Here is a 54,256-nt window from a genome sequence, read left to right as displayed (position 1 = left end):
CCAGGTAGCAAGCAATCCGAGCTACCGGGGGAACCTCACCGCGCACGCCGGATCGGCCATCACGCCGCACTACGCCAGCTCGGAAACCGGCTCGTCGGGATCCTGCACGGCTGCCTCAAAACCCGCACCCACTACGACGAGACCACCGCCTGGGCCCACCACCACACGACCGCGGCTTGACACCACTACGTCATGGGATGTCTGACTCGGCGGGTCTTGTCGTCGACGTCGCGGAAGCGACAGCGGGCGACCCAGCGGTCGTCCTCACGCTGGACCTTGAGGTTGCCGTGTGAGCCGAGCAACAGCGGCGGACGAGCCATCGATGACCCGAGACGAGCAAGCGTCGGGTTTGATCACCGAAAACGTTAACAGGCCAGACCCACGACCTGTCTGACCTGTCAGTTCGTGTGCGCCGCGAGGGAATCGAACCCCCAACCCGCTGGAGGGGAGTCGGGTGGTCGCCCAGTGACCACGAACGGCGGTCCTGCTGGTCACACGGTCGTCGCTCCGCTGACGATCTTCTGCCGTGGTCGGTCGATGACGCGGCGATCTGGGCTAGGCGGTGACCAAAACGGTGACCGATCGACGGCCGGCGGCGGGCGGCTCGATATCAGGAGCGACGGGCTGCGACGGCGTAGGCGCTGGCATGGTCGGTGACCGACCGCAGCCCGGACACCACCCCGTCGACGTCCGCGGCGGAGCGATTCTGACTCGACCTGAACGACGCGTAGTTGCGCGGGCTATCCGTGCAGGCGGTCGAGCAGCGTGGCCAGTTCGGTCGGGGCGCTGATCATCGCGAGGTGGCCCGCGTGCAGCCACTCGACGTCGGCGGAGGTCAGGGCGACCGAGCGTTCCTGCGGGTCCGGGGTGTAGCGCTGGTCGGCGGTCAGCCGGATGTAGGTGCGGGGGACGGGGCTCGCGCACCCGGCCAGGTCGACCGGCTCGGACAGCACGGCGGAGTCGTCGACGAGGCGGTCGAGTGCGGCGGTGGCGGTGGCCTCGTCCATGTCGTCGCACAGCATGGTGTGGGCGGCGGCCCTTTCCTGGTGGTAGATCCCGCCGGCGAGCGACTGCTCCACGAGTCCGCGGACGCCCGGGTCGATCTGTCCAGCACCCGGGTGCCGTCGGGCGGGACGACCGCGGAGAGCAGGACGACGCGGTGGATCCGCCCGCCGAGCGCGGTCATGACGCGGCGGCACGGTCACCCCGGCGAACGAGTGGCCGACCAGCACGACGTCGGTCAGGTCGCGGGACTCGACGTCGGCGACCACGGCGTCGGCGCAGTCCTGCAACGTGACCCTGGTGAGGTCGGTGCGAGCGCGCGATCCGCGACCGGGAAGGTCGACCGCGAGGGTGTGGTGCGGCAAAACCTAACTGAACTCAGCTCAGCCAGGTAGAGTCCGGTCTCGACGACGGGAGGCACAGGTGCGCGCGTATCGGATGACCGGACCCGGCCGGGCCGCTCTGGTGTCGGTGCCCGACCCGGAGCCGGGGCCCGGCGAGGTGCGGCTCGACGTCCTGGCGGCCGGGATCTGCCACTCCGACCTGAACGTGCTCGATCACGGGGTCGGCGCGGGCTGGCCGCTGCCGATGACGCTCGGGCACGAGATCTGCGGGCGGGTGGCGGCGCTGGGCGCCGGGGTGGAGGGGCTCGAGATCGGCTCCCAGGTCCTCGTGCACGCCCCGCTCGGCTGCGGACGCTGCGACCGCTGCGTCCAGGGACGGACGAACTACTGCGACGAGCGGGACCGGCTGTCCGTCGCCGGCGTCGGCCTCGGGGTCGACGGCGGTATGGCCGACGCCGTCCTCGTCTCCCAGGAACGGTTGGTGCCCGCCGACGGCCTCGATCCGGTGGCGGCGGCGACCCTCACCGACGCCGGGCTCACGTCCTTCCACGCGATCAAGGGCTGCGCTGCGGATCTGGCGGATCCGGGTTCGGTCGCCGTCGTGATCGGGGTCGGCGGGCTGGGGCACCTCGCCATCGGGCTGCTGCACGCGCTGCATCCCGCCCGGGTCGTCGCGGTCGACACCCGGGAGGCGGCCCGGCAGCTGGCGCGGGACCGTGGCGCGGATGTCGCCGTGGCGCCGGACGAGGCCGCCGCCGCGGTGGCCGCGGTGGCCGGGCGGGGCGCCGACGTCGTCCTCGACTTCGCGGGCGCGCAGACGAGCATCGACCTGGCCGCGTCGTTGCTGCGGACGGCGGGGGTGCTCGTCCTCGTCGGGAGCGGCGGGGGAGTGCTGCGGGTCGCCAAGCCCGGCGTGCTGCGCACGGGATTCCGCCTGCAGCTGCCGTTCTGGGGCTCGCGGACCGAGCTCGCGGCCGTGGTGGACCTGGCGCGCCACGGGGGCCTCGCCCCGCACACCACCGTGTTCCCGCTCGCCGACGCCGACCGGGCCTTCGACGAGGTGCGCGGCGGCAGGCTGACCGGCCGAGCGGTCCTGGTCCCCGACTAGCGGGCCGACCACCCGCCGTCGACGAAGACCTCGGACCCGGTCGTGTACCCGGCGTCCGTGCTCGCGAGGAAGGCGACGGCTGCCGCGACCTCCTCGGGGCGGCCCAGCCGGCGCATCGGCGTGTTGGCCAGCATCGCGGCGTGCCGTTCCGTGCCGGCGAACCGCTCCAGCAGCGGTGCGGTCCCGATGAAGGCGGGGACGACGGCGTTCACCCGGACCCCGCGCGTGGCCCAGTGCAGAGCGGCGTTCATGGTCATCGAGCGGACGGCGCCCTTGGCGGCGGCGTAGGAGAAGCTGTTGGCCAGACCGCCCGTCGCGCCGAGGATCGAGGCGATGTTGACGATCGCCCCGCCGCCGCTGCATTCGATCACGGGTCCGGCGTGCTTCATGCCGAGCCAGGTCCCGAGCTGGTCGACGTCGACGACCTGGTCCCACCGCTCGCGGCTCTCGGACTCCACGGTCGCGGTGCTGCCGATGCCGGCGTTGTTGACCAGCACGTCCACGCCGCCCCAGTGGTCCGCGACGGCGGCGACGACCTCGGCCCAGGCCTGCTCGTCCGCCACATCGAGACCCAGCGCGAGCGTCGGCCCGTCGAGCTCGGCGCCGAGCTTCTCGCAGGCCGTGGGGTCCACATCGGTCAGCGCGACGCGAGCGCCCTCGGCGCTCAGTCGCGCCGCGATCGCGGTGCCGAGACCGCCTGTGGCGCCGGTGAGGATCACGCGGGTGTCGTCGAGTCGTCGCACAGGGTCTCCAGAAGGGTCGGGTCAGACGGCGGTGTAGCCGCCGTCGACGGGGACGGCGGCGCCCGTGATGAACGATGCCTGCGCCGAGAGCAGGAACGCGACGGCGGTCGCGATCTCCGCGGGCGCAGCCGTCCGGGCGATCGGCGGGGTGACCCGGCCGGCGATGGCGGTGCGTGTCTCGGGCCGCAGGCCGTGCGGGTCGTCGGCGCTGGACCGGGCCAGTTCCGTGGCGACCGGCCCCGGGCAGACGCAGTTCGTGCGCAGCCCACGGTCCGCGTACTCCGCGGCGAGGCTGCGGGTCAGGGCGAGCACCGCCCCCTTCGACGCGTCGTAGGCGCTGGACCGTCCGGCCGCCACCAGGGATCCGACGGAGCCGATGGTGACGATCGCCCCGGCATCGGCGCGCAGGAGGTGGGGGAGGGCGGCGCGGACGCAGAGGAAGGTCCCGGTGAGGTTGACGTCGACCAGGCGCCGCCACACGGCGAGCGGCATCTCATCGGTCGGGGTGCCGTCGGTGACCCCCGCGCAGGTCACGAGCCCGTCCAGGCCGCCCAGCGCGTCGACCGCGGTGGCCAGGGCGGCGTCCACCGAGTCGGCGTCGGCGACGTCGCAGGGAACCTCGCAGGTTGCCGCGCCGCCGTCGGTCAGGGTTCGGATGTCCAGAGCCGCAACGGAAGCGCCCTGCGCCGCGAGCAGGTCGACGGTCGCCCGTCCGATCCCGCTCGACGCTCCGGTGACGGCGATCCGCCGCCCCCGCAGCGCGGGGTCCGTGGTCGGCAGCGTCATCGCGCCTCCTCGTCGTGTCGGTGACGGCATGAACCTAACTGAACTCAACTCGGTAGGCCAGCGCTCTTGTCGCGGCATCGCCGCCGGTCTACTCTTCGGCCCCGACTCGAACTGAACTCACCTCAGTTGCGTTTCACGAAGGAGTGAAGATGCGTCCTCGACCGACGAGCGCGCTGGCCGCGCTGGCGGCGGTGCTCGCCATCGTGCTGACCGCCTGCGGCGGATCCTCGTCCGGCGGCGGGGCCGCCGACGAAGGGTCCGGCCCTATCAAGATCGGCGCGTGGATCCCGCTGTCCGGCCCGCAGGCCGCGTCGGGGGTGCCCCAGATGGAGGGGGCGAAGGCCTACTTCAGCTGGGTCAACGACCACGGCGGGATCAACGGCCGTCAGGTCGACTGGATCGTGAAGGACAACGCCTACGACCCGCAGCAGACCGTGCAGGCCGCCCGGCAGCTCGTCGGGCAGGAGAACGTCGTCGCCGTCGTCAACGCGAACGGCGTCGCCCCGTCCGAGGCCGCGTTCCCGTTCGTCCTCGAGCAGTCCCAGGTCCCGATCGTCGACCACTACGGTGGCATCGCGAGCTGGTACACCCCGTCCCGACCGCTGCTGTTCGGGACGCAGACGCTCTACGAGGACCAGGCCGCGGCGATGGCGCAGTGGGCGGTCCAGTCCGGGGCCCGCAAGCTCGTCGTGGTGCACGACGACCCGAAGGCGTTCGCCGACGTGGCCGGGCAGATCGGGCCGGCGGCGGAGCGGGAGCAGCCCGGCGTCACGACGACCGCGGTACCGGTCAAGCTGGGGACCACGGACTTCGCGCCGGCGGTCAGCCAGGTGAAGGCCGCGGGTGGTGACGCGGTGATGCTGGTCCTCCCGGCTCCGGAGGCCGCGGCGTACCTCAAGGCCGCCGCCCTGCAGGGCGTGTCGCTACCGACCTACGGCTACGCACCGACCGCGTCGGGCACCACGGTGACACTGGCCGGCCCCGCCGCCGAGGGCTTCCACTCGGTGTCGCTGGTCCGCTCGCCCACCGAGCAGACGCCGGAGATGCAGCAGTTCCGGGATGCGATCGCGAAGTACTCGCCGGGACAGCCCGCCGACTTCTCCACCCTGCTCGGCTACGCCAACGCCGCGGTCTTCGTGGAGATCGCCAAGACCATCCAGGGACCGGTGACCTCGGAGTCGATCGCGGCCGCGTACAGCAAGGCGTCGGACGTGAGGACCGGGGTCGCGCCCGACATGTCGTTCTCGGCGCAGTCGCACCTCGGCACCCGGGACGTCCAGCGGGTCACCGTCCGGGACGGTCAGTGGGTCTCCGAGGGCGACTTCGTCAGTGCGCCGGAGCGGGGGTAGGCCGTGGACCTCGACGAGGCACTCGCCACCACCCGCGCCGTCCGACGGCGCCTCGACCCCTCCCGCCCGGTGCCCGCTGACCTGGTCCGCGAGTGCGTGACCCTCGCGATGCAGGCCCCGGCGGGGTCGAACGTCGCACGGACCCGGTTCGTCGTGGTGCGCGATCCCGCGTTGCGCGGCGCCGTCGCAGACCTCTACTCCGACGTGTACCTGAACTCCTACAAGGACTCCGAGGGGTACATCGGGCGCGTGCAGGTCGCGGACGCCGAGGGGGCGGCCGCGCAGGAGCGCACCGGCCGCTCGGCGGACGCCCTGGAACGCGCGCTGCACGAGGTCGACACGATCGTCATCGCCTGTCTCGACGGTGCCCGGCTCGACGGTGCCGCCGGGTTCGCCAGCGCGTCGTTGCTGGGCGGGGTCCTGCCCGCGGTCTGGAGCATGATGCTCGCCGCGCGGGCCCGGGGCCTGGGCACCTGTTGGACGACGATGCACCTCGCGCGGGAGAAGGAGGTCGCCGAGCTGCTCGACATCCCCTTCGACACGGTCCAGCAGGTCTGCCTCACGCCGCTGGCCTACACGGTGGGCACCGACTTCCGGCCCGCCCGCCGCCCGACGGCCGCCGACGTCCTGTTCTGGGACCGCTGGGACGCCTCGGCGCCGCGCCCGCCCGCCGTCACGGGACTGATCACCCGATGAGCGAGCTGTTCCTCGTCGTGCTGAGCGGGATCGCCAGCGGCGCCGTCTACGGCCTGCTCGGGCTGGGTCTCGTGATCATCTACCGGGCCACCGACGTGGTGAACTTCGCGCTGGCGAGCATGGCCACGCTCGCCGTGTACGTCGCGCTCATGGTCGTGCAGCGCGGGCTCGGGGTGGGGTCCGCCGTGATCGCCGCGGTCCTCGTGGCCGTCGTCCTCGGGCTCGTCGTCCGCGAGCTGATGATCCGCCCGCTCGGCACGGGGCGGCTGTTCGCCGCCCTGGTGATGACGATGGGGGTGTCGCTGATCGCCGAGGCGGTGATCAGCGACGTCTGGGGGACCGAGCCGCACGCCTTCCCGCCGCTGGTGGGGGGCACCGTGACGCTCGGCTCGGCCACGCTCGCCACGCAGGACCTGGTGGTGATCGGGGTGTCCGCCGTCGCGATGCTCGCCGTGGGTTACCTCTTCACCCGCACCACCCTGGGCTCGGCGATGCGCGCGGCGGCCGAGTCGGCCACCACCGCGCAGATCGTCGGTGTGCCCGCGCAGCGGGTCGCACGCATCGCATGGGCGCTCGGCCTGGGGCTCGCCGCGCTCGCGGCGGTCCTCTACGTCCCCCGCGTCGGACTCGCGCCGACGGTGCTGGCCGCCCCCCTGTTCCGGGCGTTCGCCGGCATCTTCCTCGGCGGGCTGACCAGCATGCACGGCGCGGTGATCGGCGGCGTGACGATCGGGGTGCTGGAGAACCTCGCCGCCTCCTACGTCTCGGCGAACTTCCGCGACACCTTCGTCTTCGCGCTGACGATTCTCATCCTGCTGCTACGGCCGCAAGGCCTCTTCGGCACCCGCAGCTTCGAGAGGGTCTGAGTGCCATGATCACGACCTGGAAGGTGGCGGTGCGAGCGGTCCTCGGCCCGGTGGCCGCGGTGCTGCTCGTGCTGCTCGTCGAGAGCGGGCTCCTGCCCGGGTACCAGGCGTACTCGGTGGCCCTGGCCGCGACCTACACGATCCTGGTGCTGAGCGTCGGGCTGCTGGCGGGCTGGGCGGGCATCTGGTCCGTGGGCCATCCCGCGCTGTTCGCCATCGGCGCCTACACGGTCGCCTACGGCTCGGCGCACGGCTGGGCGTTGGAGCCGACGGTGCTCGCGGCGATGCTGCTCGCCGGCGGCTGCGGTGCGTTCCTCGGGTTCGCCGGGGCGCGCTTCTCGGTGCTCTACATCGCCCTGCTCACCCTGGCCTTCAGCCTCGTCGCGCTCGAGGTCATCAACCGCTGGGTCGACGTGACCGGTGGGGACCAGGGCGTCCCGGTCTCCGACCTGCCCAGCGTGACGGGCGCGGGCTCGCTCGGCGCCGGCGGTTCGGAAGCAGTCGTGGCGGCCATCCTGACCGCCGGGATCGTCGTCGGGATCGCCGTGCTGGCCCGCACGACGAGCCTGCGGATGCGGATGGTCGCGGCGAAGTCGCACCCGGTGGTGGCCCGTTCGGTCGGGATCGCACCGGAGGCGCAGAGCGCCCTCGCGTTCGGCGTCAGCGGCGCCGCGACCGGGCTGGCCGGCGCCCTGCTCGGGTTGATCACCGGCTTCGTCAGCCCGGAGACGTTCTCGCTGACCCTGGGGATCAACACCGTCGCCGCGGCGGTGCTCGGGGGCGTCGGCGCGGTCGGCGGAGGGGTGTTCGGTGGGATCTTCCTGGCGTTCGCGCCGAGCCTGGCCGGGCTGCTGGGCGTCGACCAGCTGATCCTGCAGGGCGCACTGTTGATCCTCGCGTTGCTGCTCCTGCCCGCCGGGGTGGTGCCCGCGCTCGGGAGTGTGCTGCGCACGCTCCTGCGGCGGGCGCGCCGGCCGGGCGAGCCGTCGGTCGGCGAGACCCCGGACGAGCCGGCCCCGACGCCGGCCGCGGAGCGACGGACGCTCGAGGTCGCGGACCTCGGCGTGGCCTTCGGCGGGCTGCAGGCGCTCGAGGGGGTGTCGCTCTCGGTACCCCCGGGTGAGGTCCTCGCGATCATCGGTCCGAACGGTGCCGGCAAGACGACGCTGGTCAACGCCCTGTGCGGCCTCGTCTCGGGCGGCCGGACGACGGGCTCGGCGACCTTCGGCGGCGTCGACCTGCTGCGGGCGCGCGCGACCCGCCGCCGGCGCCTCGGCATCGGCCGCACCTTCCAGCACGCGGAGGTGTTCACCGAGCTGACGGTCGCCGAGAACCTGCTCTGCACGACGCGGTGGACCACTCCGACACGCCGACGGGCGGTCGACGCCCTGCTCGGCAGGATCGGTCTCGCGGGCCAGGGGGACGTGCATCCCGACCAGCTGCCCTTCGGCCCGCAGAAGCGGCTCGACCTCGGGCGGGCCGTCGCCGAGCAGCCCGGCCTGCTGATCATGGACGAGCCGTTCGGCGGGCTGGACGCCGAGGAGCGCAGGCTGCTCGCCGCCCAGATCCAGGGCCTGCGCGCGGCGGGGACGTCGGTCGTCGTGATCGACCACGTCCTGGAGGACCTGTTCGCCGTCGCGGACCGGGTGGTGGCGTTCGACTTCGGCCGCCCGATCGGCTCCGGCGCGCCGGACGAGATCCTGGCCGACGACCGCGTCCGCAGCTCCTACCTCGGGACGACGTCCGCGCGGCAGCCCCGCACGTCCGCCCGCGCCGAGGGGCCGCCCGCGATCGCGCTGTCCGGGGTGACCCATCGGTACGGCGGGGTGACCGCGCTCGACGGCGTCGACCTGGCCGTGCACCCCGGCGTCGTCCTCGCGGTGGTCGGGGCGAACGGGGCGGGCAAGAGCACGTTGGGCCAGGTCCTGCACGGCACACTCAGTCCCTCGGTGGGGACACGGACCACCGACGGCGCGGTGCGCAGCAGCCTGGTCCCGGAGGGCCGGGCCCTCTTCCGGACGCTGTCGGTGCGGGAGAACCTGGAGGTCGCCGGGTACGCCGCCGGCATCTCGGGGCGGGACCTGCGGTCCCGGATCGACCAGGCCGTCGAGTGGCTGCCCGAACGCGTCCGGACCCGGCTGTCCATCCCGGCCGCGGCACTGTCCGGGGGCGAGCAACAGCTCCTCGCCATCGCTCGCGCGTTGATCGCCGACCCGCGCCTCGTCGTCGTCGACGAACCGGCACTGGGTCTCGCCCCGGCCCTCGTCGACGAGGTGTACGGACGGATCACCGGCCTCGCCGAGGACGGGGTGACCGTGGTGGTCCTGGAGCAGCTCCTCACCCGGGCGCTCGCCGTGGCGCACGAGGTGGTCGTGCTGCACGAGGGCGTGGTCCGGGCGACCGGCTCGCCAGACGAACCGGGCTTCGCCACACGGGCCGAGCAGGCCTATTTCGGGTCCCCGGTCGGCGGCGGCGTCCGCACCGGCTGACCGCCCCTTGACAGGGGCGGCCTCGGCCCTCACGATCTAAGATGAATTCAGTTCAGTTTGGGGAGGAACCATGGCAGTCGAGGACGACATCCAGTTCGAGCGTGACGGTCACGTGGCGCGGATCTGGCTGAACCGACCGCACAAGCGCAACTGCATCACCGTGCCGATGCTGCACAAGCTCGACGAGTACATCACCGAGATCGAGGCGGACCCCGAGCTCCGCGTCGTGGTGGTGCGCGGGCGGGAGAACACCTTCTCCTCGGGCTTCGACCTCGACAGCCTGCAGTCGGACTTCATCGGCACCAGCACCGCGATGGACGTCGCGGTCGTGTCGGCGAAGGTCTGCGACCGGCTCTACAACATGACCAAGCCGTCGGTGGCGGTCCTCGAGGGCTACGTGACCGCGGGCGGCTTCGAGGTGATGATCTCCTGCGACTTCGCGATCGCGGACGAGACCGCGCAGATCGGCGACTTCCACATCCGCCGTGCCCTGTTCGGCGGCGCCGGCCCGATCTACCGCCTGCCGCGCATGCTGGGCATCCGCAAGACCAAGGAGCTCATGCTCACCGGCAAGCTGCTCTCGGGCAAGGAGGCGGACGAGTTCGACCTGGTCAACGCCAGCGCGCCCGCCGAGAAGCTCGACGAGACGGTGGAGGAGTTCATCAGCCACCTCACCGACAAGAGCCCGTTCCAGATGAAGCTCACCAAGATGGCGATCGACCGCGGCCTCGACGCCGACATCGCCTCGCTGATGGTGCTCGAGCACCTGGCCGTGGGCGTCACGCTGAACTCCGAGGACGCCGCCGAGGGCGTCGCGGCCTTCCTGGAGAAGCGCGACGCCAAGTGGACCGGGCGCTGACCGCGTCGTGATCGTGTCGGCGGGCCCGCGCGGGGCGCGGGCCGCCGGCGCCACGACCGGCCAGGGCCTGTGGAGGGATGAGATGACGGAGACAGTCGACACGGCCGTCGATGCGGACCCGGTCCTCGCGAACCGCGTGCGCGCGCGGCTCGGCCTCGGCGAGACCCACGCGCTGGCCGTCCTCGAGGGCGGCCGGTCGGGCCTGACCTACACGATCGGGACAGGTTCGGACCGGGCCGTGGTCAAGGCGGTACCCCCGGGCCGCAGGGCGGTGGGACGCAACGACGTCCTCCACCAGGCCGCGATCCTGGAGGCGCTGGCCCACACCACGGTCCCGGCGCCCGCGGTACTCGCCCGCGACACCGAGCAGCCCGCCTGGTTCGCGATGGAGTTCGCCGCGGGGCAGGCCGCGGAGCCGGTCCTCGAGGTCGACGCTGCGGTCGAGCCCGCGCTGGCGCGGACCCGGATGCTCGAGGCGGCGCGGATCCTCGGCGCGCTGCACGCCGTGCCGCTCGACGTCGTGGAGCAGAGCCTGGCCGACACCGGCGGGACCCTGCCCGAGGCGATCACCGCCGACGGCGAGGTGGCCCGCTGGGCGAAGACGATGGACGCCGTGCCGGAGGACCTGCGCCCGGGCGGTGCGGAGCTGGTCGAGCGGCTGGCCGCCTCGGTGCCTGCCCCGGTGGCCCCGGTGATCGTGCACGGCGACTTCCGCCTCGGGAACCTGCTGTTCGAGGGCGCGACGCCGACCGCCCTGGTCGACTGGGAGATCTGGAGCGTCGGCGACCCGCGGGTGGACCTCGGCTGGTTCGGGGTGTTCACCGACGGGGCGCTGTTCCCCGGGTCCGGCCGGATCGTCGAGGGGCTCCCGAGCGAGGCCGAGCTGGCCGAGGCGTACCACGCGACCCGCGGTGCAGAGGGTGGCACCTCGGCGGACGCCGTCTGGTTCGGCGCGCTCGGCCGGATGAAGATGGCGGCGATCATGGGGCACAACCTGCTGCGCCACCGCATCGGCGCCCACCACGATCCCGTCCAGGAACAGCTCCCACGGACCATCACGGCGTTGATCACGGACGGCCTGCGGCTGCTGGAGGGGTCCCGGTGAGCGTTCCCACCCCGGCCGCGCTGTTCGACCTCACGGGCCGCACCGCGCTGGTGACCGGGGCGTCGTCCGGGTTGGGGGAGCGGTTCGTGCGCGTGCTCGCCGCCGCGGGCGCCACGGTCTGGGCGGCGGCGCGGCGCAAGGAGCGCCTCGACGCGCTGGCGGCCGAGGTTCCCGGGCTCCGCACGGCGGCGGCGGACGTGTCGTCGGAGGCGGACCGCGCCGCGCTCGTCGAGCGGGTGGTGGCGGAGTCCGGCCCGATCGACGTGCTGGTCAACAACGCGGGCTCCGGTAGCCCGGCGAAGCCGCACCGGGAGACCAGTACCGAGTTCGCGGACGTCCTGGGCCTGAACCTCGTGGGGCCCTTCCACCTCGCGCAGCTCGCCGCGGCCGCGGCGAGCGGACGCCCGTTGTCGATCGTGAACGTCAGCTCGATCGTCGGGCTGGTCGCCACGGCGCCGCGCGGCGGCGCGAGCTACGCGGCGAGCAAGGCGGGCCTGATCGGCCTGACCCGGCAGCTCGCCGGTCACTGGGGCCGCGACGGCGTGCGCGCCAACGCGCTGGCCCCCGGCTGGTTCCGGACCGAGATGAACGACGCGATGTTCGCCGACGACGCGTCGGTGCGCTGGATCGAGCGCAACACCCTGCTGCGTCGGGGTGGTGACCCGGGCGAGCTGGACGGGGCGCTGCTGTTCCTCGCCTCGGCCGCCTCCACCTACTGCACCGGGCAGGTCCTGGCGATCGACGGCGGGTGGACGGCCCGATGACCGCGGTGACCGAGAGTGCCCTCGCGGAGTACGCCGCCACCGCTCGGACCTGGCTGGCCGAGCGGCTCGCTCCGCGAGGCGACGCGCCGCGCGAGTCGGTGGCGGTGTTCCACGATCTCCCCTTCGACGACGAGCGTGCCCTGTTGGGACGCATCCAGGACTGGCTGCGTGCGCGGTACGACGCCGGCTACGGCGCGATCTCGTGGCCGGTCGAGCACGGCGGCGCCGGTCTGTCGGCGTTGCACGAGGAGGCCTTCGCGGAGGTCGAGCGCGAGTTCGAGACGCCCGGGCAGCACGAGCTGACCTCGGTGTCGACCGAGCTGATCGCGCCGACGGTGCAGCTGTTCGGCACGCCGTCGCAGAAGGAGATGCTGGTTCGGCCGCTACTCCGTGGGGACGCCCTGGCGTGCCAGCTGTTCTCCGAGCCGTCGGCGGGGTCGGATCTCGCGGGGCTCGCGACCCGGGCGGTCCGCGACGGCGACGAGTGGATCGTCAACGGGCAGAAGGTGTGGAGCTCCGGCGCACAGTTCGCGGGCTGGGGCGAGCTGATCTGCCGCACCGACCCGGACGTGCCGAAGCACAAGGGGCTCACCGCCTTCCTGCTGCCGATGGACACCCCCGGAGTGGACGTGCGGCCGCTACGGCAGATGTCCGGGGGTTCGTCGTTCTGCGAGGTCTTCCTCGACGACGTCCGGATCCCGGACTCGCTGCGCCTGGGCGAGGTCGGCGGAGGCTGGGGCGTCACGCTCGCCACGCTCGGCTTCGAACGGGGGTCGTCCGGGGCGAACATGGACCTGGGCGGCGGGTTCGCCCAGCTCGCGGACGACGCCCGCCGGCTCGGTCGGACCGGGGACCCGGACGTCCGGCGGGTGCTGGCGGACGTCTGGACGGCGGAGAAGGTCGCGGCGCTGTCGGCCCAGCGCGACCGGGAGACCCGGCTGGCCGGCGGCGAACCGGGTCCCATGGGCTCGCTGCGCAAGCTCGACTGGGCCCAACGACTCAAGCTCGTCTCCGAGGCGGCGGCGCTGGTGCTCGGCCCGCGGCTGGTCGCGGACGCCGGGGACGGGACCTACCGCTGGATCGAGCACTACCTGGGCGCGCCGGGCTACCGGATCGCCGGGGGTTCCGACGAGGTGCAGCGGACGATCATCGCGGAGCGCCTGCTGGGGCTGCCCGCGGAGCCCCGAGGCGATCGGGGCGTGGCGTGGAAGGACATCCCGAGATGAGCTCTCTCGACGCGGCGGTCGCGGCCGCCCGGGCCCTCGACCAGCCGCTGGCCGGTCGACGGGCGCTGGTCACCGGCGGATCGCGCGGCCTGGGCCGCGAGATCGCCATCGCGTTCGCCGCGGCGGGCGCGGACGTGGCGGTGGCCTCGCGCAAGAAGGACGCCTGCGAGGAACTGGCCGAGGAGCTGGCGTCGGCGACCGGGCGTCGGGTGACCGCGCACGCGGCGCACGTCGGCGACTGGGACCGGCTCGACCCGCTGCTCGACGAGGTCGAGCAGGAGCTCGGCCCGCTGGACGTGCTGGTGAACAACGCGGGCATGGCGCCGCTGTACTCCTCCCTCGAGGAGGTGTCGGAAGCGTTGTTCGACAAGGTCTTCGCGGTGAACGTCCGCGGCCCGTTCCGGCTGATGGCCGCGGCGGGGAAGCGGATGGTGGCCCGGGGTGGCGGTGCGATCCTCAACATCTCGTCGATGGGGTCGCAGCGCCCGACGGCGGGGGACCTGCCCTACACGGCGGCGAAGTCGGCGTTGAACACGCTGACGGCGGGGTTCGCGCAGGAGTACGGGCCGTCGGTGCGGGTGAACACGATCCTGGCGGGTCCGTTCGCCACCGACATCAGCAAGGCCTGGGACCCGGAGGCGGTGGCGCGCATGGCGCAGGACTGGCCGGCGAAGCGGGTCGGCGAGCCGCACGAGATCGTCGGTGCGGCGCTGTACCTCTGCGGGCCGCACGCGACGTACACGACCGGCGCCCTGCTCGCCGTCGACGGCGGACGGCTGGCCGCGCCGTGATCGCCGGGAAGACGACCGTCGACGACGCCCTGTTCGTCGAGACCGCGGAGGGCCCGGCGCTGCTCGGCAGCCGGTGCACGGACTGCGCGGCCCACACCTTCCCGCGCCAGGGCGGCTGCCCACGCTGCACGGGGTCGGCGATGGAGGACGTGCCGCTGTCCCGGACCGGCACGCTGTGGTCCTGGACGGTGCAGGGGTTCCGGCCCAAGCCGCCCTACACCGGCACCGAGAGCTACGAGCCCTACGGCGTCGGGTACGTCGAGCTGCCCGGGCAGCTGATCGTGGAGACCCGGCTGGTGGAGACCGACCCGGGGAAGCTGGAGATCGGCATGGCCGTGGAGCTGGTCCTCGCCCCCTTCCGGGACGACGAGTTCGGCTGGCCGGTGCACACGTTCGCATTCGTGGCGGTGACGGCATGAGCGGGGTCGCGATCGTCGGGATCGGGATGCACCGGTTCGGGCGCACCGAGGGCGTCTCGGGCCGGGCGCAGGCGGTCCACGCGGCGCGGGAGGCGTTGCGCGACTGTGGACTGCGCTTCTCCGACATGCAGTTCGGGTTCGGCGGCTCGCACTCTGCGGGCGACGCGGACACCCTGGTCTCCGAGCTCGGGCTGACCGGGCTGCCGTTCATCAACGTGGCCAACGGCTGCGCGACGGGCGGGTCGGCGCTGATCGCCGCAGACGCCGCGATCCGCTCCGGGCAGCACGACGTCGGCATCGTGATCGGGTTCGACAAGCACCCGCGCGGGGCCTTCAACACCGACCCGGCCGAGCACGGCATCGGGGCCTGGTACGGCGAGACCGGGCTGATGGTCACCACGCAGTTCTTCGGCCTGAAGATCCAGCGCTACCTGCACGAGCACGGCATCGAGCCGGGCGTGCTGGCCACGATCGCCGAGAAGGCCTTCCGCAACGGCGCCCGCAACCCGATGGCGTGGCGGCGCAAGGAGATCGACGCCGCGGAGATCGCGGCGGCACCGATGATCTCCCATCCGCTGACCCAGTACATGTACTGCTCGCCCGCCGAGGGTGCGGTCGCGTTGGTCCTGTGCCGGGCGGACAAGGCTCGCGAGTACACCGAGCACCCGGTGTTCCTGCAGGGTGCGGCGTTCCGCTCCCGCCGGTACGGGTCGTTCGAGGTGTTCTCGCCCTGGACGGCCGCGGAGCGGGCGGACTCGCCCACGGTCGAGGCGGCCGCGGCGGCGTTCGCGGCGGCGGGGATCGCCCCATCGGAGGTCGACGTGGCGCAGATCCAGGACACGGAGTCCGGCGCCGAGCTGATGCACATGGCCGAGACCGGGCTGTGCGCGCACGGCGAGCAGGAGGAGCTGATCGCCTCCGGAGCGACCGCGATCGAGGGAAGGCTGCCGGTCAACACGGACGGTGGCTGCCTGGCCAACGGCGAGCCGATCGGCGCCTCCGCGCTGCGGCAGGTCTACGAGAACGTGCTCCAGCTGCGCGGGGGCGCGGGGGAGCACCAGGTCCCGGGGGACCCGCGAGTCGGGTTCACCCATGTCTACGGGGCGCCGGGCATCTCGGCCTGCACCGTCCTGACCCGGTAGGAGCGAGTCGATGAGCTGGGGATTCGAGAACGACCCCGAGGTCCAGGAGGAGCTCGACTGGGTCGAGGAGTTCGTCCGCACCGAGGTCGAGCCCGTCGACCACGTGATCGAGCACGCCTGGAACCCGCGGGACCCGGTGCGCAACGCGCTGATCAAGCCCCTGCAGCAGCAGGTCCGTGAGAAGAAGCTGTGGGCCTGTCACCTGGGCCCGGAGCTGGGTGGGCCCGGATACGGGCAGCTGCGGCTGGCGCTGCTGAACGAGAAGCTGGGCCGCACCCACTCCGGGCCGGTGGTGTTCGGCTGTCAGGCCCCGGACTCCGGCAACGCGGAGATCCTGGCCCACTACGGCACCGACCACCTCAAGAAGACCTACCTCGAGCCGCTCGTCGAGGGCGAGATCGTGTCGTGTTTCTCGATGACCGAGCCGCACGGCGGGTCGGACCCGACGGGCTTCCGCACCACCGCGCGCCTCAAGGGCGACGAGTGGGTCATCAACGGGGAGAAGTGGTTCTCCTCCCACGCCCTGTGGGCGGAGTTCCTGATCGTGATGGCGGTGACCGAGCCGGACGCTCCGGCGCACAAGTCGATGTCGATGTTCGTGGTGCCCGCGGACACCCCGGGGATCGAGCGCGTCCGTGACGTGTCCGTGTGGGGGCACGACGAGCCGGTCGGCAGCCACAACTACCTGCGCTACACCGACGTCCGGGTGCCGGCGGAGAACATCCTCGGCGAGCGCGGCCAGGCCTTCGCCGTTGCCCAGACCCGCCTCGGCGGCGGCCGCATCCACCACGCGATGCGCACGGTCGGGCTGGTGCAGTCGGCGTTCGAGATGATGAAGCGCCGCGCGGTGTCCCGCACCACCAAGGGCGAGCGGCTGGCGGACAAGCAGCTGGTGCAGGAGATGATCGCGGACTCCTGGATCCAGCTCGAGCAGTTCCGGCTGCTGGTGCTGCGCACGGCCTGGCGGATCGACCGGTACAACGACTACCGCAAGGTCCGCGCGGACATCTCCGCGGTCAAGGCGGCCATGCCGAAGGTCCTCGCGGACGTCGCCGGGCGGGCCATCCAGGTCCACGGCTCCTTGGGCATCAGCAAGGAGCTGCCCTTCGGCAAGTGGGTCATGGAGTCCTTCCACATGGGACTGGCCGACGGGGCCACCGAGGTCCACAAGGTCAACCTCGCCCAGTTCCTGCTGCGCGGCACCGAGCCCGACGACGGCCTGTTCCCGCCCTACGTCGTCCCCATCCGTCAGGCGGAGGCCCGCTCGCGGTTCGCCGACGTGCTGGCTGCCGTGGACGACGGTGAGCACGCATGATCCCCCGGCTCACCCCGGACGCCGACGCCGAGGACCTGCGCGCGGCGGTCCGCGACTTCCTGGCACGGCACACCGAACCCGCGCGGGAGCCCGACCAGCCATGGGACCCGACGGTCTGGAAGCGGCTGGCAGGCGAGCTCGGCGTCGTGGCCCTCGACGTCCCGGAGGCGGCGGGCGGTGCGGGCGCGACCTTCCGCGAGGTCGGCGTGGTCGCCGAGGAGCTGGGCCGGTCCCTGGCCCGACTGCCGTGGTTCTCCACGGCGGTCCTCGGCGTGGGCGTGCTGCTCCACACCGGGGGGAACGACGAGCTGCTCGCCGAGCTGGCTGCGGGATCGACGACCGCGACCCTCGCCGAGCGCGAGGCGCCCGGCGGGCAGGCCACCCGGGCGGAGGAGGATGCCGGCGGGTGGCGGTTGACCGGGGGCAAGACGCTCGTCGTCGAGGGCGCCACGGCGGACCTGCTGTTCGCCGTCGCCGCGGTCGACGGGCGGTCCGCGCTCTTCGTCGTCGATGCGGAGGCCGACGGCCTCACCCGCGCACCGATGCGGGCGCTGGACCCCAACCGGCAGCTGGCGGACGTGGTGTTCGACCGGACCCCGGCGATGCTGCTCGCCGCCGACGCGCAGGCGGTGCTCGACCGCGTGCACGACCGCGCGGCCGCGGCGCTGGCCTGCGAGCAGACCGGGGGAGCAGCCGCGGCCCTGGAGCTCTCCGCGACCTACGCGGCACAACGGCTGCAGTTCGGCCGCCCGATCGGCAGCTTCCAGGCGATCAAGCACCGGTGCGCCGACATGGCCGTGCGGGTGGAGGCGGCCCGCTCGGCGTCGCTCTGGGCCGCGGCCTCCGCCGCGGACGATCCCGCGGAGCTGCCGACCGCCGCGGCCACCGCCGCCCTCGTGTGCGGCGACGCCTACCGTTGGGTCGCGGCCGAGACCGTGCAGGTCCACGGCGGTATCGGCTTCACCTGGGAGCACCCCGCGCACCTGCACGTCCGGCGGGCGGCGACGACGGCCGTCCTGGTGGCCGAGCACGCCGCGCACCGGGAGACCGTGCTCGCACGGCTCGGCATCTGAGACCACTTCGACGCAGAGAGGCGACGACCCATGCCCGACGCACCGACCCCGACCGACCCGGTCGACCTGCTCGTCCTCGGCGGCGGCATGGCGGGCATGACCGCCGCCGCCCGCGCCGCCCGGTCCGGGCTGCGGGTGGCCGTCGTGGAGCGGGCCCCGGAGCTGGGGGGATCGGCACGGTTCGCCGGCTACCTCTGGACCGCCCCGGACACCGCGACGATGGACGAGATCAACCCGCACGGGGATCCGGAGCTGAAGGCCGCCGTGGTCGGCCGGTTCGCCGACGCCGTCGCGTTCCTCCGGGACCTGGAGGTCCCCGTCGCGGACGCCGTCACGATCCTGCGGTTCGGCCGCGGCCACGCCTTCGACACCAGCCTCTACATCGACACGTGCCGGCGAGCCGTGCTCGCCCAGGGGTCGGTCACCACCGGCGCGCGAACCACGAAGCTCACGATCGACGCCGAGGGCCGGGTCTCCGGCGCGGAGCTGCTCCTTGCAGACGGCTCGACCCGCGCCGTGCGGGCCGGCGCGACCCTGCTGGCGACCGGTGGGTTCCAGGCGGACGCGGAGCTGCGTGCGCGGTACGTGCACGCGCAGGCCCGGGACGTGGCCCTGCGCTCCAACCCCTGGAGCAGCGGCGACGGGCTGCGGCTGGCCACCGAGGCGGGCGGGGCCGTGACCGGCGAGGGGAGCGGCTTCTACGGGCACCTGGTCCCGGCCCACGTGGACCTGCAGCCCGAGCACTTCGTGGACCTCGCCCTCTACTACAGCGAGCACGCGCTGCTGTTCAACCTCGCCGGCGAGCGCTTCGTCGACGAGACCGTGGGCGACCACCTGACCACCATGGCGCTGCTCGACCAGCCGGAGGCCCGAGGCCTGCTGGTGACGGACGCCCGCGGCTACCGCGAGTACATCACCGGGTCCTATGTGGAGGGCGCGCCCGCCACCGACAAGTTCGCGCTGGCCCGGCGGAAGGGCGGCCGGTGTGTCGTCGCCGACGACGCGGACGACTTCCGCGCCGTGCCGGAGGAGTGGGGCTACGACGGGGAGCGGATCGCCGACGAGGTGGCTCGGCTCGCCGGCGGGGCGCCGCCGAGCCCGCCGCGCACGATCGACCCGCGGCCGCTCGCCGAGGCGCCCTACTACGTCGTCGAGGTCGCGGCCGCGCTCACCTTCCCGTTCGCCGGGATCCGGATCGACGCGCGGGGACGCGTCCTCGGCGCGTCGGGGGACGTGGTGCCCGGGCTGTACGCGGCGGGATCGGACGTCGGTGGGATCTACGCCGGCGCCTACGCGGGTGGCATCGCCGCCGCGGCCGCAACCGGCCTCGCCGCGGCGGACGACGTGGTGGGCGCGAAGTGAACCCGGTTCGGGCCCGCGGCTAGGCTGAGCCACCGGACGAGGGAGTGGTGACGTGAGCATCGAGGCTCTGACCGAGGCGGACGACGGGCCGCGGTCCAAGCGGCCCGCGATCCTGGCCGCGGCCGTGGAGTGCTTCGGAGAGGTCGGCTACGAGGCCACCAAGTGGTCCGAGGTGGCGGACCGGGTCGGCATCGGGCAGACCGCGCTCTACCACTACTTCGAGTCCAAGGCGCACTGCCTGCTCACGATCATGCGGCTCGGGCTGCGCAACTCCGACGCCGCGTTCCGCGAAGCCACGGCGGGGGCGTCCAGCTCGTTGGACGCCCTGCGGGCCGCGGTCGAGGCCGCGTACGCGCTCTCGCCGCAGGAGGTGCAGCAGAACCGCATCCTGCAGAGCAACATCGCCCTGCTGGCCAACGAGCGGGCCTCACGCCGCGAGGAGACCGAGCGGCAGGCGTGCCGCGAGCTCGTGGCACAGGTCGAGCACAACTGGGCGGAGCTGCTCGGACGCGGAATGGCCGCGGGGGAGTTCCCCCACCGCGACCCGCAGATGATGGCCCGCAGCCTGCTCGGCCTCGTTGTCGCCGTCTGGCGCTGGTACCGGCCCGGCGGCCCGCTCGAGCTGCGGACCATCTCGGACTTCATCACCGGGTGCTGCGTGCGGATGGTGGCGGGCCGGGAGCCGGACGCCGGCTGAGGCCCTTGCCTCCGGGCCCGGGCCTGCCTAGGCTGAACCCAATCAAACTGAACTCAGCTCAGTTTTGTGGAGCCGGTCGGTCGTGGACCCTCCACGCGGGCCCACCGTCAGGGAGGACGGGTGACATGATCATCGAGGACTACTACGCGCAGCTCGACGGCGCGACGCCGCTGGCCGGGCTCGACCTGGTGGAACCGGACGTCGAGTTCCTGATCGCGCTGCCGGGCCAGGAGATCAGAGGTTCCGGCCGCGCCGATCTCGAGGCGTACATCGCCGGGCGGCCCGCCGTCGGGCGGCGCCACCGGATCGTCTCCCGTGGGACCGACGGCGACCTGGAGATGGTCTACGGGATCATCACCGAGGGCGACGGCCGGGGGACCGGCTCGTTCTCCTCGGTGGCGCTGGTGTCGCCGGACAAGCGCCTGGTCCGCTACCAGGCCTTCTTCCACCCCACCTTCGGCATGTTCCCGCTGCCCACCGGCGGTGCCGCGTGAGCGCCCCGTTCCTGGCGAAGTGGTTCGACACCCTCGACGGCGGTTCCCCGGACGACATCCTCGACATGATCGCGCCGGACTTCCGCTTCTCGATCGTGTTCGGCACCGGCGGCGAGGCGGCCCGGGACTTCGCGGGCGGCCGGGAGGCGATGGAGGGGTACCTCCGCCAGCGGGAGAAGGGCGTGCTGACCCATCACGTGCTGTCCGCCTCGACCGTCGGGTCCGACGAGCTGATGCTGGGTCAGGCGCGGCGCGGCGGGAAGTTCGAGTCGACGTTCGTCGCCGCGGCCCGGCTGGACGACTCGGGGCGGGTGGTCGGTCTGATGATCGGCCGCTCCCCGGAGTTCGACATCGAGGCCTGAGACTCAAGAGGAGACCGGAGATGTTCAACCTCGCCCTGCTCGCCGCCCGTCCCCCGGACTGGACCCACGAGCAGTTCATCACCTGGTGGCGCGGCGAGCACGCCGAGGTGACCTACCCCCTGCCGGGGCTGCGGGCCTGGCGCCACACCGCCGTGTCGAGCGCGCTCGAGCCGCGGTCGGAGGGCTGGGACGGCCTGTCCGTCCTGAGCTTCGACGACGAGGCAGCCGCCCGCGCCGCCCTCGCGAGCGACGAGTGGGCCGCCGCGGTCCGGCACGTGGGCGCCATGCGGGGCAAGCGGATCGCCCTGCTCGGCGACGAGCGCGAGATGTTCCGGGCCTGACGATGCGACAGCTCGTTCTGGACCTGGACCGGCGCGCCGCGGCGGCGCCGGACGACGTCGTCGCGATCGACGCCGACGGCCCGCACCGGCTCGCCGCGATCCTGGAGCAGGGCGCCGCGCTGGCCGCGGCGCTGCGCGAGGCGACCGGCCCCCGCCCCACGCTGTTGGTGCAGGCGGACAACTCGTGGCGCACCGTCGTCGCCGCCGTCGCAGTGGGCAGGCTCGCGGGCACGCTCGCCCTGATCAGCAGGCACGCCACTCGGCAGGAGTTCGCCGCGGCGTGCGAGGACATCGACCCGGACGCCGTCGTCGCCGCCCCCGGCATCAGCCAGGACTGGGCGGTCGGGCTCCCTGCGGCGGCCGACGTCCTGGACGGCTGGCGGCTCGCGGCCCGGCCCGCCCGCGACGGCGACCGCTGGCGGGGTGGGGTCGTCATCGGCCTGACCTCGGGCTCGACCGGTCGCGCCAAGGGTGTGGTGCAGTCCGAGGCGTCGCTGCGCTACGCCGGGCAGGCCACGATCGACGCGGTCGGGCTACGGTCCGGGGACACGGTCGCCGCACTCGTCCCGCTGTCGTCCGCCGCCGCCGTCTGCTTCGGCCTGTACCTGCCGCTCATGCTCGGCGGGCGCGTGCTGCTGGCGGACCGCTGGGACCCGGCCGCCGCGGTCGACCTGATGGCCGAGCACGAGGCCCGCTGGACGATGTGCGTGCCCACGATGGCGCTGCAGATGGGCGGGGCAGCCCGTGAGCCGGGCCTGCTGACCGCGATGACGGCGATGACCGTCGGCGGGGGTCCGATGGACGCGGGCGCGCTGGGCCGGGCCGAGCAGCACCTCGGGACGCGCTTCCTGCGGGTCTTCGGGATGTCGGAATGCCTGGGCCACACCACCTCGCTCCCCGGCGACACCCCCGAGAAGCGGCTCGGCACCGACGGCGTCCCCTTCCCGGGCACCGAGCTGCGGGCCGTCGACGAGGGCGGGGCGCCACTCCCGGCAGGGGCGACCGGACGGGCCCAGGTGCGCGGCCCCTCGCTGTTCGAGGGCTACGCGCGGGCCGGGGCCGTGGACCCGCCCGAGCTGACCGCGGACGGGTTCTTCCCGACCGGCGACCTCGTCGAGACCGCTTCGGACGGCACGATCTCGATCAAGGGCCGGGAGAAGGACATCATCATCCGCGGCGGGCGCAACATCGACATCACCGAGGTCGAGACCGCGGTGGCCCGCCATCCGCAGGTCGACCAGGTCTGCGTGGTCCCGGTGCCGGACGAGGTGCTGGGGGAGCGGATCGCGGTCCTGCTGGTCACCGAGCGAGCCGATCTCGACCTCGCCGAGCTGCAGCGTCACCTCGGCGAGCTCGGCCTGATGAAGGGCAAGTGGCCGGAGTTCGTGTTCCGGGTGGAGGCGTTGCCGCAGAACCGGGTGGGCAAGCTCTCCCGCGCCGACGCGTCCCGGCTGGCCCGCGAGCTGCGGGACGGGGCCCCGGCGTGACGACGGCGGCCCGCCGGTTCAAAGGCTCGGTCGCCGTCGTCACCGGGGCCGGCTCCGGCCTCGGGGCCGCCGCGGCCGAGCGGCTGGCCGCCGAGGGCGCCACCGTCGCACTGCTCGACCGCGACCTGCGGGCCGTGGCCGAGCTGGCCGACGAGCTCCCCCACGCCACCGCGCACGAGGTCGACGTGACCGACGCAGCCGCCGTCGACACCGTGATCGACACGGTGGCCGCCCGGCACGGTCGGATCGACGCCCTGGTCAACAACGCCGGCGTGGTCGGCCCGCAGGTGCCGGTCCACGAGACGACCGACGCGATCTGGTCGACCGTCATGCGGGTCAACGCCGACGGCGCGTTCCACGTGCTGCGCGCGACCCTGCGGGCCATGGTCGCGGGCGAGGGCGGTGCCGTGGTGAACATGGCCTCCTCGTCCGGGTTGTCGGGCAAGCCCAACATGGCGCCGTACAGCTTCTCGAAGGCCGGGATCGTCGGGCTGACCCGCTCCGCGGCCATCGAGTACGCGGCCCGCGGGGTGCGGGTCAATGCCGTCGCCCCGACCGCCGTCCGTACACCGCTGGTGGAGCAGCACATCCAGAACGCGCCCGACCCGTCCGCGATGAAACGCGGGGTCACCTCCCAGACACCGATCCCCGGCCTGCCCACGCCCGCGGACGTCGCGGGGGTGGTTGCGTTCCTGCTCTCTGCCGAGGCCGCGTGGATCACCGGCCTCACCGTCCCTGTCGACGGCGGATACCACGCCACCTAGCAGTCACCATCCACGACCTACGGGCCACGCCCGGGTCGACGCAGCGCGAAGGAGCGCCGATGTCCCAGGTCACCCCCGAGGAGGCGGCCCGCACCGGCCGGCGCGCGAGCATCGCCGCCGCCGTCGGTACCGCCATCGAGTACTACGACTTCGCGATCTACGGCTACCTCGCCGTCGTCCTCGCGCCGTTGTTCTTCCCGAGCCAGGACGGGCTCGTCGGCGTCCTGTCGACGCTGGTCGTCGTGGCCGGCGGGTTCGCCGCCCGCCCGCTCGGTGGAGTGATCTTCGGGCGGATCGGTGATCGACGTGGCCGGCGCATCGTGCTCATGGCGACGGTGAGCCTGATGGGCGTCTCGACCGTGCTGACGGGACTCCTGCCGACCTTCGCCACCATCGGCGTCGCCGCGCCGATCCTGCTCGCCGTGCTCCGGGTCGTGCAGGGCATCTCGGCCGGCGGCGAGATCGGCGGGGCCGCCTCGTTGGCGACCGAGTCCGCCCCGTCGCGACGCCGCGGCCTGTTCGGCTCTGCAACGTCCGTCGGTGTCGCGTTCGGCTTGGCGGGTGCTGCGGCCGCTGTCGGGACCGTCACCGCGGTCACGACTCCCGAGCAGCTCTCCTCGTGGGGCTGGCGCATCCCGTTCCTCGTCGCCGGCCCTCTGCTGCTCGGCGCGGTGCTCTACCGGATGCGGGTGGAGGACTCGCCGGTGTTCAAGGAGCTGGTTCAGGACTCCGAGCCGGTGAAGGCCCCTGTGACCGAGGTTCTCCGCGGGCACGGGGGTGCCGTGCTGCGGACCGTCGGCATCGTCTATGCCACGTTGACGACCGGCAGCCTCGCCTCGGTGTACATCCTGGTGCACCTCTCAGCGGTGCTCGGGTACTCGCTGACGGGCTCGCTGTGGTTGATCGTGTTGATCGTGCTGCTGCCGGTCGGGTTGGTGCCGTTGGCCGGCGCGCTGAGCGACCGGTTCGGGCGTCGAGCCGTGCTGGCAACGGCAGCGCTCGGGTTCATCGTCCTGGCGGTGCCCTGTTACTGGGTGATGCAGCAGGGCTCGCTGGTCTGGGCCATGGTGGCGGCGATCATCCTGAACATCCCCTTCGCCGTGCAGCAGGGCGTGCTCTACACCCTGCTCCCCGAGCTGTTCCCGACACGCGTTCGCTACACCGGCGTCTCGATCGGCTTCAACATCGGGGGAGTGCTGGGCTCGGGCCTGGTCTCGGTGATCGCGACCGCCCTGGTCACGTTGACCGGCAACACGTTGGCGCCCGCGTTCTACTTGATCTTCGCTGCCCTCGTCGGCCTCGCGTTCGTCGCGATCACCCGCGAGACCTCCCGAGACAACCTCGGGAGCGAGGACACCGAGAACTCGACGCTGGGTAGCTCGCGTCCTGTTTGACCTTTCCGCGCTTCCATCGACTCGGTGATCCTCTCCGGCATCCCGGGGGCACGCTGCACCCGGCGGTCCGCAACCTCGGCGGTCACGATGCCGGCTTCGGACGACGTATCCGGCCCGATCGGCGACACCCGCCCCACGTCATCTTCGGCTACACGATCCAGCTCTCCGTCGATGACTTCTTCCGCTTGTGCTTGGTCGTCGTCACTGTCCGGGCGGTGCAGTCGGTGAGGAGGTACTGCTGGTAGCCCAGGTCGAAAACCGGCCGCGGCAGTGAGCAGGACGCACTTGTCGGTGGCGACTCCGGCGACACGCTGATCGGGGTGCCGTTCTGCCAGGTGGCCAGCGCGGAGATCTCCACGGCGCGGACCTCGAACGCGTCGGCGAGACGGCGCAGATGAAGATCCTCGGCGAGGGCGGCGAAGTAGCGGTAGTTGGCCCACCTGTAGCGACAACGCTCTGGCCTGCAGATCCTGTGCGCCGCGAGGGAGTCGAACCCCCAACCCGCTGGAGGGGAGTCGGGTGGTCGCCCAGAGTCCACGAACGACGATCCTGCTGGTCGAACGGTCGTTGCTCCTCTGACCATCTTCTGCCGTGGTCGGTCGATGACGCCATGATCTGGGGTAAGCGGTGACCGAAACGGTGACCGGTCGCCCGTCCTCGGTGCTCCCCGAACGGCACTCAGAGCGCCGGCCGGACCCGTTCGGCGAACTCCCGCATCACGTCTCGGGCAGTGGCCAGCGGGCTCTGCAGCGCCAGCTCGGTCACGCCGGCCCGTTCGGCCTGCCGGATCTGGTCCACGACCTCGTCGACGGTGCCCACGATGGTGACCGCGCGGACGGCGTCCTCGGTCAGGAACCTGCGCTCGGCGGCGGACAGCCAGGTGGCGTGGCCGTCGTGCAGTTCGAGGTAGCGGCGGTCCGCGGGGGTCGCCATCCCGGCGACGTGCGCGCAGTACTCCTCCCAGAAGGGTCGGAAGGGCGGTGGCACGGCGTCCTCGTCCTCCCGGATCGACCACATCTCGTAGGCGAAGTGGATCGCGGCGCCCACCCAGGAGTCGGTCATCGCGAGCACGCGTGGCGAGGTCGCCGACTCGCCCTCCGCCAGCACGACGACGTTCGTCATCGACGTCGTCGTGAAGCCCGGAGGAAGGGCGCGGCCCGACCGAGCGGCACCCTCGGCCACCAGCTCCGTGACGCCCTTGACCTCGTCCGGGCGGGTCACGGCGATCGTGACCACACCGTCGCCCTCCGCGCCCGCGAGGCGCAGCGCGCGCGGGCCGTTGGCGCCCACGACGACCGGGATGGGGTGGTCGAGGTCGACGAACCCGTGGTCGCGGTTGAGGAAGCGGGTGTGCGTGCCCCCGCCGAGGTCCACCTCCTCGCCCGCGAGCAGGCCGCGAACCGTGCGGACGTAGGTCCTGAACTCACCGACGGGCATGGGTTTGCGGCCCATGACCCGCATCGACGTGTGGCCCGTGCCGATGCCGAGGAAGGTCCGGCCCGGCGCCAGCTTCGCCACCGACGCGACGGAGTGGGCCGTGACGGGTGCAAGCCGGGTGCCGGCCGCGGCGACACCCGGGCCGAGAGCGATGCGTTCGGTGTGGGCCGCGGCGAGGGCGAGCGTCGCGTAGCAGTCGGACCACAGCATCTGGGAGTCGCAGGCCCACGCCGAGTCGAAGCCCAGCTCTTCCGCGTACCGGAAGACCTCCCAGTCGTCGATCCGGGGAGCGAGGACGACCCCGAACCTCATCGGACAGCTCCGGCGACCGTCGGTCGTACGGCGGGCTCCGCGACACGGGGCAGAGCCGAGATCCACCGGCCGATCCGGGTCAGCGACTCGTCGGCGACAGCGAGCCGTCCGGCGCCCATCTGGTAGACGTGCTGCTGCCCGTCCTCGAGCTCCACCGTCACGGAAACCCCGGCTGCGCGGGCGCGCTCGGCGAGGCGCGTCGTGTCGTCCCGCAGGGTCTCGTGCCTGCTCGCGGTCAGGTACAGGGGCGGCAGGGGAGCGAGGTCCGCGTGCAGCGGATTCACCGCGGCCGCCTCCGGCGACTCGCCCGCCAGGTACAGCTGCGCCATCAGCTGCAGGGTGGGCCGGTCGACCATGGCGTCGAGGTCGGCGTTCTCGGCCAGCGACTCCGCGGTGTTCGCCAGGTCGAACCACGGGGAGAGGGCGACGACCCCGGCGGGCGGCGTTCCACGCTCGGCCAGCCGGAGCGCAACGCTCAGCGCCAGGTTGCCGCCCGCGGAATCGCCGGACAGGACGATGTCGGCAGGCCGGTGGGCGGCGTCGATCAGCCAGCCCACCGTGGACACGAGGTCCTCGATCGCCGCGGGGAACGGGTGCTCGGGAGCCCGGCGGTAGTCCACGACCAGCGCCGAGGCGTCGGTCCGTGCCGCGAGGTGCCCGGCGAGCTTGCGGTGGCTGTGCCGGGAGCCGACGACGAAGCCGCCACCGTGCGCGTGGACGACGACCCGCCCGGAGCCGCCGAGCAGACCGGAACCGCCGACCGCGCGGCACCAGGTGGCGGGGACCGGCGCACCCTCAGCCTCGGCGTACTGCACCCTCGCGGGCTCCGTCGTCCCCAGGTGCCAACCCTCGAAGAGGTCCCGCATCGCGTCCACGCCCATGTCCGGCGTCCGGGCGAGACGCGCGGCGAAGCCGCTGTACAGAGTGGTCAGATGATCCGTCATGGCGTTCCTCGCTGAAGCCGTGGTGGTGTCGTGATCAGGACGCGGCGCTGGAGAGCGGGCGACGGCTCTCGGCGCCGACCAGGGTGCGGAACAGCCGGTCGACATCGGCGGGGGCGACGTCGCCGCTCCACCCGACGAAGAGGTCGGGCCGGACGAGGACCAGACCGAGCGGCTCCTCGGTGACGACGGGCTCGTCGAGCTCGAGCACGGTCAGCGGGATGCCGAGGCGCTCGGCCGCGGCGCGGAACGGGGTCGCGTCGCCGCGGGAGCGGACCAGGGTGAAGTCGCGACCCAGGCGGTCGAACACCGAGCCCCCGTCGGGCAGCCAGGCGTGCGGGAACCGGGAGCCGGGCGCGACGCTCGGCCGGTACTGGTCGATGCGGTCGATCGCGCCGGGTGCGTGCACCCCGTCCGCGACGATGCCGGGGGAGTCGGCGTAGCGAGCGCCGAACTGCACACCCTGGCTGTGCCACTGCTGCCGGTCGACCTCGGCGATCCGGGCTCCGACCTCGGCGCGCAGCCGGGCGCCCTCGGCGTCGTCGACGTGCAGGGCGGGGTCACGCGCGATCGTGGCCATGTCGCGGTCGATCTTCAGTGCGGCCCGTGAGGTCGCCTCGCCCACCGACGTCCGCTCCACCTCGTAGGCGTCGAGCAGGTCCGGGCCACCCCAGCCGGCCAGCAGAGCGGCGAGTCGCCAGCCGAGGCCGACGGCGTCGGCGATGCCCGTGTTCATGCCGAAGCCGCCCAGCGGCAGCCAAAGGTGTGCCGCGTCGCCGGCGAGCACGATCCGGCCGTCGACGAACTTGTCGGCGACCAGCCGACGTGGGGTCCAGCGCACGACCTGGATCTTCTCCAACTCCATGTCCCTGCCCAGCGCGGCGCGCAGCACCTCGTCCTCGTCGAGGTCCTCGGGTGCGGTGCCCTCCGGGACACGGGCGTGGCAAAGGTAGAGACCCTTGCCGTCGAGCTGGACGAACGAGCCCTTCAGGCGCGGGCCGTACCACCAGTACATCCAGCCGGGGCGCTCCGCCGCCGCGAACTCGCGGGCCAGCTCGGCCGAGCGGAAGTACACCGAGAGCCGGTTCTCCGCGGCCTGCGAGTCACCCTGCAGCCGGGCGCCGATCGCCCGCCGGGTGGTGCTGGCCCCACCGTCGCACCCGACGACGTAGTCCGCGGTCACCACGGTCTCGACGCCGCTCGCCTCCGCGCGGACCTCCACCTTCCCGCCGTGGTCGACCACCGCGGTCACCCGGCTCCCGCGGATGATCTCGACGGAGGCGTAGCCGCGGACGTGTTCCTCCAGGATGGGCTCGAGGTAGATCTGCGAGATCCGGTGCTGGGGTTCGGGGGTCGGCCACTCGGCGAGCTCGGGAGCGGTGCGGTCGACGATCTGCTGCGCGGAGGAGAACGGGAAACGGGTGAGCTCCCATCCGGTCAGCGTCGTGCAGTAGACGATGTCGGTGGCGTGGTCGAGCGGGAGCCCCGCCCGTCGGATCGGGTCGGCCACGCCGAGCCTGCGGAAGTACTCCATCGACCGGGCGTTGGTGGTGTTGCAGCGCGGGTTGTCGGTGGTCGTCGGGTTCTGCTCGAGCACGAGGGTGTCGATCCCGCGGGTCCCGAGCTCGGCGGCGAGCGTCAGGCCGACCGGTCCCGCGCCGACGACGATCACGGAGCGGTGTCCGGAGGGGATGGTCATGAGGGGGTCTCCTCGGGGGTGTCGAGCGCCTCGAGCGCCTTCCCCGCGGTGGGGAAGAGGCGGCAGAAGGTGCGCCAGAAGATGTTCTCCAGGTGCTCGTCGGCCATGTCGGAGGCGAGCAGCTCCGCCATGACGGCGGGCACGTTGTAGCTGACGGGATCGGCGTAGGAGTCGGTGCCGAACAGCAGCCGCTCGGACCCGAACCGGGCGACGAAGGCGTCGAGCGGGCGCAGGAGCGGGAAGCAGATCGCGGTGTCGAACAGGATGTTGTCGAACCGGTCCGCGAGGTCGAACACGTACTGCACCTGGGTCGAGGCCGAGAACCCGTCGAGCGCGACGATCGTCGCGTCGGGATGGTCGCGGGCGAGGTCTGCGAACATCCAGGGCGCCTCGAGGTTGGACTCGGCGAACATGTGGACGTAGCAGGGCAGACCGCGGCTCGTCGCCTCGTCGACCAGGGCGTGCATCCGCCGGTCGGACACCGCCACGCCCTGGTAGCGGGTGTGCCAGACCACGCCGTCGAGGGCCAGGTCGCCCACCATCCGATCCAGCTCCTCGCGGCACAGGGCGAGGCCGTGCAGCGGCTCCACGGTGCCCAGCGCGGCGAGGAAGCGGGGTGAGGAGTCGCGGTAGGCGGCGACGGCGTCGTTGACCTCGCGGGTGTTCACGATCCCGTACGGGCGCTCGTACTGCAGGCCCGGCATGACCGCGCAGGCGCTCATCCCGAAGCGGTCGAGCATGGCGTGGTGGACCTCGACCGGGTCGCGGGACTCGGCGGCGGAGGCCCGCTCCTCGGCGGCGCCGATCGCCAGGCTGCCGACATGGTGGTGGGTGTCGACGATGTGGCGGACGGTCCGCCTCACGACAGCTCCCGGCGGCCCGCGGCGTTCGCGCGGCGGCGCAGCGCCACGATGGAGAGCAGGCTGATCACGCCGAGCACGGTCATGTAGGCCGCGACCGACCAACTTGCCCCCGTGGCGTCGAGCAGCGCGGCGGTGATCAGCGGGGCGAGTCCGCCGCCGAAGATCGAGCCGACCTGGTAGCCCAGCGACGCGCCCGAGAACCGGACGTCGGTGCTGAACAGCTCGGAGTACAGCGCGACCTGTGGCCCGAACATCAGCGAATGCACCGTGAAGCACACGACGAGGGCGACGAACACCAGCCACAGGTTCGCCGTGTCGATCAGCGCGAACATCGGCCAGGCCCACAGCGCCACCCCGACCGCCCCGACGATGAACAGCTTCGGACGGCCCACCCTGTCGGACAGGTGTGCGAAGTAGGGCAGGAAGAACAGCGGCGCGACGCAGGCGGCCAGGATCACGCCCAGCAGCGGGCCGCGGGACAGGTGCAGGGACCGGACGCCGTAGTCGAGGACGCCGGAGACGATGATGAAGGCGACCGCGTTGGGCAGGACGAAGGCGCCACCGGCCAGCAGGATCGTGCGCCAGTGCTCGCGGATCACCTTCGCGAGCGGGGGCTGCTCGGGTTCGTCGGGCGCCGGCCGGGTGGCCTGCAGCTCCTTGAACTTCGGGGTGTCCTCGACCGCACGGTGGATGTAGAGCCCGATACCGATCATCAGCAGGCCGGAGAGGAACGGGACCCGCCAGCCCCAGGCCATCATCTGCTCGTCGGAGAAGACGAACGACAGCACGAGGAACGCGCTGATCCCGCCCATCAGACCGACCTGGGCGCCGACCTGGACGAAGCTGCCGAAGAAGCCGCGCCGCCCGCTCGGCGCGCTCTCGGTCAGCAGCAGCGAGGCCCCGCCCCATTGCCCGCCGAGCGCGAAGCCCTGCAGCAGGCGCAGCACCACCAGCAGCGCGGCCGCGAACCAGCCGACGGTCGCCCCGGTGGGCAGCAGACCGATCAGGAACGTCGCGACTCCCATGACCGCGGTCGAGGCCACCAGAACCGGCTTGCGTCCGTAGCGGTCGCCGTAGTGCCCGGCGACCGCGCCGCCCAGGGGGCGGGCGACGAACCCGACGGCGAGGGTGAGGAACGAGGCCAGCGTCGCCGCGGTGTCCCCGAGCCCGGAGAAGAACAGCGGGCCGAGGTAGATCGCGGCAGCGGTGGCGTAGACGAAGAAGTCGAAGTACTCCACGGCCTGGGCCAGGACGGCGACGGTCACGAGCCGGCGCAGAGCAGGAGGAGGCGGCGGCGTCGCCGCAGCGACGCCCGGCCGGACGGCGGCGGCCGGCGAAGGGGGCGTGAGGTCAGTCATGCCAAGCAAGCTAAGCGGGCCGTGGGAATAGCACTATGACGAATTCCGACGCACTCACTGAGCCGTACGGCTATGCATCCGGGCGGGACGACCTCGCTCGAGAGGACGATCAGCGGACGCTGCCATAGCTCGACAGCTAAGTCTCGGCGCCGATCTTCCTCATGGACCCCTCTGCACGGCCGACTCTAGCGTTGGCCCGTCCTGTGCTGCCTCATCCGTGAGCAGAGCGGCTTCACCCGAGGAGAGTCCTTATGAGCAGACTCCGGTTCGGCATCTTCCTCGCGCCGATCCACGCACCCGGCCAGAACCCGACCCTCGCCCTGCAACGCGACCTGGAGCTCATCGAGCACCTCGATGCGCTGGGCTACGACGAGGCCTGGATCGGCGAGCACCATTCCGCCGGCTCCGAACTGATCGGCTCGCCGGACATCTTCATCGCGGCGGCGGCGGAGCGCACGCGGCACATCAAGCTCGGCACCGGCGTGACCTCGATCGCCTACCACAATCCACTGTGGGTGGCGGACCGCATGGTGATGCTGGACCACCTCACCCGCGGCCGGGTGATGCTCGGCTGCGGTCCGGGCTCGCTGCCGACCGACTCGTCGATGATCGGGCTGACCCCTACGGACACCCGCGAGCTCCTCGAGGAGAACCTCGACATCATCTTGCGACTCCTGCGCGGGGAGTCGGTCACGGCGCAGACGCGCACCCACACCCTGGTCGACGCCCGGCTGCAGCTGCGCCCCTACAGCGATCCGTGCTTCGAGGTCGCCGTGGCTGCGGTCGCCTCGCCCACGGGCCCTCGCCTGGCCGGGCGGCACGGCACCGGGATGCTGTCGGTCGGTGCGACTCTCACCCGAGACGGGTTCGACGCCCTCGCCCGCCACTGGGACGTCGTCGAGGAACGGGCGGCGCACCACGGGCTGCCGGCGCCGGACCGGTCGACGTGGCGGTTGACCGGGTTGGTCCACGTCGCGGAGACCCGCGAGCAGGCCTATCGCGATGTCGAGTACGGCATCGAACACTGGTTCACCTACTTCAGCAGGGTCGCCGCCTTCCCCCAGATGGCCGTCGGCGAGCGCGCCGACGTCCGCGGGATGATCGACTTCATCAACGAGGCCGGGATCGGCGCGATCGGCACCGTCGAGGACGCCAAGGCTCAGGTCCGTCGACTGGTCGACCAGAGCCGCGGGTTCGGCACCTTTCTGTTCTCAGGGCATGAGTGGGCGAGCCCACAAGCCTCCAGACGCTCCTACGAGCTGATCGCCCAGTACGTGTTCCCCGAGTTCCAGGGGCAGGCCGAGAGCACACTCGCTGCCGGCGACCGGGCGCGCGAGCAGCGGGCGACCCTCGCCCAGAGCCAGCTCGACGCGGTCGAGCACATGACCAGGCGATACCAGCAGGAGCTCGACGACATCGGGCACCCGGCAGTGCGGGACCACGAGAGCGTGTCCCGGTGACCGGGCGCCTCGAAGGAAAGGTCGCCCTGGTCACCGGGGCCGCGCGCGGGCAGGGACGGAGCCATTCCGTCCGGCTGGCCCAGGAAGGTGCCGACATCATCGCCGTCGACCTCTGCGGTCCCGTGGACAGCATCGACCTGTACCCACCCGCGACGGAGGAGGACCTGGCCGAGACCGCGCGGCTCGTCGAGGAACACGACCGGCGGGTGGTCACCGCCAAGGCCGATGTGCGCGATGCGGAAGGCCTGCGCGCGGCGGTGGACGCAGGGGTGGCCGAGGTGGGCCGGTTGGACATCGTGTGCGCCAATGCCGGCGTGCTGGGGCTCCGGCCTGCGCTGGAGCTCTCCGTCACCGCGTGGCGCGAGCTGATCGACGTCAACCTCACCGGGGTGTGGAACACCTGCCAGGCTGCTCTCCCGCACGTGCTCGCCGGCGGTCGTGGGGGCTCGATCGTGATCACGAGCTCCACCGGCGGCCTCAAGGGTCTGACGAACGCCGCGCACTACGTGACGGCCAAGCACGGTCTCGTCGGGATGATGCGGGCGCTCGCGAACGAGTTCGCGCCTCACTCGATCCGCTGCAACACCGTCCACCCGACGACGGTCGACACGCTCATGATCCAGAACGACGGGTTGCGCAGGCTGTTCGATCCCGCGAACCCGAGCCCGACACGCGAGTCGATCGCGCCGATCATGCAGAACAAGAACGCGCTTCCCGTGCCGTGGGTCGAGCCGGTCGACGTGTCCAACGCCGTCCTGTTCCTCGCCTCCGACGAGGCCCGGTACATCACCGGAGTGACCCTGCCGGTCGACGCCGGCTACACCGTCAGATGAGCCGCTGCCCGCCACGTGGCCGTCGTCGCTCACCGGAATGTCAGGAGCAGCAGTGATCGCCGGTCCCGACGACACTGTCGAGATCGACACCATCCTCCGGGTCGCTCTTGATCCACAGCCGCCGGTCCTCGACTGAACGGCCCTGGGGCTAGCCCTGGACAACCAGAGCCNCCGACGGCGCACTGCCGTCGGCCCGGGGCCTCGTCATCTTTTGGTCAGGCCAGCGCGGGAGGCGAGTCGGGCTCCGGGTGTACCGACCTCGCCTCGGCCGACGGGGACACGGGACTGCGCAGGGACACGGTGGCGATCACGCTGATCACCCCGTTCAGGACCAGATAGCCCGCGATAGCGGCCGTGCTGCCGCTGGCGGCGTACAACATGGTCGCCACCAGCGGTGCGATCGCGCCACCGAGCACACTGCCCGCGCCGTAGGCCACCGACGAGCCGCTGTACCGGAGCGTGGTGGGGAACGCCTCGGTGATGTAGGCCCCGAACGGACCGCTCGAGACGCCGATCAGGGCCGCGGCGACCGTCGTGGCCCCGAGGAGCTCCGCCGTGCCGCCGGTCTCCACCAGCCAGAAGTAGGGAAAGGCCCAGACGGCGACCCCGGCCATGGAGGCGGCGAGGACGGGCCGTCGACCGAAGCGGGCCGCTGCCAGCGCCGCGATCGGGACCGCCGCGCCCCACACCACGGCTCCGACGAGGGTCGCGAGCAGGATGGTCGTGGGACTGAACAGCTCGCGAGCGGCAGCGTGACCGGCGAGGAAGACCAGCAGGATGTTGCCCAGCGCCGTGGTCGCGATGGGGATGCCGGCGGCCGGGACCCAGACGCGCGGTGCACGCAGGACCTCGCCGATGGGCGCGCGCCGCACCCCCTGCCGCGCGCGGGCTCGCTCGAACTCGGGGCTCTCGCCGAGCCGCAGCCGCAGGAGCAGGCCGAACGCGACGAGGATCGCGCTGGCCAGGAAGGGGATTCGCCACCCCCACTCGACGAACGCGGCATCGCCGAGGGCGGTGCGCACGGCCAGGAAGACCAGGCTGCCGAGCAGGACTCCTGCGGGCAGGCCGACCTGCGGGAGCGCGCTGAGCAGGGTGCGCTGACGGGGGGACCGCGCGTTCTCCAGGGCCAGGAGCGTGGCGCCGCCCCACTCGCCGCCCACCGCGAACCCCTGGGCGAACCGCAGCACCAACAACGTGATCGGTGCGGCGACACCGATCGCGGCGTAGGTGGGAAGCACACCGATCGCAGCGGTGGCGGTCCCCATGACCGTCAACGACAGGACCAGCATGCGTTTGCGACCGATCCGGTCGCCGTAGTGGCCGATGAGGGCCCCGCCGAGCGGACGGGCGACGAAGCCGATCGCGAACGTCGACAGTGCCGCGAGCGTGCTCGCCACGGGTGAGGCGTTCGGGAAGAACTGGGGGGCGAAGACCGACGCGACGGCCAGGCCGTAGATGAAGAAGTCGTACCACTCGATCGTGGTGCCGATGAGACCGGCGATCGCGACCCGCCACGGGCCCACGGCGGGGGAGTCGGTGGTGTGTTCGGACATCGTCGTCCTTTCGAGAGGGTGGTCAGGAGGGGCGGTGGACGGGGGTGGGGAGGCCTTCGTAACGAGCCTTCAGCTGGAGCGCGAGAGTGCGGGAGTAGAACCGGACCTGTTGCAGGTTGCCGCCGTGCATCCAGAGGTTGGTCACCTGCGTGGGCTTCCACATGTTGCGCAGCTCTCCCTCCCAGGGACCCGGGTCGTTCGTCGTGCCGGAGCCCAGGCCCCAGCAGGGTCCGAGGCGGGTCGCGGTCTCCTGGTCGACGAGCTCGGACACCCAGTCGGTCATCGACTCGTAACCGGTCGCGAAGACGACCAGGTCGGCAGGCAGTTCCGTACCGTCGTCGAGGACGACCGCGTCCTCGGTCAGGTGGCTCACCTGGCCGTGGGCGAGCGCGACCCGGCCGTCGGCGACCAGGTCCGCGGCGCCGACGTCGATGTAGTAGCCGGAGCCGCGGCGGAGGTACTTCAGCAACATGCCCGATCCGTCGTCTCCCCAGTCGAGCCAGAAGCCGGCCTGCCGCAGCCGGTCGTAGAAGTCCCGGTCGACCTCGGCGATCTGCTCGAAGAGGGGGGTGTGGACGGACGGCAGGACCCGGTAGGGCACCGAGGCCCCGAGCAGGTCTGCTCGCTCGGTCGTGATCCCGGCTGCCTCGGCGTGCTCGGAGTAGAGGCGGCTGGAGAGGCGTTCCCGGAGGGTCTGGCTCTTCACGACGAGCGTCGACGAACGCTGCACCATCGTCACGTGGGCGTCCTTCTCCCACAGCGCGCCGCAGATGTCGAACGCCGAGTTGTTGCTGCCCACCACGACGACCCGGCGCCCGCGGTAGCCGTCGGGACCAGGGTGCGCCGAGGAGTGCTGCACCTCGCCGCGGAACACGTTCGTGCCGACCACCTCGGGCATCCGCGGTTTGCCGGACATGCCGGTGGCGAACACGAGGTGCGTGGGCCGGACGGTGAGCGGGGCGCCGTCGCGCACGAGGTCGACGATCCATTCCGCGGCGTCGTCGGACCAGCGGGCACGGACGGCTTCGGTGCCGGACCAGTAGGGCACCTCCAGGTGCGTGACGTACGACTCCAGCCAGTCGCCCATCCTGTCCTTGGGGGTGAAGATCGGCCACGTGTCGGGGAACTTCATGTACGGCAGGTGGTTCGCCCAGACCGGGTCGTGCAGGCACAGCGACTTGTAGCGATTGCGCCACTGGTCGCCTGCCCGTGGGTGTCGGTCGATCACGAGTGCGGGGACGCCGAGCTGACGCAGTCGGGCCCCGAGGACGATGCCGCTCTGGCCGCCGCCGATCACGAGCACGTAGGGTTGGGTGAGGACGCCGAGCGCCTCCGCCTCGTCCTGCCTGGTCTCGAGCCAGGTCCGGCGATCCTTGTGGGCGCCGTGCCGCGTACCCATCGGGCGGCGCGTCCGTCGGGGTTCCTCGTGCCCCTTCAGCTCGGCCAGCGCGGTGAGCAGGGTGAAGGCCCGGTCGTCACCGTTCTCGCGGACGAGCCGAACGACCCCTTCACCGACTCCCACGGCGGTCTCGAAGGCGAACACCGCGGCGACGAGCCCGTCGGGCTCCTCGACGGTGTCGAGGAGCCGGAAACCGGACGGGTCGGTGGCGGCGAGGGTGGCTGTCAGCAGGTCCCGAACCCCTGCGCGGTGTTCGACGGTCTGCAGGTCCCACGTGAACGACAGCAGGTCGCGCCAGTAGCTCCGGGTGGCGAAGAGGCCGACCGCACGTTCGATCTCCTGTCGGCCGAGGGCGTCCTCGAACTCGGCCAACCACGCCCTGGCGCGGTTCGCCGGCTCCTCGGGGACGATCGTGCCGACGGCCTCGGACCGGGCGGTCTGAGTCATGCTGCCCTCCTCCGTGAGGTGATGTGGAGGAAAGCTAAGGCGTGGACCTTATAGGCACTATGAGGAAATTCGCTGGGTACGTGAGGCCTATGGCTATGAATGAGGAGCGAGGAAGGTGTGGACGCCCGCGCGGATGACGCCGGTCAGGGTGTTCTGGAACTCGGTCAGCCGCCTTCCTCGGCGTTGGACGAGGTAGAGCTTGTCCCGCAGGTCCTGGCCGCTGATCCGCACCTCACGCAGGAGGCCCGTGTCCAGCTCGCGCTGCACCGAGGCCCGCCAGAGCAGGGCCACGCCCAGCCCGCCCTGGACCGCCACCTTCATGGACTCGGCGCTGCCGAGCTCGATCGCCACGCTCCGGTCGACGACTCCGATCGCCGCCAGTGCCGAGTCCTGGCTGCGACGGATGGCCATGCCCGCGGGCGGGCAGACGAAGGACAGGCCCGTCAGCTCCGCGACGGACACCGCATCCCCGACCCTCGTGTCGTCGGGCGCCGTGACGAGGCAGAAGGAAGGTCGGGCGATCAGTTCCGCCTCGAAGGAGTCGGTGTCGAGGACGGCGTCCGTGGCGAGCACCGAGAAGTCGTACCGTCCGGAGAGGGTGCCCTCGAGCGCGATCTCGACACTCGACGGACTGAGGGAGATCGAGGCGTGCGGGTGGCCGCGGCGGAAGTCGACGAGGAGCGGCGGCAGGACGTAGTTGCCGACCGACATGCTCGCCCCGATCGACGCGCGGCCGGCGGCGCCGCGGGAGATGTCGCGAAGGCTGCGGTCGAGCTCGGTGCGCCCCCGCAGCACCTCGGTCGCCCACAGGTGCACCTCGGCGCCCGCTTCCGTCAGCTCCATACCACGGCCCTCCCGCCGGAAGAGCTTGACCCCCAGCCGCTCCTCGAGGGAGCGCAGGTGCGCGCTCACGACCGGCTGGGACACGAACAGCTCCTCGGCCGCCAGCCGGACGCCGCCTCGCTCGACCACCCGGGAGAAGACCTCGAGCTTGTGCAGGGAGATCCGGTTGTCCGGCGCGGATGGACTCATAGTCAGAATGCTAAGTCGTGCCGCCGGAATTTCACATAGACCTATCTGAATCGGAGACATAGCGTCGGGTCGTCCCACTACCGAGGAGGTCAGGATGCCGCTCGCCGCGATCACGACGTCGCACACGCCGCTGATGCACACCGTCGAGCCTCGGGGAGACGCCCGGGCCGCGGTCGACGCCGCCTTCGCCGACGCCCGCGCCTTCGCCCGGGAGTTCCACCCCGACCTCGTGGTCGTCGTGGCCCCCGACCACTACAACGGCATGTTCTACGACCTCATGCCCCCCTTCTGCGTGGGTACCGCGGCGGATGCCGTCGGCGACTACGGGACGGCCGTGGGCCCGTTGGCCGTGGACCGCGACGCAGCCCGCCACGTCGTCCGCGAGGTGCTCGGAGCAGGGATCGACCTCGCGATGAGCGAGCGCATGGTCGTCGACCACGGCTTCGCGCAACCCCTGGAGCTGCTGTTCGGCGCGATCGACGCCATCCCGACGGTGCCCGTGTTCGTCAACTCCGTGGCCGTGCCGTTCGGTCCGGTGCAGCGGACCCGGCTGCTCGGTGCGGCGCTCGGCCGAGCCCTGCTCGCTCTCGACCGGCGGGTCCTGCTGCTCGGCTCCGGCGGCCTGTCCCACGACCCGCCGCTGCCGCAGCTGGAGGGCGCCCCGCCCGAGGTCGTCGCACGCCTCGTGTCCGGCAGGCACCCGTCGGCGGAGGATCGGGCCGCGCGGGAGGGCCGGGTGCGCGAGGCGGGCCTGGCCGTGATCGCCGGGGATCCCGGCCCGCGGCTGAACCCGGCCTGGGACCAGGCGTTCCTCGACCTGCTGGCCCGGGGCGAGCTCGGCGCCACCGACGGCTGGACCAACGGCTGGATCACCGCCGAGGCGGGCAACTCCGCCCACGAGGTCCGCACCTGGCTGGCCTGCTACGCCGCCCTGGCCGCCGCCGGCCCGTACGCGGTGCGCAGCAGCTTCTACCGGCCGATCCCGGAGTGGATCGCCGGGTTCGGCATCACCACCGCAGAGACCCTCGCACCGACCCGGAGGACCCCGTGACCCTTCCCGTACCCGTCACCGACGAGCCGAGCATCTGGACGGCCCTGTTGGGCCAGGACCTGACCATCCGCCACGTCCAGGTCGGCGAGTGGAACACCCGCGTGCTGGAGGCGGGCTCCGGACCCGAGACCGTGGTGCTGCTGCACGGCGTCGGCGGGCATCTCGAGGCCTACGCGCGCAACATCCCGGCGCTGGCTGCCCACCACCGGGTGATCGCCTACGACTACCCCGGTCACGGCATGACCACCCCGACGACCCGCCCGCTCGAGCTCCCGGACTACGTCGAGCACCTCCTCGGCCTGCTCGACGCGCTCGGCGTGGACAGGGCCCACCTGAGCGGCGAGTCGCTCGGCGGCTGGATCGCGGTCAAGGCGGCGTACGCGCACCCCGAGCGGGTGGGCCGGATCGTGCTCAACACCCCCGGCGGCGCCCTGTCGGACCCGGCCGTGCGCGAGCGCATCCGCAGCCTGTCCCAGGGTGCGGCCGACGACCCCAGCGACGAGCGCATCCGCGCCCGGGTGACCTGGCTGATGGCCGACCCCGCGAGCGTCACCCAGGAGCTGGTCGACGTGCGCCGCACGATCTACGCCCAGCCCCCGTTCGCCGAGTCCATGCGCAACATCATGTGCCTGCAGGACGGCGACGTCCGCGCCCGCAACATGATCACCGACGAGGAGCTCGCCGCGATCCAGGCTCCGGCGCTCGTCGTCTGGACCAGCGACGATCCCTCCGGTCCGGCCGCCGTCGGGCTGAAGATGGCCGAGCGGCTCCCGAACGGCCGCTTCGAGCTGGTGAAGGGCGCGGGCCACTGGCCGCAGTGGGAGCAGCACCGCTACTTCAACGAGCTGGTGCTCGCCTTCCTGGACGAAGACGCCCGCGTCGCCGCGGGCTGAGGAGCTGTGATGACCACCATCCCCGTGACCAACCCGCGGACCGGCGAGGTCGACCACTGGATCGAGCCCTGGGGCCGCGCGGAGATCGCCGCGCTCGGCGCCGACCTGCGCAAGGCGCAGCAGGGGTGGAGCGAGGCGGGCATCGCGCACCGGGTGGCGGTACTGCGCCGCTGGGCGGACGCGATCGAGGCACACGCCGGCGCGATCGGGGACGCCGAGGCCGTCGACACCGGCCGCAGCCGCGTCGCGCACGAGGTGCCGCACATGGTCGTGGCGTCCGTCCGCGGCTGGTGCGACGCGGCCCCCACACTCCTCGACGGTGCCCGGCTGCAGGGCCGGTCGAGTGTCACGGACACGGTTTCCTTCGACACCGAGCTCGACCCCTACCCGTTGCTCGGGGTGATCAGCCCGTGGAACCACCCGTTCCTGCTGTCCATGCTCGACGCCGTGCCCGCGCTGCTCGCGGGCTGCGCCGTGATCGTCAAGCCGAGTGAGGTCACGCCCCGGTTCGTGGAGCCGGTCTCCGCGAGCATCGCCGAGGTGCCCGAGCTCGACGCCGTGCTGCGCTACGTACTCGGCGGGCCCGAGACCGGCCAGGCGCTCGTCGCCGAGGTGGACGCGCTGTGCTTCACCGGCAGCGTGAGCACCGGCCGCGCGCTCGCGGAGACCTGCGCCCGCCTTTTCATCCCGGCCTTCCTGGAGCTGGGCGGCAAGGACGCGGCGATCGTGACCGCGTCGGCCGACCTCGCCCGGGCCGCGGCGGCGGTGCTGAAGGGCGCGGTGCACAACACCGGCCAGATCTGCTTCGCGACCGAGCGCGTCTACGTGGACCGGACCGTGCACGACGAGTTCGTCGAGGAGCTGACCGCGCAGGCCTCCCGGTTGGAGCTCAACCACCCGGACATCGACCGCGGACACCTCGGCCCGTTCATCCTCGGCAGGCAGGCGGACATCGTGGACGCGCACCTCGCCGACGCCGTCGCGCGCGGAGCCGTGATCCGCTGCGGCGGCCCCAGCGAGACGCTCGACGGAGGCCGCTACATGCGCGCCACGGTGCTGACCGGCGTGGACCACAGCATGACGATCATGCGTGAGGAGACCTTCGGGCCGGTCGTCCCGGTGCAGGCCTACGACCACGTCGACGAGGCCGTCCACCTGGCCGACGACAGCGAGTACGGGCTGTCCGCCGCGGTGATCGCCGGCGACGAGGCCGAGGCGCGGGCCATCGGCAGGCGCCTGCACGCCGGCGCGGTGAGCCTGATGGACACCTCGCTGACGATCACGATCATGCGGGACGTCGAGAAGACGTCCTACGGGGCCTCCGGGCTCGGCGGCTCCCGCATGGGCCCGAACGGGCTGCTGCGCTTCCTCCGCCGCAAGGCACTCATCACCCGCTCCGGGCCGGTGACCGACATGGAGATGCTGCGCGAGGACCCGCACTCCTGATCCTCTACAGACACGGAGGTCTGTCATGTCCCTGCACGGGGGCGACACACCCGTCGGCCTGCTCGGCGGCGGGACCGTGGGTGGCGGTTGGGCCGCCACCTACCTCGTCCGGCGGCGCCCGGTGCGGCTCGTCGATCCGGCTCCCGGGGCGCTCGCCCGGCTCACCGGCTACCTCGGCGCGGTCTGGCCGTCGGTGCGCCGGACGGTGCCCGACGCCCCGGACACGCCCCCGTTGGAGCTGCTGCAGCTGGTGCCGGTGGAGGAGCTCGGCCCGGTCGCCCTCGTGCACGAGAACGTGCCCGAGTCCGTCGAGGCCAAGCAGGAGGCGTACCGGAGCATCGAACCCTTCGTCGGGGCCGACGTCCCGGTCCTCTCGAGCAGCGGTGGGCTCATGCCGAGCGAGCTCCAGGCCCGCATGGACCGTCCGGAGCGGTTCGTCGTCGCCCATCCGCAGAACCCGGTGTACGCGCTCGCCCTCGTGGAGGTCCTCGCGGGCAAGGCCACCTCGGCCGACGTCGTCGAGGACGTCCTCGCCCACCTGACGGACCTGGGCAAGCGGCCGGTGCTCGTGCGCCGCGAGGTCCCGGGATACCTGACCAACCGGCTGACCTTCGCGATGCTCCGGGAGGCCGTGCACCTGATCGCCGAGGGAGTGGTCGACGCCCGCGGTCTGGAGGACGCCGTCGTCCACGGGATCACCCCGCGGCTGCTGGTCGGCGGGCCGCTCACCTCGCTCGCCCTCGCAGGCGGCCCCGACGGCATGCGCGGCGCGATGCGCTCCTTCGCCCCGACCATCGAGCAGTGGTGGTCGGACCTCGGCACCCCGCACCTCGACGACGACGTCCGGGCCCGGCTGATCGCGGCCGCGGACGAGATCCTGGGGGACCGGCCGATCACGGAGGTACTCGCCGCCCGCGACGCCGCTGCGGTCGACCTGGCGGCGCGTCGGGAGCCCGTGGAATGAGCGAGCTGTTCGCCACGCCCCTGGTCGACTGCCACCACGAGCCGGACGGCTCGCTCATCCTGCGCTCCCGGGTCCCGGCAGGCCGTCCGACACCCACGGTCCTGCACTGGCTGCGGCGGTACGCGGCCGAGACCCCCGACGTCGCCCTGCTCACCGTCGCCACTGACGACGGCCGCCGGAGCTGGACCTACGCCGAGGCCTGGGCAGACGTGAGCCGGGTCGCCGCGGGCCTCCGTGCGCGCGGGCTGCGGGCCGGTGAGCGGGTGCTGGTGCTGGGCCCCAACTCCGTCGAGCACCTCACGGCGACGCTCGCCACCATGTTGGCCGGGGGAGTGGCCGTGCCGGTCGCGCCGCAGTACGCGGGCCCGGCCGCCGAGCACGACAAGCTCTCGGGCCTGCTCTCGGTCCTCGACCCCGCGATGGTCTGGGTGGACACCGCGGCGCAGAAGGCCGTGGTGGCCGGCGCGTCGACCGGGACTCCGCAGGTCCTCGTCGGCACGGGCGGGCTCGCCGCGCTCACCGGGGACACCCCGCCGCGTCCCGAGGATCTCGATCCCGCGGCGCCGTCGAAGATCCTGCTGACCTCCGGCTCCACCGGCAGGCCCAAGCCGGTCGCCTACACCCAGACGATGATGACGACCAACGTCCGGATGACCATCGACGTGTGGCCGTTCCTCCGCGATCACCCGCCGGTTCTCGTCGACTGGCTGCCCTGGAACCACGCGTTCGGCGGCAACGCCAACGTCCACCTCGTCCTCGCGCTCGGCGGCACGCTGCACGTCGACGAGGCGGCGGGCCGACCGGAGCGGCTCGGGACGACGCTGGCGAACCTCCGGCGGTTCCGCCCGACCTTCCACGGCGCCGTCCCTGCGGGTTTCGCCGCGCTCCTCCCGGCGCTGGAATCCAATCCCGACCTGCGCGCCGCGTTCTTTGGGCGGCTCGACGTGCTGTTCAGCGCCGGTGCGGCCATGCACCCCACCGTGTTCCGCAGGCTGACCGAGCTGTCGGCGAGCGTGCACGGGACCGCCGTCCCGATCGTCACCGGATGGGGATCGACCGAGGTCGGACCCGGCGCGACCATGGTGCACAGCCACGGCGTCGACCCGGACTGCATCGGCACCCCGCTGCCGGGGGTCGAGATCGCGTTGCGTCCGGCGGGCGGCAAGCAGGAGCTGCTCGTGCGTGGCCCCTGCGTCGCCGCGGGCTACTGGAACCTGCCCGAGCAGACCCGGGCCGCGTTCACCCCCGACGGGTGGTACCGGTCCGGCGACGCCGGTGAGCTGGTCGATCCCGCCGACCCGTCCCGCGGGCTGCGGTTCGCCGGCCGGATCGCCGAGGACTTCAAGCTGGCCAACGGCACCTGGGTCGACTGCGCCGGGATCCGCGCAGCGCTGCTGTCCCGCAGCGGCGGCCGGCTGCGGGACCTCGTCGTGATCGGCGCCGATCGCCCCGCACTCTGCGTGCTCGCGTGGCCGGACACCCGCACTCCCGAACCGTTCCAGGAGGAGGACCTCCGCGTGCTGATCGACGACCACAACCGCGACCAGGCCCGTCCGAGCACTCGGCTGCTCGACGGGGCGCTGCTCGATCCCGAACCCGACGGCGACGAGCTCAGCAGCAAGGGTGCCCTCGTGCGCACCGCGGTTCTGCAGCGGCGCTCGGCGCTGGTGGAGGAACTCTACGACCGGCAGGGGGCAGCGCTGTGAAGCTCGCCGAACCGGCCACCGGGCTGGTCGTGGAGCGGGCCGCGGACCTGTCCCCGTACGTGGGCGCCGAGCTCGGGACCAGCGGATGGGTCGCCCTGGAGGAGGCGGACGTCCTGGCGTTCGCCGACCTGACGCGGGACCGGCACTGGATCCACACCGACCCCGACCGCGCGCGGTCCGAGGCCGGCCTTCCCAGCGTGCTGGCCCACGGGTTCCTTGCCCTGTCGCTCGTCACCGGGCTCGGCAACCAGTGCTACACGGTGCGGGGTGCACGACGGTGGACGAACTACGGCATGGAACGGCTGCGGTTCACCGCTCCGGTCTTCCCCGGGGACGAGCTACGCCTGCGCCTCACACTCGAGGCCCTGGCCCCCGGCCCGGGCGGGACCACCCGGCTCGACCTCGGCTGCACCCTCGAGCAGCGCAGCGGCGAGCGACCCGCGCTCGTCGCGACCTGGATCGTCCTGGTGGAGGACTCGTGATCGTGATCCCGGAGGAATTCGTCCCGCTCGGCCAGGAGGGCACCTTCCTCGGCCACGTCGGCGGACTGACCTGGCACCGCCAGGCGGACCGCACAGACGTCTGCGTGCTCCTCGAACCGCACCACCTGAACCCGAACGGGACTGCGCACGGCGGGTTCCTGCTCACCGTCCTCGACATCACCCTCGGAGCGACCGTCGAGTCGTACCTGGGGGTGGACGCCGACCGCCATCCCGTCACGCTCCAGCTGTCGGCGTCGATGATGGCGGCCGCGAAGGGCGGCGAGCTGTTGTTCGGCGAGGCGGCCGTCGACCGGTCCACGCGGACGGTGACCTTCGTGACCGCGCGGCTGCACAGCGCGGGGCACACCGTGCTCACCGCCTCTGCGGTCTTCCGCAACCCGCCGACGGCACGTCCGACCGGGGCCTCGACGTGACCGGAACCCTCACCGAGACACCCGCCGTCCGCGCCGCCGCCTCCGCGCTGCAGGCGGCCGCCCGCACCCGCACGCCGTGCCCGCCGGTGCGGCAGACCCTGGCCGGAGAGGCCGGCGACGACCCGGTGGGCACCGGCTACGCGGTACAGCGCCTGCTCACGGCGGCCCGGGTGGAGGCCGGCCACCGCGTCGTGGGGCGGAAGATCGGGCTGACCTCGCCCGCGGTCCAGGCACAGCTTGGCGTGGACCGGCCGGACTTCGGGGTGCTGTTCGACGACATGGCCTGCACGCAAGACGCCCCCATCGACAGCGCTCGGCTGCTCCAGCCTCGGATCGAAGCGGAGATCGCCGTCGTGCTGGGCGCGGACCTCACCGACGGTGACCTCGACGGGCGCGCCGCGCGGGCCGCGGTCGCGGAGGTCCTGCCTGCCCTCGAGATCGTGGACAGCCGGATCACCGACTGGGACATCACCGTCGTGGACACCGTGGCGGACAACGCGTCGAGCGGGCTCTACGTCCTCGGGGAGAGCGTGGGTCCGCTGGGGGACCGCGATCTGCGGGTCGTGGAGATGACCCTGACCGGGGACGACGGGCGGGTGCTGAGCTCGGGCGACGGTGCGGCCTGCCTCGGCGATCCGGTGGCGGCTCTGGTGTGGCTGGCCCGCACGAGCCGCGACCTTGGCGCGCCGCTGCGGGCTGGCGAGGTCGTCCTCACCGGCGCCCTCGGACCGATGGTGCCCGTGGTCGCGGGCGCCACCTACACAGCGATCCTGACCGGCCTCGGTGCCGTGCGGGCCGCCTTCACCGACCCGTCAGGAGCGATGCGATGAACCCCACCCCCGCGGGAGACCGGCGGACGAAGGTCGCGATCATCGGCTCGGGCAACATCGGCTCCGACCTGATGATGAAGGTCATCCGGCTGTCGGAGACGCTGGAGATGGGGGCGATGGTCGGCATCGACCCCGCCTCCGACGGCCTGGCGCGGGCCCGGCGGCTCGGCATCCCGACCACCGCGGAGGGTGTGGACGGGCTTGTCGCGTTGCCGAACTTCGACGAGATCGCGGTCGTCTTCGACGCCACCTCGGCCCGCGCGCACGTCGCCAACGCCGCGAAGCTCGCGCCGCACGGCAAGATCCTCGTCGATCTGACGCCGGCGGCGATCGGCCCGTTCGTGGTGCCCGCGGTCAACCTCGAGGCCCACGCCGAGGCGCGCAACGTCAACATGGTCACCTGCGGCGGGCAGGCGACCATTCCGATGGTCGCGGCGGTCTCCCGGGTGGCCGCGGTGCCCTACGCCGAGATCGTCGCCTCGATCGCCTCGCGGTCCGCGGGTCCCGGCACCCGGGCGAACATCGACGAGTTCACCGAGACCACCTCGAAGGCCATCGAGGTCGTCGGCGGGGCGGGCCGTGGTAAGGCGATCATCGTGCTCAATCCCGCCGAGCCGCCGATGATCATGCGCGACACGGTGCTGTGCCTGGCCGCCGGCGGTGACCCGGAGGAGATCGTGGCGAGCGTGGTCGCGATGGCCGCGCAGGTCGCGCGCTACGTCCCCGGTTACCGGCTCAAGCAGCAGGTCCAGGTCAGCCCGGTCGCCGACGACGAGCCGCTCGACACGCTCATCGGCGTCGGCGCCCCGCGCCCGCGGTGGAAGGTCTCGGTGTTCCTGGAGGTCGAGGGCGCCGCGCACTACCTGCCCGCCTACGCGGGCAACCTCGACATCATGACCTCGGCCGCGCTGCGCACCGCCGAGCTCCTCGCCGCCCGGAGCGCGGGCGCCCCCCAGCCCGCTGTCCAGCCTGCGGAGGCCGTCCGATGAGCGACACCACCTCGCCCACGCTCTACGTCCAAGATGTCACGCTGCGCGATGGCATGCACGCCATCCGGCACCGGCTCGACCCCGCCGACCTGCGGCGGATCGCCGCGGCGCTCGACGCCTCTGGGGTGGACGCGATCGAGGTCGCCCACGGTGACGGGCTGGCCGGGGCGAGCCTGACCTACGGGCCGGGCAGCAACACCGACTGGGAGTGGATCTCCGCGGCCGCGGAGGTCGTGGAGCGCGCGGTGCTCACCACGTTGCTGCTGCCCGGGATCGGGACCCTGCACGAGCTGCAGAAGGCCTACGATCTCGGGGTGCGGTCGGTCCGGGTGGCCACCCACGCGACCGAGGCCGACATCGCGATCCAGCACATCGGCAAGGCCCGCGAGCTGGGCATGGACGTGTCCGGGTTCCTGATGATGTCGCACATGGCCCCGGCCGCGGACCTGGCGAAGCAGGCCAAGATCATGGAGGATGCTGGCGCGCACTGCGTCTACGTCACCGACTCCGGCGGCCGCCTGACCCTGGGCGAGGTCCGCGACCGGGTTCGCGCCTACCGTGACGTACTCGATCCGGGCACCCAGATCGGCATCCACGCGCACGAGAACCTCTCGTTGTCCGTGGCGAACTCGGTGGTCGCCGTCGAAGAGGGTGTCACCCGTGTCGACGCCTCGCTGGCCGGGCAGGGCGCCGGTGCGGGCAACTGCCCCATCGAGGCGTTCGTCGCCGTGGCGAACCTGCGGGGCTGGGAGCACGGCTGCGACCTGTTCGCCCTGCAGGATGCCGCCGACGACCTCGTGCGGCCGTTGCAGGACCGGCCCGTCCGGGTCGACCGCGAGACGCTGAGCCTGGGCTACGCGGGGGTCTACTCCAGCTTCCTGCGCCACGCCGAGCGCGCGGCACGCGAACACGACCTCGACACGCGCGACATCCTGGTCGAGGTCGGGCGCCGCCGGCTCGTCGGCGGTCAGGAGGACATGATCGTCGACATCGCCCTCGACCTGGCGGTCGGCCGCCGGCCGTGATGCGCCGGTGGGGCTTGTGGACGATATTGGAAACGCGCAGGCGACGACCTCGGGGCTCGGCAAGCCCATGAGGTCGATCGCGTAGAGGAGGTGTCGCGCGTTAGGGCCGACCCTCTGAACAGCCCATCTCGATACATCGTGTTGGACTCGAACCCCACCTGGAGCGCTTGCGCAACGTGACGGTCGCGGTGCCGGGCCGGCTCGACGCCTCGGTCCACCAGCACGAGGAGACCGTCACCGCGATCACCGAGCTGACCCGCCGCGTCAGCTTGGAGAGGTAAGGGCGCCGCACCATGTCGGCGACGCTGAGCTCGTCACCCGTCCGGGCACGCGCTGACGAGATCCCGAAGACGCTGCGGATGTGCTCTAGGCAAGGCCGCAGGTTCGACCCGAGGGTCGGGGCGCTGCCCCGGCGGGTTCCTGGAGGACGCGGCGGCTCAGCGAGTACTCGATGGGTCTTCCTCGAGAAGCCCGTCGGAAGGCTGCTCAGCTCGTCCAGATCGGAGCTCATGGGCTGCGGCTACTCGGATCGGGCCGTGGGGGACGGCCTGCCCGCCGCGATCAGCTGACTCCCTTTCCGCTGTACCGGCGAATAAGCGGTCGCTATGATCCTGGAAAAGCACTGCAGGCCAGAGCGACAACGCTCTGGCCTGCTGCTTCTGTGCGCCGCGAGGGAATCGAACCCCCAACCCGCTGATTAAGAGTCAGCTGCTCTGCCGATTGAGCTAGCGGCGCATGTATTCAGTTTTGTCCTGCCGGGTCCGGCGGTGTCCCTTGCGCGACAGGGGAAACGCTATCAGGCGCGTCCTCCGGGCCGTGCGAGGGGGTCCGCGACCCCGGGTGAGTGACGGGACTTGAACCCGCGACTTCCTGGACCACAACCAGGTGCTCTACCAGCTGAGCTACACCCACCATCGAACCTCCGGGCCGCCCCGGCGTTCTGGGGTGAACTCTACAAGGTCGTGTCGAGCGGGTTCACCGCGGGGGTGCCAGCGCGGCCGCCGCGGCCCTGGCCTCGTCGGACGTCGGGCCCGGGGGCTGCACGAACAGCGTCCGCCGGTAGTACTCGAGCTCGCGGATCGACTCCTGGATGTCCGCCAGCGCGCGGTGCGCGAGCCCCTTCTCCGGCTTGGCGTAGAACACCCGCGGGAACCAGCGGCGGGCCAGCTCCTTGAGCGAGCTGACGTCGATCATCCGGTAGTGCAGGTGGGCGTCGAGCTCCGGCATGTCCCGGGCCAGGTAGCCGCGGTCGGTGGCGATGGAGTTGCCGGCCAGCGGCGCGGTGCCGGGGTCGGGCACGTGCTCGCGGATGTAGGCGAGCACCGCCTCCTCGGCCTCCCGCAGCGTGGTCCGGGACGCCCGGACCTCCTCGGTCAGCCCGGACCGCGCGTGCATCTCCCGGACGACCTCGGGCATCCCCGCCAGCATGTCGTCGTCGGCGTGGATCACGACGTCGACGCCCTCGCCGAGCACGTTCAGGTCCCCGTCCGTGACCAGCACGGCGATCTCGATGAGCGCGTCGCGGCGCAGGTCGAGACCGGTCATCTCGCAGTCGATCCACACCAACCGGTCGTTCATGACCCGCAGCGTATGCGCTGGCCCGCCGCTTGTCGCACCGCTGGTCTACGCTCCGCCGACGTGGGGGAGAACACGCAGAGCGCCGCGCAGGAGATCGCCGCCGGGTACGCCACCGAGGGCACGGCCCTCGAGCTGGGCACCGTCGTGGTCGACGGGCAGGTGGACCCGTCGGCGCGCGTCCGGATCCCGTTCGCCACGCTGAACCGCCACGGGCTGGTCGCGGGCGCCACGGGCACCGGCAAGACCAAGACCCTGCAGGGGCTCGCCGAGCAGCTCTCCGCCGCCGGGGTGCCCGTCCTGCTGGCCGACGTCAAGAGCGACCTCTCCGGGCTCGCCCGGCCGGGGGAGGACGGGCCGAGGATCCGGTCCCGGGCGCAGGACACCGGGGACGACTGGGTCGGCACCGGCTTCCCCGTGGAGTTCCTCTCCCTGGGCGGGAAGTCCTCCGCGGTCCCGATCCGCGCCACGCTCACCCAGTTCGGGCCGATCCTGCTGTCCAAGGTCCTGGACCTCAACGACACCCAGGAGTCCACGCTCGGGCTCATCTTCCACTGGGCCGACCAGCGCAACCTGCCGCTGCTGGACACCAAGGACCTCCGCGCGGTCATCCAGCACCTCACGAGCGACGAGGGCAAGGCCGACCTGAAGGGGATCGGCGGCGTCTCGCCCGCCACGGCCGGGGTCATCCTGCGCGCGCTGGTCAACCTCGAGGCCCAGGGCGGGGAGGACTTCTTCGGCGAGCCCGAGTTCGAGCCGGCCGACCTGCTGCGCCAGGTCGACGGGAAGGGCGTCGTCACCCTGGTCGAGCTCGCCGAGCAGGCCGCGAACCCCAAGCTCTTCTCCACCTTCCTGATGTGGCTGCTCGCCGAGCTGTACGAGGAGCTGCCCGAGGCGGGCGACCTCGACAGGCCCAAGCTGGTGTTCTTCTTCGACGAGGCCCACCTGCTGTTCACGGACGCGTCGAAGGCCTTCCTCGAGCGCATCGAGCAGACCGTGAAGCTCATCCGGTCGAAGGGCGTGGGCGTCTTCTTCTGCACCCAGCTGCCCACGGACGTGCCCAACGCGGTGCTCTCGCAGCTCGGCGCCCGGATCCAGCACGCGCTGCGGGCCTTCACCCCGGAGGACCAGAAGGCGCTGGCGAGGACGGTCAAGACCTACCCGGTGTCCAAGGTCTACGACCTGGAGGAGGCGCTGACGACGCTCGGCACCGGCGAGGCCGTCGTCACGGTGCTCTCCGAGCGGGGCGCACCGACGCCGGTGGCCTGGGCGCGGATGCGGGCGCCGCGGTCGCTGATGGCCGCGATCGGCGAGGCGGCCGTGACCGAGGCCGCCAAGGCCTCGCCGCTCTACGGGAAGTACGGCGAGACCGTCGACCGGGAGTCGGCCTACGAGAAGCTCACGGCGAGGATCGCCGAGGCCGCCCCGCCGCCCGAGGCCGCGCCCGCCCCCGAGGCGCCCGCGCCCGAGCCGCGCCGGGAGGAGCGGGAGGAGCCGGGCGTGGTGGCGCAGATCCTCACCTCGCCGGCCGCGAAGTCCTTCATGCGGTCCATGGCCACCCAGCTCGGCCGGGAGATCACCCGCGGCCTCTTCGGGACGCGCCGCCGTCGGTGATCGATTGACTTTCGATAGGTAGCACTCGATACTCGATGCATGGTTGCTGAGCATCGAGCGGTGGCGCCGCTCCGGGCGTTCCTCGTGGTGCTGTTCGGGGTCCTGGTCGTGTTCCAGACCCTCTCGCTGCCCGGGCAGTTCGCCCACATGGCGGAGGAGTCCCCGGAGCACGCGTACCTCCGGTGGCCGCTGACCGCCGTGAGCGTGTTCTGGCTGCTGTGCGTCCAGGTGGTGATCGTGGCCACCTGGAAGCTGCTCACCCGGGTCAAGAAGGACCGCATCTTCGATCCGGCCTCCCTGCGGTGGGTGGACGCGATCGTGTGGGCGGTCGCCGCGGCGTGGGTGGTGCTGGTGGGGGTGTTCCTCTACGTCGGGTTCACCGCGGACGACCCCGGCATGCCGCTGCTGCTGTTCCTGATGGTCGTCGGCCTCGCCGTGCTGGGGCTGCTCATGGTGGTCATGCGGGCCCTGCTGCGGCAGGCCACGACCCTGCGCGCCGACCTGGAAGCGGTCATCTGATGCCGATCGTCGTCCGGATCGACGTCGAGCTGGCCCGGCGCAAGATGAGCGTCGGCGAGTTCGCCGAGAAGGTCGGGCTCACCCCGGCCAACGTCGCGGTCCTGAAGAACGGGCGGGCCAAGGCGGTGCGGTTCAGCACGCTCGACGCCATGTGCCGGGTGCTCGGCTGCCAGCCCGGCGACCTGCTGGAGTGGGTCCCTGCGGAGGACGGCGCCGAGGAGACCGCGGACTCGCGCTAGTCGCGGGTCCGGGGGAGCAGGCCGGGGGTGGCCGCCTCGACCAGCGCGACGGCGTCGGCCGCACCGATGTCGAGGATGTGGTAGCCGCCGTCGCCCGCGGCCGTCACGGCCTGGACCGTCACCAGCCCGGCGCGGCGCTGGAAGGGACTCTGCCGCACCGTCCAGCCGATCACGCCCGCGCGCTGCAGCGCGACAGTCCTGCGGGAGAGGCCGCCGAGCCGGCTGATCAGGTACCGCGGGGTGAGGGCGTGCCCGAGCGCGCGGTACCGGTCCGCGGCCAGCAGCGCGGCGAGGGGCACCAGCACCAGCGTGCCCGGCCAGATCCACGCCAGGCCGGGCCACGCCCGTCCGACCAGGGCGGCCACCGCGACCAGCACGAGTACCGGGACGAGCGCGCGGGTGTACCGGCGCCGCCGCGCGGCCGGCGGGTGCGGGAGCAGCGGCATGCGGGTCGGGTCCCCCTCGATCCCGCCGTCGGGGTGGAGCCGCCGCAGGGCCGCGCCCGCCACCCGGTGCGCCTCGGCCCGCGGCGCCGGCGGCTGCAGCACCCCGCCCTGCGCCTCGCGGCCGAGGCCGGTGGACAGCGCGCGGGTCTGGGCACCGCCGCCGGCGCGCAGCAGCAGGGGCTCGTGCACCCCCACCCCGCGCAGCCGCTCCTCGGCGACCGAGAGCGAGCGGGTGGTGAGCAGCCCGCGGCGGACGCGCAGGGTGCCGTCGGCCTCGCGGGTCAGCCGGTACCCCCACCAGCGCTCGGTGAACAGCAGCACCGACCCGACGACGGCGACCACCAGCAGCGCCAGCCCCACCACCCCGACGGCCAGCCACAACGGGGCCGCGGCGAGCCGCTCGGCCGCGTCGTCGACGCCGCCGACCTCGCTGGGGTCCACCCCGAGCTCGTTGAGCACGTTGAACGCCGCCGCGGCGATCGCGCCGACGCCGGCGAGGGAGGAGAAGGTCAACGGCGCGAACCGCAGCCAGGACCATTGCAGCCGGGCCAGCTCCTCGGCGGCGGGCCCGACGGGCCGGACCGCGGGTCCGGCGGGGTGCTCGGCGGGTGCGTCGCGCGGCTCGGGTGCCCGGCGGTCGAGCAGCTCGCGCCGCAGCGTCTCCGCCTCGGCCGTGCTCACGGCGTCGAGCGTGAGACCGCCGTGCCGGTGCTCCCCGCCCGGGTCGGCCGCCCGCACCGCCACCACGCTCAGCCGGAAGGCGCGGTGCAGCGGCGAGGCGGTGAGGTCGACGGTCCGGATCCGGTCCCGCGGCACCGACCGGCGCTGCCGGCGCAGCCAGCCGCTGTGCAGCTCCACGCGCTCGGCCGTGATCCGGTACCGGGTCGTGCGCCAGCGGACCACGCCGGCGACCACCACCAGCACGCCGATCCCGAGCGTGATCCACGGCCGGACCGGGTCGCCGTTGCTGCCGGTGATGAGCACGACGAGCAGCACCGGGACGAACTTGATCAGCGTCCGGACCGGCTCGACCACCACCATCCGCGGGTCCAGCCGCCGCCAGGGGACCTCGACGGCCGGTCCCGTCGAGACCGTCATGTGGCGTCGCCCGGGGTCGCCTGGGTGGTCTCGGTCAGCTGGCGGGCGAGCTCCTGCGCGTGGGCCGTGGCCAGGCCGCGGATGGTGACGGGGCCGCGCGCCGACGCCGTCGTCACGGTCACGCTGGCCAGCCCGAGCAGCTGCTGCAGCGGCCCGTGCTCGGTGTCGACGGTCTGCACCCGCGAGATCGGGGCGATCCGCCACTCCCGGACCAGCCAGCCGGAGAGCGTGTAGACCGCCTCCTCGGTGACCTCCCACCGGTGGATGCGGAACAGGATCCCGGGGACGACGGCGGCGTAGCCCAGCCCCACGACGACCGTCGCCACCAGCGTGCCCCACAGCCAGCCCGGCCCGCCCAGCACGAGTGCCACCACGAGCTGGGGGAGCGCGACGATCCCGGCCGCGCCGAGTCCGCGCAGCCGCCACCAGCTCCGCGCGCGCGGGTCCACCCGGTGGGCGGGCGGGCGGAGCGGGAGCGCGGTCGGCACGGTGGACCCGGTCTGCATGGGTTCATGCTGCCGAAACCTCCCGGTGGCTGTCGCGGGACCCTCCGGGGTCGGGCGTCACGCCTCGGCGGAGGGCGCACCGTAGGGTCGGGCGTGTGCGACCCCCGGGATGGCAGCCGCGACTGAT

Annotated in this window: 53 protein-coding genes, 2 tRNA genes and 1 pseudogene (1 of these 56 running past the window's edge); 39 read left to right on the top strand and 17 right to left on the bottom strand. The window is 72.6% G+C overall.

Annotated features, from left to right (window positions below):
- Positions 1-180 (top strand): annotated as a pseudogene (locus tag ACFQH9_RS20965) (hypothetical protein); the annotation flags it as partial.
- Positions 181-740: 560 nt separating this feature from the next.
- Here the strand turns inward: ACFQH9_RS20965 and ACFQH9_RS20960 are convergent.
- Positions 741-1,367: an alpha/beta fold hydrolase gene (locus ACFQH9_RS20960; RefSeq protein WP_379568036.1), complete on the bottom strand. Its 627-nt coding sequence runs from the start codon at positions 1,365-1,367 to the stop codon at positions 741-743.
- Positions 1,368-1,440: 73 nt separating this feature from the next.
- Between ACFQH9_RS20960 and ACFQH9_RS20955 the strand changes: the two genes are divergently transcribed.
- On the top strand, positions 1,441-2,454 hold the full coding sequence (locus ACFQH9_RS20955; protein ID WP_379568034.1) for an alcohol dehydrogenase catalytic domain-containing protein: 1,014 nt from the start codon (positions 1,441-1,443) through the stop codon (positions 2,452-2,454).
- Here the strand turns inward: ACFQH9_RS20955 and ACFQH9_RS20950 are convergent.
- Both ACFQH9_RS20950 and ACFQH9_RS20945 read right to left on the bottom strand, forming a co-directional pair.
- Positions 2,451-3,197, bottom strand: coding sequence for an SDR family NAD(P)-dependent oxidoreductase (locus ACFQH9_RS20950; protein WP_379568032.1), 747 nt, complete (start codon positions 3,195-3,197; stop codon positions 2,451-2,453). The two genes, ACFQH9_RS20955 and ACFQH9_RS20950, sit on opposite strands and share 4 nt — an antisense overlap.
- A 21-nt stretch (positions 3,198-3,218) precedes the next feature.
- Positions 3,219-3,983 carry an SDR family NAD(P)-dependent oxidoreductase gene (locus tag ACFQH9_RS20945; protein ID WP_379568030.1) on the bottom strand — a complete coding sequence of 255 codons (765 nt, stop codon included), beginning with the start codon at positions 3,981-3,983 and terminating at the stop codon, positions 3,219-3,221.
- Between the two features lie 149 nt (positions 3,984-4,132).
- Between ACFQH9_RS20945 and ACFQH9_RS20940 the strand changes: the two genes are divergently transcribed.
- The 21 genes from ACFQH9_RS20940 to ACFQH9_RS20840 all read left to right on the top strand — a co-directional run bounded on the left by ACFQH9_RS20940 (position 4,133) and on the right by ACFQH9_RS20840 (position 24,978).
- On the top strand, positions 4,133-5,332 hold the full coding sequence (locus ACFQH9_RS20940) for an ABC transporter substrate-binding protein (protein WP_379568028.1): 1,200 nt from the start codon (positions 4,133-4,135) through the stop codon (positions 5,330-5,332).
- A gap of 3 nt (positions 5,333-5,335) precedes the next feature.
- Positions 5,336-6,028 carry a nitroreductase family protein gene (locus ACFQH9_RS20935; RefSeq protein WP_379568026.1) on the top strand — a complete coding sequence of 231 codons (693 nt, stop codon included), beginning with the start codon at positions 5,336-5,338 and terminating at the stop codon, positions 6,026-6,028.
- Positions 6,025-6,894 (top strand): branched-chain amino acid ABC transporter permease, encoded by an 870-nt coding sequence (locus tag ACFQH9_RS20930; RefSeq protein WP_379568024.1) that lies wholly within the window; start codon positions 6,025-6,027, stop codon positions 6,892-6,894. Before ACFQH9_RS20935 ends, ACFQH9_RS20930 begins: the two co-directional genes overlap by 4 nt.
- 5 nt (positions 6,895-6,899) lie before the next feature.
- Positions 6,900-9,383 (top strand): ATP-binding cassette domain-containing protein, encoded by a 2,484-nt coding sequence (locus ACFQH9_RS20925; RefSeq protein WP_379568022.1) that lies wholly within the window; start codon positions 6,900-6,902, stop codon positions 9,381-9,383.
- Positions 9,384-9,453: 70 nt separating this feature from the next.
- On the top strand, positions 9,454-10,242 hold the full coding sequence (locus tag ACFQH9_RS20920; protein ID WP_379568020.1) for an enoyl-CoA hydratase/isomerase family protein: 789 nt from the start codon (positions 9,454-9,456) through the stop codon (positions 10,240-10,242).
- Positions 10,243-10,324: 82 nt separating this feature from the next.
- The gene (locus tag ACFQH9_RS20915) at positions 10,325-11,347 is read left to right on the top strand and encodes a phosphotransferase family protein (protein WP_379568018.1); all 1,023 of its coding nucleotides are present in this window, start codon (positions 10,325-10,327) and stop codon (positions 11,345-11,347) included.
- A complete protein-coding gene (locus ACFQH9_RS20910; RefSeq protein WP_379568016.1) occupies positions 11,344-12,111 on the top strand; it encodes an SDR family NAD(P)-dependent oxidoreductase in 768 nt (255 codons plus the stop codon). The genes ACFQH9_RS20915 and ACFQH9_RS20910 overlap by 4 nt, the downstream gene beginning before the upstream one ends.
- A complete protein-coding gene (locus ACFQH9_RS20905) occupies positions 12,108-13,337 on the top strand; it encodes an acyl-CoA dehydrogenase family protein (RefSeq protein WP_379568014.1) in 1,230 nt (409 codons plus the stop codon). Before ACFQH9_RS20910 ends, ACFQH9_RS20905 begins: the two co-directional genes overlap by 4 nt.
- On the top strand, positions 13,334-14,128 hold the full coding sequence (locus ACFQH9_RS20900) for an SDR family NAD(P)-dependent oxidoreductase (RefSeq protein ID WP_379568011.1): 795 nt from the start codon (positions 13,334-13,336) through the stop codon (positions 14,126-14,128). The genes ACFQH9_RS20905 and ACFQH9_RS20900 overlap by 4 nt, the downstream gene beginning before the upstream one ends.
- The gene (locus tag ACFQH9_RS20895; protein WP_379568009.1) at positions 14,125-14,547 is read left to right on the top strand and encodes a Zn-ribbon domain-containing OB-fold protein; all 423 of its coding nucleotides are present in this window, start codon (positions 14,125-14,127) and stop codon (positions 14,545-14,547) included. The genes ACFQH9_RS20900 and ACFQH9_RS20895 overlap by 4 nt, the downstream gene beginning before the upstream one ends.
- Complete coding sequence (locus ACFQH9_RS20890; RefSeq protein WP_379568007.1) at positions 14,544-15,689, top strand: thiolase family protein; 1,146 nt, start codon at positions 14,544-14,546, stop codon at positions 15,687-15,689. The genes ACFQH9_RS20895 and ACFQH9_RS20890 overlap by 4 nt, the downstream gene beginning before the upstream one ends.
- Before the next feature lie 10 nt (positions 15,690-15,699).
- Positions 15,700-17,004: an acyl-CoA dehydrogenase family protein gene (locus ACFQH9_RS20885; protein WP_379568005.1), complete on the top strand. Its 1,305-nt coding sequence runs from the start codon at positions 15,700-15,702 to the stop codon at positions 17,002-17,004.
- Entirely contained in the window at positions 17,001-18,077 is a 1,077-nt protein-coding gene (locus ACFQH9_RS20880; RefSeq protein ID WP_379568003.1) for an acyl-CoA dehydrogenase family protein, read from the top strand. The genes ACFQH9_RS20885 and ACFQH9_RS20880 overlap by 4 nt, the downstream gene beginning before the upstream one ends.
- 30 nt (positions 18,078-18,107) lie before the next feature.
- The gene (locus tag ACFQH9_RS20875) at positions 18,108-19,439 is read left to right on the top strand and encodes an FAD-dependent oxidoreductase (RefSeq protein ID WP_379568001.1); all 1,332 of its coding nucleotides are present in this window, start codon (positions 18,108-18,110) and stop codon (positions 19,437-19,439) included.
- Between the two features lie 52 nt (positions 19,440-19,491).
- A complete protein-coding gene (locus ACFQH9_RS20870) occupies positions 19,492-20,136 on the top strand; it encodes a TetR/AcrR family transcriptional regulator (RefSeq protein ID WP_379567999.1) in 645 nt (214 codons plus the stop codon).
- Between the two features lie 125 nt (positions 20,137-20,261).
- The gene (locus tag ACFQH9_RS20865; RefSeq protein WP_358201930.1) at positions 20,262-20,630 is read left to right on the top strand and encodes a nuclear transport factor 2 family protein; all 369 of its coding nucleotides are present in this window, start codon (positions 20,262-20,264) and stop codon (positions 20,628-20,630) included.
- A complete protein-coding gene (locus tag ACFQH9_RS20860) occupies positions 20,627-20,992 on the top strand; it encodes a hypothetical protein (protein ID WP_379567996.1) in 366 nt (121 codons plus the stop codon). Before ACFQH9_RS20865 ends, ACFQH9_RS20860 begins: the two co-directional genes overlap by 4 nt.
- Positions 20,993-21,012: 20 nt before the next feature.
- Complete coding sequence (locus tag ACFQH9_RS20855) at positions 21,013-21,333, top strand: EthD family reductase (RefSeq protein WP_379567994.1); 321 nt, start codon at positions 21,013-21,015, stop codon at positions 21,331-21,333.
- Between the two features lie 2 nt (positions 21,334-21,335).
- Positions 21,336-22,820 carry a class I adenylate-forming enzyme family protein gene (locus ACFQH9_RS20850; protein WP_379567992.1) on the top strand — a complete coding sequence of 495 codons (1,485 nt, stop codon included), beginning with the start codon at positions 21,336-21,338 and terminating at the stop codon, positions 22,818-22,820.
- Entirely contained in the window at positions 22,817-23,584 is a 768-nt protein-coding gene (locus tag ACFQH9_RS20845; protein WP_379567990.1) for an SDR family NAD(P)-dependent oxidoreductase, read from the top strand. The genes ACFQH9_RS20850 and ACFQH9_RS20845 overlap by 4 nt, the downstream gene beginning before the upstream one ends.
- Before the next feature lie 59 nt (positions 23,585-23,643).
- A complete protein-coding gene (locus ACFQH9_RS20840) occupies positions 23,644-24,978 on the top strand; it encodes an MFS transporter (protein ID WP_379567988.1) in 1,335 nt (444 codons plus the stop codon).
- Between the two features lie 148 nt (positions 24,979-25,126).
- Here ACFQH9_RS20840 and ACFQH9_RS20835 read toward each other — a convergent pair whose 3' ends face one another.
- The 6 genes from ACFQH9_RS20835 to ACFQH9_RS20810 all read right to left on the bottom strand — a co-directional run bounded on the left by ACFQH9_RS20835 (position 25,127) and on the right by ACFQH9_RS20810 (position 31,588).
- Complete coding sequence (locus tag ACFQH9_RS20835; protein ID WP_379567986.1) at positions 25,127-25,516, bottom strand: hypothetical protein; 390 nt, start codon at positions 25,514-25,516, stop codon at positions 25,127-25,129.
- 140 nt (positions 25,517-25,656) lie between these two features.
- Positions 25,657-26,727, bottom strand: coding sequence for an LLM class flavin-dependent oxidoreductase (locus ACFQH9_RS20830; protein WP_379567984.1), 1,071 nt, complete (start codon positions 26,725-26,727; stop codon positions 25,657-25,659).
- A complete protein-coding gene (locus ACFQH9_RS20825) occupies positions 26,724-27,671 on the bottom strand; it encodes an alpha/beta hydrolase (protein WP_379567982.1) in 948 nt (315 codons plus the stop codon). The genes ACFQH9_RS20830 and ACFQH9_RS20825 overlap by 4 nt, the downstream gene beginning before the upstream one ends.
- A 34-nt stretch (positions 27,672-27,705) precedes the next feature.
- Positions 27,706-29,367 (bottom strand): FAD-dependent monooxygenase, encoded by a 1,662-nt coding sequence (locus ACFQH9_RS20820; RefSeq protein ID WP_379567980.1) that lies wholly within the window; start codon positions 29,365-29,367, stop codon positions 27,706-27,708.
- Positions 29,364-30,230, bottom strand: coding sequence for an amidohydrolase family protein (locus ACFQH9_RS20815; RefSeq protein WP_379567978.1), 867 nt, complete (start codon positions 30,228-30,230; stop codon positions 29,364-29,366). Before ACFQH9_RS20815 ends, ACFQH9_RS20820 begins: the two co-directional genes overlap by 4 nt.
- Positions 30,227-31,588, bottom strand: a complete 1,362-nt coding sequence (locus ACFQH9_RS20810) for an MFS transporter (RefSeq protein ID WP_379567976.1) — start codon at positions 31,586-31,588, stop codon at positions 30,227-30,229. The genes ACFQH9_RS20815 and ACFQH9_RS20810 overlap by 4 nt, the downstream gene beginning before the upstream one ends.
- A gap of 251 nt (positions 31,589-31,839) precedes the next feature.
- On the opposite strand from ACFQH9_RS20810, the gene ACFQH9_RS20805 reads away from it, so the two are divergent.
- Both ACFQH9_RS20805 and ACFQH9_RS20800 read left to right on the top strand, forming a co-directional pair.
- A complete protein-coding gene (locus tag ACFQH9_RS20805; RefSeq protein WP_379567974.1) occupies positions 31,840-33,048 on the top strand; it encodes an LLM class flavin-dependent oxidoreductase in 1,209 nt (402 codons plus the stop codon).
- On the top strand, positions 33,045-33,881 hold the full coding sequence (locus ACFQH9_RS20800; protein ID WP_379567972.1) for a mycofactocin-coupled SDR family oxidoreductase: 837 nt from the start codon (positions 33,045-33,047) through the stop codon (positions 33,879-33,881). The genes ACFQH9_RS20805 and ACFQH9_RS20800 overlap by 4 nt, the downstream gene beginning before the upstream one ends.
- 215 nt (positions 33,882-34,096) lie before the next feature.
- On the opposite strand, the gene ACFQH9_RS20795 is transcribed toward ACFQH9_RS20800, so the two are convergent.
- From ACFQH9_RS20795 to ACFQH9_RS20785, 3 genes are all read right to left on the bottom strand, one after another.
- On the bottom strand, positions 34,097-35,434 hold the full coding sequence (locus ACFQH9_RS20795; protein WP_379567970.1) for an MFS transporter: 1,338 nt from the start codon (positions 35,432-35,434) through the stop codon (positions 34,097-34,099).
- A gap of 22 nt (positions 35,435-35,456) precedes the next feature.
- Positions 35,457-37,280, bottom strand: a complete 1,824-nt coding sequence (locus ACFQH9_RS20790) for a flavin-containing monooxygenase (RefSeq protein WP_379567969.1) — start codon at positions 37,278-37,280, stop codon at positions 35,457-35,459.
- A 93-nt stretch (positions 37,281-37,373) separates the two neighbouring features.
- Entirely contained in the window at positions 37,374-38,312 is a 939-nt protein-coding gene (locus tag ACFQH9_RS20785; protein WP_379567967.1) for a LysR family transcriptional regulator, read from the bottom strand.
- 94 nt (positions 38,313-38,406) lie between these two features.
- Between ACFQH9_RS20785 and ACFQH9_RS20780 the strand changes: the two genes are divergently transcribed.
- Genes ACFQH9_RS20780 through dmpG form a run of 10 tightly spaced genes read left to right on the top strand, consistent with a single transcriptional unit; the run spans position 38,407 to position 48,132 of the window.
- The gene (locus ACFQH9_RS20780) at positions 38,407-39,363 is read left to right on the top strand and encodes a 3-carboxyethylcatechol 2,3-dioxygenase (RefSeq protein ID WP_379567965.1); all 957 of its coding nucleotides are present in this window, start codon (positions 38,407-38,409) and stop codon (positions 39,361-39,363) included.
- Positions 39,360-40,256: an alpha/beta fold hydrolase gene (locus ACFQH9_RS20775; RefSeq protein WP_379567963.1), complete on the top strand. Its 897-nt coding sequence runs from the start codon at positions 39,360-39,362 to the stop codon at positions 40,254-40,256. The genes ACFQH9_RS20780 and ACFQH9_RS20775 overlap by 4 nt, the downstream gene beginning before the upstream one ends.
- Before the next feature lie 9 nt (positions 40,257-40,265).
- Entirely contained in the window at positions 40,266-41,702 is a 1,437-nt protein-coding gene (locus ACFQH9_RS20770) for an aldehyde dehydrogenase family protein (protein ID WP_379567961.1), read from the top strand.
- 25 nt (positions 41,703-41,727) lie between these two features.
- Positions 41,728-42,666, top strand: coding sequence for a 3-hydroxyacyl-CoA dehydrogenase NAD-binding domain-containing protein (locus tag ACFQH9_RS20765; RefSeq protein ID WP_379567959.1), 939 nt, complete (start codon positions 41,728-41,730; stop codon positions 42,664-42,666).
- The gene (locus ACFQH9_RS20760; protein WP_379567957.1) at positions 42,663-44,372 is read left to right on the top strand and encodes an AMP-binding protein; all 1,710 of its coding nucleotides are present in this window, start codon (positions 42,663-42,665) and stop codon (positions 44,370-44,372) included. The genes ACFQH9_RS20765 and ACFQH9_RS20760 overlap by 4 nt, the downstream gene beginning before the upstream one ends.
- On the top strand, positions 44,369-44,854 hold the full coding sequence (locus tag ACFQH9_RS20755; RefSeq protein WP_379567955.1) for a MaoC family dehydratase: 486 nt from the start codon (positions 44,369-44,371) through the stop codon (positions 44,852-44,854). The genes ACFQH9_RS20760 and ACFQH9_RS20755 overlap by 4 nt, the downstream gene beginning before the upstream one ends.
- Complete coding sequence (locus ACFQH9_RS20750; protein WP_379567953.1) at positions 44,851-45,288, top strand: PaaI family thioesterase; 438 nt, start codon at positions 44,851-44,853, stop codon at positions 45,286-45,288. The genes ACFQH9_RS20755 and ACFQH9_RS20750 overlap by 4 nt, the downstream gene beginning before the upstream one ends.
- Complete coding sequence (locus ACFQH9_RS20745) at positions 45,285-46,118, top strand: 2-keto-4-pentenoate hydratase (protein ID WP_379567951.1); 834 nt, start codon at positions 45,285-45,287, stop codon at positions 46,116-46,118. The genes ACFQH9_RS20750 and ACFQH9_RS20745 overlap by 4 nt, the downstream gene beginning before the upstream one ends.
- A complete protein-coding gene (locus ACFQH9_RS20740; RefSeq protein WP_379567949.1) occupies positions 46,115-47,107 on the top strand; it encodes an acetaldehyde dehydrogenase (acetylating) in 993 nt (330 codons plus the stop codon). Before ACFQH9_RS20745 ends, ACFQH9_RS20740 begins: the two co-directional genes overlap by 4 nt.
- Complete coding sequence (gene dmpG, locus ACFQH9_RS20735; RefSeq protein ID WP_379567947.1) at positions 47,104-48,132, top strand: 4-hydroxy-2-oxovalerate aldolase; 1,029 nt, start codon at positions 47,104-47,106, stop codon at positions 48,130-48,132. The genes ACFQH9_RS20740 and dmpG overlap by 4 nt, the downstream gene beginning before the upstream one ends.
- A gap of 662 nt (positions 48,133-48,794) precedes the next feature.
- Here dmpG and ACFQH9_RS20730 read toward each other — a convergent pair.
- The 3 genes from ACFQH9_RS20730 to orn all read right to left on the bottom strand — a co-directional run bounded on the left by ACFQH9_RS20730 (position 48,795) and on the right by orn (position 49,710).
- A tRNA-Lys gene (locus ACFQH9_RS20730) sits at positions 48,795-48,867 on the bottom strand.
- A gap of 104 nt (positions 48,868-48,971) precedes the next feature.
- A tRNA-His gene (locus ACFQH9_RS20725) sits at positions 48,972-49,044 on the bottom strand.
- A gap of 63 nt (positions 49,045-49,107) precedes the next feature.
- Positions 49,108-49,710, bottom strand: a complete 603-nt coding sequence (orn, locus tag ACFQH9_RS20720) for an oligoribonuclease (protein WP_379567945.1) — start codon at positions 49,708-49,710, stop codon at positions 49,108-49,110.
- Positions 49,711-49,770: 60 nt separating this feature from the next.
- On the opposite strand from orn, the gene ACFQH9_RS20715 reads away from it, so the two are divergent.
- Genes ACFQH9_RS20715 through ACFQH9_RS20705 form a run of 3 tightly spaced genes read left to right on the top strand, consistent with a single transcriptional unit; the run spans position 49,771 to position 52,079 of the window.
- Positions 49,771-51,321 carry a helicase HerA-like domain-containing protein gene (locus tag ACFQH9_RS20715; protein WP_379567943.1) on the top strand — a complete coding sequence of 517 codons (1,551 nt, stop codon included), beginning with the start codon at positions 49,771-49,773 and terminating at the stop codon, positions 51,319-51,321.
- Positions 51,322-51,360: 39 nt separating this feature from the next.
- Complete coding sequence (locus tag ACFQH9_RS20710; protein WP_379567941.1) at positions 51,361-51,840, top strand: DUF2975 domain-containing protein; 480 nt, start codon at positions 51,361-51,363, stop codon at positions 51,838-51,840.
- Entirely contained in the window at positions 51,840-52,079 is a 240-nt protein-coding gene (locus ACFQH9_RS20705) for a helix-turn-helix domain-containing protein (RefSeq protein WP_379567939.1), read from the top strand. Before ACFQH9_RS20710 ends, ACFQH9_RS20705 begins: the two co-directional genes overlap by 1 nt.
- Here the strand turns inward: ACFQH9_RS20705 and ACFQH9_RS20700 are convergent.
- The gene (locus ACFQH9_RS20700; protein ID WP_379567937.1) at positions 52,076-53,623 is read right to left on the bottom strand and encodes a PH domain-containing protein; all 1,548 of its coding nucleotides are present in this window, start codon (positions 53,621-53,623) and stop codon (positions 52,076-52,078) included. The genes ACFQH9_RS20705 and ACFQH9_RS20700 overlap by 4 nt on opposite strands.
- On the bottom strand, positions 53,620-54,129 hold the full coding sequence (locus ACFQH9_RS20695; RefSeq protein WP_379567935.1) for a PH domain-containing protein: 510 nt from the start codon (positions 54,127-54,129) through the stop codon (positions 53,620-53,622). The genes ACFQH9_RS20700 and ACFQH9_RS20695 overlap by 4 nt, the downstream gene beginning before the upstream one ends.
- Before the next feature lie 95 nt (positions 54,130-54,224).
- Between ACFQH9_RS20695 and ACFQH9_RS20690 the strand changes: the two genes are divergently transcribed.
- Positions 54,225-54,256 carry the 5' end (the start) of an HAD family hydrolase gene (locus tag ACFQH9_RS20690; protein WP_379567933.1) on the top strand. The gene runs 793 nt beyond the window's last position, so 32 of the gene's 825 nt are visible here — the first part of the coding sequence; the start codon lies at positions 54,225-54,227; the stop codon falls past the right edge of the window.

This window comes from Pseudonocardia lutea, from assembly GCF_042658055.1.
Lineage (GTDB): Bacteria > Actinomycetota > Actinomycetes > Mycobacteriales > Pseudonocardiaceae > Pseudonocardia > Pseudonocardia lutea.
This window is presented reverse-complemented; position numbering and strand designations above follow the sequence as displayed.

What these genes read in the sequence shown, in the direction of transcription:
- ACFQH9_RS20805 (WP_379567974.1), top strand. Translation starts at nt 31,840, where the DNA reads ATGAGCAGACTCCGGTTCGGCATCTTCCTCGCGCCGATCCACGCACCC.
- ACFQH9_RS20700 (WP_379567937.1), bottom strand. Translation starts at nt 53,623, where the DNA reads ATGACGGTCTCGACGGGACCGGCCGTCGAGGTCCCCTGGCGGCGGCTG.
- ACFQH9_RS20925 (WP_379568022.1), top strand. Translation starts at nt 6,900, where the DNA reads ATGATCACGACCTGGAAGGTGGCGGTGCGAGCGGTCCTCGGCCCGGTG.
- ACFQH9_RS20880 (WP_379568003.1), top strand. Translation starts at nt 17,001, where the DNA reads ATGATCCCCCGGCTCACCCCGGACGCCGACGCCGAGGACCTGCGCGCG.
- ACFQH9_RS20770 (WP_379567961.1), top strand. Translation starts at nt 40,266, where the DNA reads ATGACCACCATCCCCGTGACCAACCCGCGGACCGGCGAGGTCGACCAC.
- ACFQH9_RS20875 (WP_379568001.1), top strand. Translation starts at nt 18,108, where the DNA reads ATGCCCGACGCACCGACCCCGACCGACCCGGTCGACCTGCTCGTCCTC.
- ACFQH9_RS20905 (WP_379568014.1), top strand. Translation starts at nt 12,108, where the DNA reads ATGACCGCGGTGACCGAGAGTGCCCTCGCGGAGTACGCCGCCACCGCT.
- ACFQH9_RS20810 (WP_379567976.1), bottom strand. Translation starts at nt 31,588, where the DNA reads ATGACTGACCTCACGCCCCCTTCGCCGGCCGCCGCCGTCCGGCCGGGC.
- orn (WP_379567945.1), bottom strand. Translation starts at nt 49,710, where the DNA reads ATGAACGACCGGTTGGTGTGGATCGACTGCGAGATGACCGGTCTCGAC.
- ACFQH9_RS20785 (WP_379567967.1), bottom strand. Translation starts at nt 38,312, where the DNA reads ATGAGTCCATCCGCGCCGGACAACCGGATCTCCCTGCACAAGCTCGAG.
- ACFQH9_RS20955 (WP_379568034.1), top strand. Translation starts at nt 1,441, where the DNA reads ATGACCGGACCCGGCCGGGCCGCTCTGGTGTCGGTGCCCGACCCGGAG.
- ACFQH9_RS20865 (WP_358201930.1), top strand. Translation starts at nt 20,262, where the DNA reads ATGATCATCGAGGACTACTACGCGCAGCTCGACGGCGCGACGCCGCTG.
- ACFQH9_RS20705 (WP_379567939.1), top strand. Translation starts at nt 51,840, where the DNA reads ATGCCGATCGTCGTCCGGATCGACGTCGAGCTGGCCCGGCGCAAGATG.
- ACFQH9_RS20890 (WP_379568007.1), top strand. Translation starts at nt 14,544, where the DNA reads ATGAGCGGGGTCGCGATCGTCGGGATCGGGATGCACCGGTTCGGGCGC.
- ACFQH9_RS20840 (WP_379567988.1), top strand. Translation starts at nt 23,644, where the DNA reads ATGTCCCAGGTCACCCCCGAGGAGGCGGCCCGCACCGGCCGGCGCGCG.
- ACFQH9_RS20930 (WP_379568024.1), top strand. Translation starts at nt 6,025, where the DNA reads ATGAGCGAGCTGTTCCTCGTCGTGCTGAGCGGGATCGCCAGCGGCGCC.
- ACFQH9_RS20790 (WP_379567969.1), bottom strand. Translation starts at nt 37,280, where the DNA reads ATGACTCAGACCGCCCGGTCCGAGGCCGTCGGCACGATCGTCCCCGAG.
- ACFQH9_RS20780 (WP_379567965.1), top strand. Translation starts at nt 38,407, where the DNA reads ATGCCGCTCGCCGCGATCACGACGTCGCACACGCCGCTGATGCACACC.
- ACFQH9_RS20760 (WP_379567957.1), top strand. Translation starts at nt 42,663, where the DNA reads ATGAGCGAGCTGTTCGCCACGCCCCTGGTCGACTGCCACCACGAGCCG.
- ACFQH9_RS20710 (WP_379567941.1), top strand. Translation starts at nt 51,361, where the DNA reads ATGGTTGCTGAGCATCGAGCGGTGGCGCCGCTCCGGGCGTTCCTCGTG.
- ACFQH9_RS20855 (WP_379567994.1), top strand. Translation starts at nt 21,013, where the DNA reads ATGTTCAACCTCGCCCTGCTCGCCGCCCGTCCCCCGGACTGGACCCAC.
- dmpG (WP_379567947.1), top strand. Translation starts at nt 47,104, where the DNA reads ATGAGCGACACCACCTCGCCCACGCTCTACGTCCAAGATGTCACGCTG.
- ACFQH9_RS20885 (WP_379568005.1), top strand. Translation starts at nt 15,700, where the DNA reads ATGAGCTGGGGATTCGAGAACGACCCCGAGGTCCAGGAGGAGCTCGAC.
- ACFQH9_RS20850 (WP_379567992.1), top strand. Translation starts at nt 21,336, where the DNA reads ATGCGACAGCTCGTTCTGGACCTGGACCGGCGCGCCGCGGCGGCGCCG.
- ACFQH9_RS20820 (WP_379567980.1), bottom strand. Translation starts at nt 29,367, where the DNA reads ATGACCATCCCCTCCGGACACCGCTCCGTGATCGTCGTCGGCGCGGGA.
- ACFQH9_RS20830 (WP_379567984.1), bottom strand. Translation starts at nt 26,727, where the DNA reads ATGAGGTTCGGGGTCGTCCTCGCTCCCCGGATCGACGACTGGGAGGTC.
- ACFQH9_RS20740 (WP_379567949.1), top strand. Translation starts at nt 46,115, where the DNA reads ATGAACCCCACCCCCGCGGGAGACCGGCGGACGAAGGTCGCGATCATC.
- ACFQH9_RS20900 (WP_379568011.1), top strand. Translation starts at nt 13,334, where the DNA reads ATGAGCTCTCTCGACGCGGCGGTCGCGGCCGCCCGGGCCCTCGACCAG.
- ACFQH9_RS20695 (WP_379567935.1), bottom strand. Translation starts at nt 54,129, where the DNA reads ATGCAGACCGGGTCCACCGTGCCGACCGCGCTCCCGCTCCGCCCGCCC.
- ACFQH9_RS20920 (WP_379568020.1), top strand. Translation starts at nt 9,454, where the DNA reads ATGGCAGTCGAGGACGACATCCAGTTCGAGCGTGACGGTCACGTGGCG.
- ACFQH9_RS20915 (WP_379568018.1), top strand. Translation starts at nt 10,325, where the DNA reads ATGACGGAGACAGTCGACACGGCCGTCGATGCGGACCCGGTCCTCGCG.
- ACFQH9_RS20940 (WP_379568028.1), top strand. Translation starts at nt 4,133, where the DNA reads ATGCGTCCTCGACCGACGAGCGCGCTGGCCGCGCTGGCGGCGGTGCTC.
- ACFQH9_RS20945 (WP_379568030.1), bottom strand. Translation starts at nt 3,983, where the DNA reads ATGACGCTGCCGACCACGGACCCCGCGCTGCGGGGGCGGCGGATCGCC.
- ACFQH9_RS20795 (WP_379567970.1), bottom strand. Translation starts at nt 35,434, where the DNA reads ATGTCCGAACACACCACCGACTCCCCCGCCGTGGGCCCGTGGCGGGTC.
- ACFQH9_RS20825 (WP_379567982.1), bottom strand. Translation starts at nt 27,671, where the DNA reads ATGACGGATCATCTGACCACTCTGTACAGCGGCTTCGCCGCGCGTCTC.
- ACFQH9_RS20765 (WP_379567959.1), top strand. Translation starts at nt 41,728, where the DNA reads ATGTCCCTGCACGGGGGCGACACACCCGTCGGCCTGCTCGGCGGCGGG.